General features: G+C 73.6%; 34 protein-coding genes and 2 pseudogenes (1 of these 36 cut by a window edge). 8 read left to right on the top strand and 28 right to left on the bottom strand.

Features of this window, described 5'->3' with window-relative positions; translation table 11 throughout:
* Positions 1-269 precede the first annotated feature (269 nt).
* From ACFV1J_RS17110 to ACFV1J_RS17080, 7 genes are all read right to left on the bottom strand, one after another.
* Entirely contained in the window at positions 270-1,763 is a 1,494-nt protein-coding gene (locus tag ACFV1J_RS17110; RefSeq protein ID WP_385858809.1) for a glutamate synthase subunit beta, read from the bottom strand.
* 546 nt (positions 1,764-2,309) lie between these two features.
* Entirely contained in the window at positions 2,310-3,998 is a 1,689-nt protein-coding gene (locus ACFV1J_RS17105) for a CocE/NonD family hydrolase (protein WP_385858807.1), read from the bottom strand.
* Positions 3,999-4,109: 111 nt separating this feature from the next.
* Positions 4,110-5,207 (bottom strand): hypothetical protein, encoded by a 1,098-nt coding sequence (locus ACFV1J_RS17100; RefSeq protein ID WP_385858805.1) that lies wholly within the window; start codon positions 5,205-5,207, stop codon positions 4,110-4,112.
* A 66-nt stretch (positions 5,208-5,273) separates the two neighbouring features.
* Positions 5,274-6,152: a glutathione S-transferase C-terminal domain-containing protein gene (locus ACFV1J_RS17095; RefSeq protein WP_385858803.1), complete on the bottom strand. Its 879-nt coding sequence runs from the start codon at positions 6,150-6,152 to the stop codon at positions 5,274-5,276.
* Positions 6,153-6,659: 507 nt separating this feature from the next.
* Positions 6,660-8,783, bottom strand: coding sequence for a beta-glucosidase BglX (gene bglX, locus ACFV1J_RS17090; RefSeq protein ID WP_385858815.1), 2,124 nt, complete (start codon positions 8,781-8,783; stop codon positions 6,660-6,662).
* 344 nt (positions 8,784-9,127) lie between these two features.
* Positions 9,128-10,039, bottom strand: coding sequence for a hypothetical protein (locus tag ACFV1J_RS17085; protein ID WP_385858801.1), 912 nt, complete (start codon positions 10,037-10,039; stop codon positions 9,128-9,130).
* A 100-nt stretch (positions 10,040-10,139) separates the two neighbouring features.
* Positions 10,140-10,613: a MarR family transcriptional regulator gene (locus tag ACFV1J_RS17080; RefSeq protein WP_385858799.1), complete on the bottom strand. Its 474-nt coding sequence runs from the start codon at positions 10,611-10,613 to the stop codon at positions 10,140-10,142.
* A 197-nt stretch (positions 10,614-10,810) separates the two neighbouring features.
* On the opposite strand from ACFV1J_RS17080, the gene ACFV1J_RS17075 reads away from it, so the two are divergent.
* Together ACFV1J_RS17075 and ACFV1J_RS17070 are read left to right on the top strand one after the other, a co-directional pair.
* Complete coding sequence (locus tag ACFV1J_RS17075) at positions 10,811-12,916, top strand: serine/threonine-protein kinase (RefSeq protein WP_385858797.1); 2,106 nt, start codon at positions 10,811-10,813, stop codon at positions 12,914-12,916.
* Between the two features lie 269 nt (positions 12,917-13,185).
* Positions 13,186-14,211 carry a type II CAAX prenyl endopeptidase Rce1 family protein gene (locus ACFV1J_RS17070; RefSeq protein ID WP_385858795.1) on the top strand — a complete coding sequence of 342 codons (1,026 nt, stop codon included), beginning with the start codon at positions 13,186-13,188 and terminating at the stop codon, positions 14,209-14,211.
* 110 nt (positions 14,212-14,321) lie between these two features.
* Here ACFV1J_RS17070 and ACFV1J_RS17065 read toward each other — a convergent pair.
* The 8 genes and pseudogenes from ACFV1J_RS17065 to ACFV1J_RS17030 all read right to left on the bottom strand — a co-directional run.
* Positions 14,322-14,837 (bottom strand): annotated as a pseudogene (locus tag ACFV1J_RS17065) (hypothetical protein); the annotation flags it as partial.
* Entirely contained in the window at positions 14,812-15,426 is a 615-nt protein-coding gene (locus ACFV1J_RS17060) for a hypothetical protein (RefSeq protein ID WP_385858793.1), read from the bottom strand. The pseudogene ACFV1J_RS17065 and the gene ACFV1J_RS17060, both read right to left, overlap by 26 nt.
* Before the next feature lie 179 nt (positions 15,427-15,605).
* Positions 15,606-16,409, bottom strand: a complete 804-nt coding sequence (locus tag ACFV1J_RS17055) for a class I SAM-dependent methyltransferase (RefSeq protein ID WP_385858792.1) — start codon at positions 16,407-16,409, stop codon at positions 15,606-15,608.
* Positions 16,406-17,674 (bottom strand): MFS transporter, encoded by a 1,269-nt coding sequence (locus ACFV1J_RS17050; RefSeq protein WP_385858790.1) that lies wholly within the window; start codon positions 17,672-17,674, stop codon positions 16,406-16,408. Before ACFV1J_RS17050 ends, ACFV1J_RS17055 begins: the two co-directional genes overlap by 4 nt.
* A gap of 9 nt (positions 17,675-17,683) precedes the next feature.
* Entirely contained in the window at positions 17,684-22,141 is a 4,458-nt protein-coding gene (locus ACFV1J_RS17045; RefSeq protein WP_385858788.1) for an aminotransferase class I/II-fold pyridoxal phosphate-dependent enzyme, read from the bottom strand.
* A gap of 185 nt (positions 22,142-22,326) precedes the next feature.
* Positions 22,327-22,479 (bottom strand): annotated as a pseudogene (locus ACFV1J_RS17040) (hypothetical protein); the annotation flags it as partial.
* A 51-nt stretch (positions 22,480-22,530) separates the two neighbouring features.
* The gene (locus tag ACFV1J_RS17035) at positions 22,531-24,054 is read right to left on the bottom strand and encodes a long-chain fatty acid--CoA ligase (protein WP_385858786.1); all 1,524 of its coding nucleotides are present in this window, start codon (positions 24,052-24,054) and stop codon (positions 22,531-22,533) included.
* Positions 24,055-24,196: 142 nt separating this feature from the next.
* A complete protein-coding gene (locus ACFV1J_RS17030; protein WP_385858784.1) occupies positions 24,197-25,879 on the bottom strand; it encodes a sulfatase in 1,683 nt (560 codons plus the stop codon).
* 287 nt (positions 25,880-26,166) lie between these two features.
* Between ACFV1J_RS17030 and ACFV1J_RS17025 the strand changes: the two genes are divergently transcribed.
* Positions 26,167-27,246 carry a S1 family peptidase gene (locus ACFV1J_RS17025; protein WP_385858782.1) on the top strand — a complete coding sequence of 360 codons (1,080 nt, stop codon included), beginning with the start codon at positions 26,167-26,169 and terminating at the stop codon, positions 27,244-27,246.
* Positions 27,247-27,379: 133 nt separating this feature from the next.
* Here ACFV1J_RS17025 and ACFV1J_RS17020 read toward each other — a convergent pair whose 3' ends face one another.
* Both ACFV1J_RS17020 and ACFV1J_RS17015 read right to left on the bottom strand, forming a co-directional pair.
* Complete coding sequence (locus tag ACFV1J_RS17020; RefSeq protein WP_385858780.1) at positions 27,380-29,461, bottom strand: catalase; 2,082 nt, start codon at positions 29,459-29,461, stop codon at positions 27,380-27,382.
* Positions 29,461-30,009, bottom strand: a complete 549-nt coding sequence (locus ACFV1J_RS17015; protein WP_385858778.1) for a type 1 glutamine amidotransferase domain-containing protein — start codon at positions 30,007-30,009, stop codon at positions 29,461-29,463. Before ACFV1J_RS17015 ends, ACFV1J_RS17020 begins: the two co-directional genes overlap by 1 nt.
* A gap of 475 nt (positions 30,010-30,484) precedes the next feature.
* Between ACFV1J_RS17015 and ACFV1J_RS17010 the strand changes: the two genes are divergently transcribed.
* Positions 30,485-31,456 carry an SDR family NAD(P)-dependent oxidoreductase gene (locus ACFV1J_RS17010; protein WP_385858776.1) on the top strand — a complete coding sequence of 324 codons (972 nt, stop codon included), beginning with the start codon at positions 30,485-30,487 and terminating at the stop codon, positions 31,454-31,456.
* A 94-nt stretch (positions 31,457-31,550) separates the two neighbouring features.
* Positions 31,551-31,781, top strand: coding sequence for a DUF5133 domain-containing protein (locus tag ACFV1J_RS17005; RefSeq protein ID WP_385858774.1), 231 nt, complete (start codon positions 31,551-31,553; stop codon positions 31,779-31,781).
* A 33-nt stretch (positions 31,782-31,814) separates the two neighbouring features.
* On the opposite strand, the gene ACFV1J_RS17000 is transcribed toward ACFV1J_RS17005, so the two are convergent.
* From ACFV1J_RS17000 to ACFV1J_RS16990, 3 genes are all read right to left on the bottom strand, one after another.
* Complete coding sequence (locus ACFV1J_RS17000) at positions 31,815-32,036, bottom strand: hypothetical protein (RefSeq protein WP_385858772.1); 222 nt, start codon at positions 32,034-32,036, stop codon at positions 31,815-31,817.
* Between the two features lie 72 nt (positions 32,037-32,108).
* Positions 32,109-33,323, bottom strand: coding sequence for an aromatic acid exporter family protein (locus ACFV1J_RS16995; protein WP_385858770.1), 1,215 nt, complete (start codon positions 33,321-33,323; stop codon positions 32,109-32,111).
* A 94-nt stretch (positions 33,324-33,417) separates the two neighbouring features.
* Positions 33,418-34,704 carry an alpha/beta hydrolase gene (locus ACFV1J_RS16990; protein ID WP_385858768.1) on the bottom strand — a complete coding sequence of 429 codons (1,287 nt, stop codon included), beginning with the start codon at positions 34,702-34,704 and terminating at the stop codon, positions 33,418-33,420.
* 132 nt (positions 34,705-34,836) lie between these two features.
* On the opposite strand from ACFV1J_RS16990, the gene ACFV1J_RS16985 reads away from it, so the two are divergent.
* Complete coding sequence (locus ACFV1J_RS16985; RefSeq protein WP_385858766.1) at positions 34,837-35,829, top strand: ArsR/SmtB family transcription factor; 993 nt, start codon at positions 34,837-34,839, stop codon at positions 35,827-35,829.
* Here the strand turns inward: ACFV1J_RS16985 and ACFV1J_RS16980 are convergent.
* From ACFV1J_RS16980 to ACFV1J_RS16970, 3 genes are all read right to left on the bottom strand, one after another.
* Positions 35,826-37,094: an MFS transporter gene (locus tag ACFV1J_RS16980; protein WP_385858813.1), complete on the bottom strand. Its 1,269-nt coding sequence runs from the start codon at positions 37,092-37,094 to the stop codon at positions 35,826-35,828. The two genes, ACFV1J_RS16985 and ACFV1J_RS16980, sit on opposite strands and share 4 nt — an antisense overlap.
* A 399-nt stretch (positions 37,095-37,493) precedes the next feature.
* Positions 37,494-37,892 (bottom strand): hypothetical protein, encoded by a 399-nt coding sequence (locus tag ACFV1J_RS16975; RefSeq protein WP_385858764.1) that lies wholly within the window; start codon positions 37,890-37,892, stop codon positions 37,494-37,496.
* Between the two features lie 11 nt (positions 37,893-37,903).
* Positions 37,904-38,239 (bottom strand): hypothetical protein, encoded by a 336-nt coding sequence (locus tag ACFV1J_RS16970; protein WP_385858762.1) that lies wholly within the window; start codon positions 38,237-38,239, stop codon positions 37,904-37,906.
* 213 nt (positions 38,240-38,452) lie between these two features.
* On the opposite strand from ACFV1J_RS16970, the gene ACFV1J_RS16965 reads away from it, so the two are divergent.
* Together ACFV1J_RS16965 and ACFV1J_RS16960 are read left to right on the top strand one after the other, a co-directional pair.
* Complete coding sequence (locus tag ACFV1J_RS16965; protein ID WP_385858760.1) at positions 38,453-39,499, top strand: glycosyltransferase family 9 protein; 1,047 nt, start codon at positions 38,453-38,455, stop codon at positions 39,497-39,499.
* On the top strand, positions 39,496-40,461 hold the full coding sequence (locus ACFV1J_RS16960; protein WP_385858758.1) for a polysaccharide pyruvyl transferase family protein: 966 nt from the start codon (positions 39,496-39,498) through the stop codon (positions 40,459-40,461). Before ACFV1J_RS16965 ends, ACFV1J_RS16960 begins: the two co-directional genes overlap by 4 nt.
* On the opposite strand, the gene ACFV1J_RS16955 is transcribed toward ACFV1J_RS16960, so the two are convergent.
* The 5 genes from ACFV1J_RS16955 to ACFV1J_RS16935 form a co-directional block, all read right to left on the bottom strand.
* On the bottom strand, positions 40,449-41,390 hold the full coding sequence (locus ACFV1J_RS16955) for a glycosyltransferase family 2 protein (RefSeq protein ID WP_385858757.1): 942 nt from the start codon (positions 41,388-41,390) through the stop codon (positions 40,449-40,451). The two genes, ACFV1J_RS16960 and ACFV1J_RS16955, sit on opposite strands and share 13 nt — an antisense overlap.
* The gene (gene rfaE2, locus ACFV1J_RS16950) at positions 41,387-42,787 is read right to left on the bottom strand and encodes a D-glycero-beta-D-manno-heptose 1-phosphate adenylyltransferase (RefSeq protein WP_385858756.1); all 1,401 of its coding nucleotides are present in this window, start codon (positions 42,785-42,787) and stop codon (positions 41,387-41,389) included. Before rfaE2 ends, ACFV1J_RS16955 begins: the two co-directional genes overlap by 4 nt.
* Positions 42,784-43,416, bottom strand: a complete 633-nt coding sequence (locus ACFV1J_RS16945; RefSeq protein ID WP_385858754.1) for an SIS domain-containing protein — start codon at positions 43,414-43,416, stop codon at positions 42,784-42,786. Before ACFV1J_RS16945 ends, rfaE2 begins: the two co-directional genes overlap by 4 nt.
* Positions 43,417-43,546: 130 nt before the next feature.
* Positions 43,547-44,785: a glycosyltransferase gene (locus ACFV1J_RS16940; RefSeq protein ID WP_385858752.1), complete on the bottom strand. Its 1,239-nt coding sequence runs from the start codon at positions 44,783-44,785 to the stop codon at positions 43,547-43,549.
* Positions 44,782-44,838, bottom strand: the end of a protein-coding gene (locus ACFV1J_RS16935) for a glycosyltransferase (protein WP_385858750.1). 909 nt of this gene lie beyond the right edge of the window; only the last 57 of its 966 coding nucleotides appear in the window; the start codon falls outside the window, past its right edge — the gene reads right to left on this strand; the stop codon is at positions 44,782-44,784. The genes ACFV1J_RS16940 and ACFV1J_RS16935 overlap by 4 nt, the downstream gene beginning before the upstream one ends.

The following is a 44,838-nucleotide window of genomic DNA, read 5'->3' as shown; positions in this document are numbered from 1 at the left end:
GTGTGGACGTAAAGCGAAGCAGTCCACACAACCGGCCCCGGAGGACCGTCACCGCACCCAACAACAACCCAGCCCGCCGCAGGCGCAACGGCGAGCAACCACCACGGCGCCGCAGACAAAAACGTGGGCGGCGCCGCAAAGCGCAACGGCGAGACGCCCCGCGGCGGGACAGACAGGTACGTACGGAGCGCCGCAAAGCGCAACGGCGAGAAACCCCCGCGGCGGGACGGCCAAGTACGTGGGAGGCGCCGCAAAGCGCAGCGTCCCGCTCACGCCCCGAAGGGGCGATCGTGGGCGCCCACCGGTGCCGGCAGCGTCGTGGTACCGGTGAGGTAGCGGTCCGTGGCGGCCGCCGCCGCGCGGCCCTCCGCGATGGCCCAGACCACGAGGGACTGCCCGCGGCCCGCATCGCCGGCGACGAACACCCCGTCGACGGCGTCGGCACCCTCGGCGCTCTCGGCGGCGAAGCCGCCATCGCGGGCGAAGTTGCCGCGGTCGTCGAGCGCGAGCCCGCACTGCGTCCGCAGACCGCTGTCCCGTTCCGGGCCGGAGAAGCCGAGGGCGAGCAGGACCAGTTCCGCCGGCAACACCTTTTCGCTGCCCGGCAGCGGCCGCCGGGCCTGCGGTTCGACCTCGGTCAGGTGCAGCGCGCACACCCGGCCCGCCGGGTCCCCCTCGAAGGCCAGAGTGGCGGAGGAGAACAGCCGCGGATCGGTGCCGGCCCGGCCCCGGGCCTCCTCATGGGCGTGGGAGATCCGGTAGACCTTCGGATACATCGGCCAGGGCTGGGTTTCCGTCCGTTCGCGGCCCGGCTCCGGGTTGATGTCCAACTGCACCACGGACGACGCGCCCTGGCGCAGTGCGGTGCCCAGACAGTCCGAACCGGTGTCCCCGCCGCCGACGACCACCACATGCCGGCCCTCGGCGGTGACCGGCGGTGTCGGGTAGTCGCCCTCCACCACGCGGTTGGCGAAGGTCAGATAGTCCATGGCCTGGTGGATGCCGGTCAACTCCCGTCCGGGCACCGGGAGTTCCCGCCGTTCCCCGGCGCCGACGGCGATGATCAGCGCGTCGTGCCGCCTCCGGAGCTCACGGGCGTCCAGCTCGCCGCCGACCTCGGCTCCGGTGCGGAACTTGGTGCCCTCCGCCTGCATTTGCTCGATCCGGCGGTCGATCTGGTATTTCTCCATCTTGAACGAGGGGATGCCGTAGCGCAGCAGTCCGCCGAGGCGGTCGGCGCGTTCGTAGACGACGACGGTGTGGCCGGTGCGGGTGAGCTGCTGCGCCGCGGCCAGCCCCGCGGGGCCGGAGCCGATGACGGCGACGGTCTTCCCGCTGAGCCGGTGCGGCGGGTGCGGGGGTGCGTAGCCGCGCTCCCAGATCTCGTCGGCGATGGCCTGCTCCACGTTCTTGATCGTCACCGGATCGGCGTTGAGGGCCAGTACGCAGGCGTCCTCGCACGGTGCCGGGCACAGCCGCCCGGTGAACTCGGGGAAGTTGTTCGTGGCGTGCAGCCGCTCGGCGGCGGCCCGCCAGTCGCCGCGTGAGGCGTACGCGTTCCACTCGGGGATCAGGTTTCCCAGCGGGCAGCCGTTGTGGCAGAACGGTATGCCGCAGTCCATGCAGCGCCTCGCCTGCTCGGACACGAGCGGGAGCAGCGCCTGGCCCGCGTAGACCTCGTGCCAGTCGTTCAGCCGCTCCTCGACGGGTCGCGGCGGAACGGGCCGCCGCGGTGTCCGAAGAAATCCGTAAGGGTCGGTCATGCGCCGCCTCCATCGCACTTGCGGCGTTCCGGCCAGCCTACGCCTGCCGTCTGCCGCTTTCATCGGACGGCGGCGGCGGGCTCCGGCGGCGGTACCCCTGGTGCGGTTCGCGGCGTCCGATCCGGGTGGAGCCTTCGTTGCCTTCCCGTAGGGGGTGTCCCCTACGGCTCTCGGCGAGCCGGTGACTGGGGCACGTAAAGTCGCAGGTCAGGGAGTTAGGCGGGGGTCCGCGGGGGCGGCGGGCGGGGCGGTGACTTGTTGAGGAGCAGTTGACGGGAGCGGCTCCCGAGGCATCCGCCGGTTATGTAAGTGCCTGATGCAACTGGTTGCCCGCGGGGCGTGCGGTCACCGGGCGGCAGGCCGAAAGGACCCGGGAGACGGACGGCCGGCCGGCCCGGTGACGGCCCGCAGGCAACCCTTGCACCCTGCAATTCTTGATGCCACACACCACGCGCACCCTGGCCAGGGTTGCCCCCAACGGCCCGCAGTACGCGCCTGCGGGCCGTCGGCTGCCCGTACGGTCGGCCGGTTCCGCGGCGGGTCCGGTCAGCGCAAGGGCAGCGCCAGCTCGGCCGGGTCGGCGGTCGTGGAGCCGAAGGACACCGTGCTGCCCCGTGGCGTACGGCCGCCGTACATCGGGTCCTTGGTGTCCAGGACCAGTGCCAGCCGGTGCCCGGCGGGCAGGTCGTAGGCGGTGGTGAAGAGGGAGACGTCGAGCGGGAAGGCGCGGCCCGGCTTCTTGCCGGACCAGCTCTGCGGGGCGTGCGAGATCAGCTTGCCCACGCCCAGCGCGTTGACGTCGTAGAGATAGCCGAACACCGTGCCCTCCGGCGCGGCGGCGGTGACCTGAGTGTGCACCCGTGCGGCGCCGCGGAGGTGCTGCGCCGCGGCGTACGGCGCCGACTGCCAGACGGCGGCCGAACTGCGGGGCAGCAACGGGACGAGGACGGTCGGGGGCAGCGCGGCGACCTGGTCGAGCGCCCCGGCGAGCAGGGCGACGCCGCCGTCCGCGCCCGAATCCGTGCCGCCGACGACGGACTTCCGCCAGCCGGTTCCGGCCGTCGTTCCGCCGAGCGCGCCGGTCTCCAGCGGGCCCGGACCGTCCAGACGGAGGTGGGCGGTACGGGAACTGATGGCACGCCAGTTCGGGTAGCTCTCGTGGCTGCCGTGGGGCCGGACCTCCAGGTCCACCGACTCCCGCGGACCGCGGCTGCGGCCGGTGCGCATGAGGTGCTGGTCGAGCCAGCGGCGGGCGCTCCGCCAGGTCGGGTTGTCCAGGCCCAGCAGGCTCGTCAGCTCCTGGGTGGCGTGGTCGCCGGGGCGGAGTTCGAGCCGCTTGGGGCCGGTCAGCCGCTGGTAGAAGGCGGTCAGCTGACTGGGGTTGAAGAAGCTGTCGCCCCAGGCGTGGGCGAGGAAGACGGCCGTGCCGTGGGCATTGATGCGGTTCACGTAGGTGGCCGGGGACCTGGCGTCCGCCCATCGGACCACCTTGGGCATGTCCCGGCCGGCGAAGAGGGCGGCCAGCATCCGACCGTACTCGGGGCTGCGGCGGCCGGTGGGCGCCTGGATCGCGGCGAGGAGGGCGGCGGCCTGGAGGTGCCGAGTGCCGCCGCTGTAGAGGGAGTTGGTGAGGTCGCCCCAGCCGCTCATGGCGGCGACCGCCTTGATCCGGGGGTCGAAGGCGGCGCCCATCAGGGTCAGACCGCCGCCCAGGGAGAGTCCCACCATGCCGATGCGCTGCCGGTCGGCCGGGGTGTGGGCGAGGGCCCAGTCGATGACCGACGAGATGTCCGAGGCGTCCTTGGGCCCCGCGACGTCGACCTCACCGCCGGAGCGCCAGAAGCCGCGCACGGTGTAGGTGACAGCGATATAGCCGGCGGCGGCCAGTTGCTTGCCCTGGGCGACGTACTCCAGGTCGTTCTGCCCCCAGCTGGCCGGCTGCACGATGAGCGGGTAGTGGCCCTTCCGGTCGGCGCCGGGGGTGCCGGGGGCGGGGGTGAACACATCGGCCTTGAGGACGGTGCCGTCCTTCATGGGGATGTCGCCCAGCCGGAACGAGGGGTGGGCGAGCTGCGCCGTGGCGGGGGCAGCGGTCCGGTGACTGGGAGCCGGCGCCGCCGACGCGGGACTGGTGGCCAGGCCGCCGCCGAGCCCAAGTGCCGTGATGAGTAAGGCAGTTGTCGCTCTGCGCCGACGGCCGTGGGGCCTGTGGGGGGTACGGCGGGATCGCGCCATCGATGCTCCATCGGAAATCTGACCGCCGTGCCACGGTGACACCCATCCGGTTGCGGTGGACGAGAGCGTATGGGCGCGTGATCAGTTCACGGGAGGCGATGATCAGCCAACTTACCCACTGGTAACCGGGCGGCGGTCGACCGGGGTGAGCGGGGTGCGGATGGTCACCTCCCTGCGGCGAGCACCGGACCAGGGGGCCGGAACCGCCTCGATGTCCCGGGCCAGGCGATAGACGAGCGCTTCGTAATTGACCCGCCAGCCGCGGAAGTGCGGCCAGGCCTCCTCGGGGGTGCGCTCCATCGGATACCCCTGGCCAGCCATCCGCTCGACGCCTCCCAGGAATTCCTCGTAGGTCAGCTGCAACGCATCGTCCGGGTGCGGGTCCGGGTCGTGGGCGATGCGCTCGATGGTGGCGATCTCGCGCAGGCAGATGAAGCCGGCGCGCAGCGCCATCCGGACCTCGGTCTGCGGCTGGGAGGGGTTGAAGGCCAGCCGCAGGGCCGCGGCGTCCATCACGGACAGCAGGGCGATCAGCCAGTTGCGGGTCGCCTTGGGCGAACGGAAGTGGATGAGGATCGGGTAGGTCGTATGGCTCTCGCTCACCCCGGCGCTCCACCGCTCCCAGGTGCGGAACAAATCGGTGAGGTTGTCGAGCAGTTCCACCTGTGCGTAGCGGGCCAGGATCTCGGGGCCCCACGGCGGGCTTCCGGCGCGCGCCTGCAGCAGCGTCACCTCGGTCTCCCGGCTTTGGTAGGCGCCGTAGAGGGCAGGCAGATAGCCCACCTGGAGCCCGATCACGATCGGGCCGGTCACGGCGGCGCAGAAGTCGATGGCGTTCAGCGTCGCGCGGTCGCCGCTGGCGAAACCGAGGGTGAAGAGCGAGGAGCCGGACTCGGTCAGCGCCCCCCTGACGCCCAACTGGCTCACCGCCGCCTCCAGCAGGGCGTACCCGACCAGGAAGCAGCCCAGCCAGGTGATCAGGGTGACGACGATGGCCAGCGGCGCCATCGGGGCGAGCACCCGGTCCTTGGCCTCGGCGCTCGGCAGACGGTCGGCGAGCAGCCGGAACGGCCGGTGGACCAGCCGCTGGACGATCCGGCCGAGGCCGGACGGCGTCGGCCGGGGGATCACCAGGGAATGCAGCACCGAGGAGAACACCCCGAGCACGATGACCGCACCGGCGATCCCCAGCAGTACACGCACCGTCATCCGCTCCTTCCCGGCACCCCGCCGCTTCGACGAAGGAAGCGTACGTGCGGGGCCCGGGTGGCGGCGTCAACCCGTGGGTTGAGTCGGAAGCGAGGCGCAGGTCGCGGGGACGTGCGCCGCCCAGTCCACGATCTGCACCGCCGCCCCGGCGGCCTCCTGCCCCTGGCAGCGCGCGTGGTGCCGGCGGGCGATGCCGTCCAGATCGAGGTGGGGGCCGACGGCGGACAGGGCGGCCAGCCGGCGTGCGTACGCCCACAGCCGCCGGTACCCGGCGATGCGGTGCACCGCCGCGGCGTCCAGATGCCAGCGGTGGACGGTGTCGAGCTGCACCAGCGACACCCACACGTGCACGTCGGCGAGGGTGGGTTCGCCGCCCAGTACGTGGCTCCGGCCGGCCAGTCGCCCCTCCAGCGCGTCCAGCGCCCGGAACAGGGCGTCCAGTGCCTCCTGGTGGCCGGCGTTGCCGATGCCGAGCCGGCCGGCGCGCTGGGCGGGCTCGTGGAGGTCGTGCTCGCAGAGCCGGGCGAGTTCCTCGATGTCGTCGCGGGCGCGCGCCGGGTACAGCTCGGGGCCGTCGCCGCGGAACTGCTCGGCCAGGTCCCGCAGGATGTCCGGCGCGTGCGTGCTGACGATCCGGCCGGTCCAGCCGTCGCTGAGGACCGGCGCGGCCGCCGGGCCGGGGTGCTGGTGCGAACTGGCCTCGTACAGCGGGCGCAGGGCGGCGTATTCGCCCTCCGGACCGTCGGGGACGGCCGGTAGCAGCGTCACCGGGAGGACCTCGCCGAGGCCGAGCAGGCCGTGGGTGACGGCGATTCTCAGGGACTGCGGACAGGACGGCGTCAGATACAGGCGATAGCGGTGCGGTACGGGGTAGTGGCCGCTGCGGGCGTCACCGCCGATCCTGCCGCGGAGGGAGGGGACGACGGTCTGGGACGGGGCGGACATACGACTCCCTGGGATCCGGGTGCTGTGAAGGGGCGCGGAAGGTGCGCGAGACGTACGGCGATGCGACGACAGCAAGGCGAGTACGACGACGGCGATACGACGACCGCGAGACCACGGCACGAACTGCCGCACGTACGACGCGGCCGGGCCGCTGTCCACCGGCTCACCGGACCGCCGGCTGCCGGTCTACCGGCCTACCGGCTTCGACGGAGGGAACTCGCCGCGCTGCAGACGCGCAGCAGATCGATGTGGCGACGCGACGTCAGAACGGGGAGCGGCTGGATCGCGCCGTCCGCGCGAGCGATGCCCAGCCCTGCATTCCCCATGATTCCCACCTGTTCGCCAGGGTTCCCGCCCTTGAGTGTCGAGGCGCGACCAAGCTGCGTCAAGAGGCTGTCCACGGCCGTGGCGGAGCATGCGTCCCGGCAGGAACCACTTGCGAACCGCCGGTGCCTCACGCACCGGCGGTTCACGGTCCCGGTCCCGATTCCGGTCCCGGTCCCGGTTTCACGTCAGGGTGAAGCCCGTCTTCAGGGTGGCCTCCGAGCTGTTGCCCGCGTAGATCTCGAACTCGCCCGGTTCGACGCGGAATTCGCCGCGCGGATCGTTGGTGTGGAAGCCCAGTTCCTGTCGTCCGAGGGTGAAGCGGACCGTCCGCCGCTCCCCCGGCTCCAGATGGATGCGGGAGAAGCCGACCAGCCTGCGGACCGGCTGGACGACGCTGGCGACCTTGTCGCGGAGGTAGAGCTGGACGACCTCGTCGCCGGCGCGGCTGCCGGTGTTCTCGACCCGTACGGCGGCCCGGACCGTCGCGCCGCCGTCGGTGACGCGCCGCGCCGGCAGGACCTCCGCCGACAGCTCCAGGCCGGAGAAGGCGAACGTGGTGTAGCTGAGGCCGTGGCCGAAGGGATAGAGCGGGGTGTGCGGGAGGTCGAGGTACTTCGAGGTGTATTTGTTGTCCGGGTCGAAGGGGCGGCCGGTGTTCTCGTGGGCGTAGTACAGCGGCAGTTGACCGACCGAGCGGGGGAAGGTCACCGGTAGCTTGCCGCCGGGGTTGACCTTGCCGAAGAGGAGGTCGGCGACGGCGTGACCGCCCTCGATGCCGGGGTGCCAGCCCTGGAGGACGGCGTCGGCGCGGTCCGCGACGCCGGTGAGGACGAGCGGACGGCCCGAGAGGACCACGACGACCAGGGGCTTGCCGGTGGCGGCCAGCTTCGCCACGAGCTGCGCCTGGACGCCGGGCAGGGTGATGTCGCTGCGGGCGGCCGCCTCGCCGCTCTGTGCGGCCTTCTCCCCCACCACGGCGACCACGGTGTCGGCGGCCCGGGCCGCGGCGACCGCCTCGTCGAAGGACCCGGTGTCGTCGCCCTCCACCGCGCAGCCGCGGGCGAAGCGCACGGTGGCGGACGGGGCGGCCTGCCGGATGCCGTCCAGGACGGACACCGCGGGGAAGAGGGCGGCGCCGATGCCCGCCCAGGTGCCGTGCAGTTCCTTGGTGTCGTCGCCGAGCGGGCCGATGACGGCGATCGAGCCGGTGCCGGTGGAGAGCGGCAGGGTGTTCTTCTCGTTGCGCAGCAGGACCATGGAGCGGGCGGCCGCGGTCCGGGCCGCCGCCCGGGCCGCGGCGCTCGGTGCGGTGATCTCCGCGGCCTCGTCCACGTAGGGGTGGTCGAAGAGACCGGCGCGGAACTTGACGCGCAGCACCCGGGCGACCGCGTCGTCCAGCCGCGCGCGGCTGATCTTCCCCTCCGCGAGCAGCTTCTTGCCGTTGCGGGCGTACGTCGTGGAGACCATCTCCATGTCGACGCCGGCGCCCAGGGCGAGCCGGGCGGCGTCGGCGCCGTCGGCCGCGATGCCGTGCGCGATGAGTTCCTGGACGCCGGTGTAGTCGCCGACGACGAAGCCGTCGAAGCCGAACTCCTCGTGCAGGATGTCGGTCAGGGTGTGCCGGTTGGCGTGTGCGGGGACGCCGCCCACGGTGTTGAAGGAGGCCATGACGGTGGCGACGCCGGCGTCCACGGCGGCCTGGAAGGGCGGCAGACAGACGTCGCGCAGCCGCCGCTCGGAGAGGTCGGCGGTGTTGTAGTCGCGGCCGCCCTCGGGGAAGCCGTAGCCGACGAAGTGCTTGGCGCAGGCGGCGATCCGGTCCTTGGCGGCGTAGTCCGCGCCCTGGTACCCGCGCACCTTGGCGGCCGTCATCTTCGCCGTCAGGTACGGGTCCTCGCCGCTGCCCTCGGCCACCCGCCCCCAGCGCGGCTCCCGGCTGACGTCCGCCATGGGCGCGAACGTCCAGTGGATGCCCTGCGAGGCGGCCTCGCGGGCGCTGGTCCCGGCGTCGGCGGTGACCACGTCGGGATCGAAGCTGCTGCCCTGGGCGAGGGGTATCGGGAAGGTGGTGAGGTAGCCGTGGATGACGTCCTGGCCGAAGATCAGCGGGATGCCCAGGCGTGACCTCTCCACGGCCGCGCGCTGGAGGTCGTTGCACTTCTTGGCGCCGGTGAGGTTCAGCACCGAGCCCAGCAGCCCCTTCGCGGCGAGTTCGGCGCACTCCTTGTTCTGGCCGTCGCCCGGCCCGGTGTCGGCGTGCCAGGTCAGCTGCTGGAGCTGTCCGAACTTCTCCTCGACGGTCATCTTCGCCAGCAGTGCCCGGACCCGGCGTTCGGTCTGCGGGTCACGGGGCGGGCGCGCCGCGGTACGGGGTGCCGCCGCGGCGGTGGGCACCTGGAGGGGGCTGCCCGCACCCGTCCCCACGAGGACCGCGGCCCCGGCGGATGCCTTGAAGATGTGACGACGGCTGATCGATCCGGAACCGGACACCGCGACTCCTCGCTGCGTGGGCACAGCGCCGACATGCATCGGCGTGGCGACTCAACCCGCTGATGGCGTACGGCAGTTAAGCGACGCCGCGGCACGGGGTCAATGGATTGAACGCAGAACGTGTGCCGTGCACAGCTACTGATTCACGAGATGTACGGTCAGGGGGTGGGCAGCAGGGCGCTCAGCGGCTGGGCGGCGGCCTGTGCCGCCGGCCGGGAGACGTACAGGGCCGTGTGGAAGTGGCCGAGCGCCTCCTTGCCTGACGGATCATCACCGGCCGCGGTCACCGCGGCCACGGCGTACTTCTGCTCGTCGGCGTCGGTGAACCGGCGTTGCGGATAGGTCCGGGTGTCGTCCTTCTCGGTGGTCATACCGAGCCGGGCCAGGCCGTCGGCGATCGGCCGATAGGAGCCGGTACGGAGCACGAAGGCCGCCACCCACGGCAGGTCCCGGCCGCCGTCCCGCGCCGCGTCCGGCGCCAGCAGCGCGCGGAAGGTACGGGCGGACAGGAAGCTCGCGCCGCCGGTCACCGTGATCAGCCGCAGACCGCCAAGGGCCCGGCGCAGCGCCGGACCGGGCTCGGCGGTCTCGAGGTTCTCGGTGAACGCCGCGTCCAGCAGTCCGGCCGCGCGGGCGTACCCGACGGCCGGTGCGGCGATGTCGATGCCGACGACGGGCACCGCGTCGGGGCGGCGGCGCGCGGCGTAGAACTCCCGGTCCCGCTCGATCAGTTCGGCGGTGGTCAGGCCGGCCGCCTCCGCCGAGGTGTAGTGGGCGGTGAGCTCCGCCAGGGTGACGTCGTGGTTGAGCAGGGCGGCGTTGATGCCGTACGAGCAGCAGAGGTCCAGGACGGTCGCGGGCCGCTCGTCGGCGGCGCGGTCCTCCGGTGCGGCGGCGACGGCGGCGCGCAGGAGGCGGCGGAAGACGCCCTGGGCGTGGTGCGGTGTCCGGTAGTCCAGCGCGCCCAGCACACGGAAGTACGAGCGCGGGTCCGGCTGGTCGTAGAGGTCGTCGAAACGGGTCATCCGTGCGGACGGACCGGAGCCGCCGTCGTGGTGGGCAGGGGCCATCGGGACTGTCTCCTCGCGCCGGGAATCAGGGGCGTGCGCGGCGCCGACCGCGCACCACCGTCCTGGGGCGGGCGGTCGGTGCCACCGGAGAGCACAACGATCACGGGAGATCGCCGTTGCCGCCCAGATTGGCGACCATGCGGCGCAGGACGTCGATGGTGGTCACGAAGTCGGCCGTGTCGATGCCCTCATGCGTCCGCCGATGGACCCGCAGATTGCGCTCGTGGGCGCGCAGCCGTCCGGCCTCGCCCGCCTCGGTCAGTGTCATGCCTTCGGCGTCCTCGGTCAGCCACCCCCGGGCGATCAGGTCGTCGTAGACGGCGTCGAAGTCGGTGCCGAGGTCGTCATACGGTCCGAGCCGCTCGGTCAGCGTGGTGCGGGTCCACGTGCCGGGCGCCCCGGCGACGTGGTTGAGGGTCCACCAGTGCGGCTGGGTGAGGTCCTCCACGGCCAGTTCCGCGCGCAGGGCACCGACCACCCGGCGATACGCCTCGCCGGTCCACGCGCCGATGGGCTGGGCGGCCAGTTCCTCCGGTGAATAGCTGGTGAGTGCCGCGGTCCCCTCGTGTTCCATGGTGCCTACGTCCCTTCTCCGGTTCCTGCGTCCCTTCGGTGATCAACAACGCGCCCACGGTAGAACCTCAAGTCAACTTGAGGTCAAGGTCCGCAGGCGGTTTCGGCTTCCTCGACTCCCCTGTTTCGACTTCCTCAACTCCCTTCTACGTGGCAGGGTTTGACCAGTGCTATGGCAGGGGGACCAGGGGGCACGGCATGACCGGTATCGGAATCAGGCCGCTCGGCGACGACCCACGGCGGCTCGGCGACTACCGGCTGCTGGGGCGGCTCGGTGCGGGCGGCATGGGGCGGATCTATCTGGGGCGGTCCACGGCCGACGGATCGCTCGTCGCCGTCAAGACGCTGCTCGCCGAGGGCGCGGTCAGCGACACCGACCGACGGCGGTTCGCCCGCGAGGTCGCGCTGGCCCGGCGGATCGAGAGCCCCTTCACGGCGCGGGTGCTCGATGCCGACCCGGACGCCGAGCTGCCGTGGATGGCGATCGAGTACATACCGGCGCCGTCGCTGTCCGAACTCGTCCGCAGCGCGGGACGGCTGCCCGGTACGGCCGTGCGCTGGATCGCGGCGGGGACCGCACAGGCCCTGGTCACCCTGCACGACGAGGGCATCGTGCACCGGGACGTCAAACCGCAGAACATCCTGCTGCCGCTGTCCGGCCCGCGCCTGATCGACTTCGGCATCTCGCACGCCTACGACCTGACCCGCACCTCGCTGACGCTGGGCACCATCGCCTTCACCTCGCCCGAGCAGGCGCGCGCCGAGCCCTCCACCGCGGCCTCCGATGTCTACTCGCTCGGCGCGACCCTCTTCCATCTCGCCGTCGGCCGCCCGCCGTACCCGGAGACCGGCGACATGATCCGGCTGCTGGCCGTCGTCCAGCGCGGGGATCTCGATCTGACCGGGCTGCCCAAGGAACTGGGTTCGCTGATCCGCCCGTGCCTGGCCATCGACCCGGCCGAGCGGCCCCGCCCCACCGACGTCCTGCAGGAGTTCCAGGAGGGGCTGGAGCGGGTACCGACCTCGCGCCGCGCCGAACGCTGGCTGCCGCCGCGGTGGACCGCGCTGATCCAGGAGTACGAGGCCCAGGGACGCCACCTGCGGGCGGAGGGCGGTGCGGAGGCTCTCACCCTCGACGCGCGTACCCGCGCGGTGCCGCCGCCCGGGCCCACCCGGGTCTACACCGAGCAGCGGGACCGTGAGCGCGCCGCCGAACCGAAGCCGAAGCCCGAGCGGAAACCGAAGCCGAAGGCAGCACAGCAGACGCCGGCGCCGAAGCCGAAGCCCGTACCGCCAAGGCCCGGGCCGACGGCCCGGCCCAGGCCCAAGCCCGGACAGGCGAAGCCCAGGCCCAGGCCCGCACCCGCCTCGACGCCGACACCCAAGCCGACACCGAAGCCGAGGCCGGCGCCGAAGCCGACGCCGAAACCCGCGGCGAAGACCACACCGAAGCCGGCGACCACCTCCGGTGGCAGCTCCTCCGGTGGCAGTTCCTCGTCCGGCGGGTGCGGCTGGCTGGTGCTCGCCCTCATCGCGTTCACGGTGTTCTTCTGGCAGCCGTGGAAGGCCGCCGAGACCTCCGGCTCGTCGTCCGGTTCGTCCAGCAGCGCCTCGGGGAGCTCGTCGAGCGGGTCGTACACCAGCGGCGGGAGCGGGCTCGGCTCCGGGCTGACGAGTGGATCGTCGAGCGGGATGTCGTCCAGTTCCTCGGGGACTTCGGGAAGTTCGTCGGAGAGCTCGTCGAGCGGGTCGTCCGGCGGGACCTCCACCAGCGGCGGCAGCGGCGGCGTGCCCACGCCCGTTGCCTCGACCCGGACGCCCAGCCCGGTCGACCAGGCCTTCGCGGCCGTGCAGGCCGGCGACTGCCTGGACGCGTACCAGAACGGCTACGGGAGTTGGAGCCGTACGATGCCGCAACGGGTCAACTGCGGTGCGGCCAACGCCTATCTGCGGGTGGCGCGCGTCGCCAGCTCCGGGACCTGTCCGTCCGGCGGCGGACGCGGTGGCTGGTGGCACTCCGCCGAGGACTACTCCACCGTGAATCTGTGTGTGGAGCGGCAGTTCCGCAACGGCGAGTGCTTCCTCGCCAAGGCCAACGGCGACCGGCCCGGCGGCGCGAACCTCCTCACCCTGTGGAACTGCAACGCCGACAAGGTGCCGCGGGGCTTCAACTACATCATGCAGATCACGGCCGTCCTGTCGGCCTCGTCGGGCACCAACGCCTGTCCCGTCGATCCCGGTCACTACCGCTACTCCTGGAACGTCTACGACGGCCGGACGATGATCTGCGCCAAGGTCGCCTGACCACCGCCACCCACTCGGTCGCCGCCCCCTCCCGACGGCTCCGGTTCCGACGGCTCCCGCGGACGGCTTACGACTCCCGCGGACGGCTTACGACCGCCGCACCACGGGTGACCGCCGGGGGATGTAGCTCCCGCCCGCCCCGGGTCGTCCCGCAGGAGGGTTTGCCCGGGCGTTCGCGTGGCGCCCGCCCGGCTGCCGCGTTGCCGCCGGCGGCGCGGGCATCCGTACGTCCCGGAGACACCCGCCGGCCGTGAAGGGAGCGCGAGGCGATGGCCAGGGCTGCGGAGACGAAGAGCGACACGAAGGGCAGGGGGAGCCGCGCCGCGGGGGCGCGCCCGGCGGTGTCGGGGTGGGGTGCGTGGGGGCGGGCGCTGCTGGGCGGTGCGGTGATGGCGGTCGCGCTGGGGGTGGGCAATGCGCTGGGTGGGCGGCTGGCCCGGTGGCTCGAACTGGACGGCTGGGCACGGCAGTTGCTGCCCGCCGTGCTGGTGAGCGGGCTGGCCGTGGGCGGCGTACGGGCGTTGCGGTCGGCCGGGCGGCGGGCGGGGAACGGCCGGCTGGGCGCGGGGCCGCCGGCCGCGGCGGTCCGGGCCTTCCTGGGCGGGCTGGCCGTCACGGTGTCATGTGCCGCCCTGGTGCTCGGGGCCGGCACGGCGGCCGGGTGGGTGCGGTGGTCCGGGCTCGACCCGGCGGCCTTCGCGGCGTTCCTGACGGGCAATGCGCTGGTGGCGCTGCTGCTGGAGGCCCTGCCGGAGGAGACGACGCTGCGCGGGCAGGCCTGGGCGGCGTTGCGCGGCCGGTTCGGCGGGGTGCTGTCGGCGCTGGGGACGACGGGGGTGTTCCTGCTGGTGCCGGCGGCGTCCACGGTGGTGCAGGCCGGTACGGCCCGAGCGGTGGGCGGGGACCCGCCGGCGGTGGGCCCGACGCCGGCCGGCCAGGACCCGTGGGCGTATCTGGTGCTGCTCACGGTGTTCGGGATGACGCTGGTGGCCGCCCGGACCGTGCCGGGCCGCGCGCCGCTGTGGGCGGCGATCGGTACCCATCTGGCGTTCCTGAGCGTCAACCGGGTCGTGTTCGAGGGGCGCGAGCGCGCGGCGGGCTGGTCGGCGAGCGTCGCCCCGGCGCATGCCGCGGTGCTGGAGCTGGGCTATCTGGTGCTCACGGCGGCGGTCTTCGTGGGGGCGCGGTGGTGGTCGGGCCGGACCCGGGGGCGGGCCGCGCGGCGTTGGGCGGCCCGGGCCAGTATCCCCACCAGTACGGCGAGGTCGGCCGCGCCCTCGGGGTCGTCGGCGTAACGGGTGGTCTGGAGGGGGCCCACCTCGTCCAGGACGACGCCACCGCGGGCCAGGACGAAGGTGAGGGCGAGCAGGGCGGCCCGGCCGTTGCCGTCGGTGAACGGGTGGTGGAAGGCCACGTCGAGGTAGGTCCGGGCGGCGCGGGCGGGCAGCGGCACGTCCGGCTCGTCGCTGTCGGCCAGACAGCGGGCGAGGTCCGCGCGGGTGTGCGGGGTCAGCGGGTAGCGTTCGCGGCCGTTCTTGGCGTGGGCGTCGCCGGTCCGGAACGGCGCGTCGGGGGTGCCGAGGACCAGGCGCTGCCAGCCGGCCAACAGGCCGAAGGTGAGCGGGGCGTGGCCCGCTGCGTCGGCGCGGGCCAGTGCGTAGGCGGACCGCAGCCGTCCGGCGCGGACCGGGTCCCGGCGGCGGACCGGGCCCTCGCACCAGGCGGTGAAGCCGTCCGTGCCCGGCACGACGGGGCCGGTGGGCTCGTACGCGCCGGTGTGTGCCCAGTCGACCCGCGCCCTGGTCCGGCGCCAGGAGGCCGTCGCGTCGGGGGCCGCGGCCGGCGCTTCGGTGTCGGTGGCCGGCGCCTCGGTGTCGGTGGCCGGCGCCTCGGCGTCAGTGGCGGATGTGCCGGCGGTCATGGGACTCCTCCAGGTGGGCGTGCTCCCGGTGGTCGCGGTAGGGCGGCCGGCCGGTCAGTCCGACGGCCAGGTCCTCGCCGACCGAGTCGATCAGCGTCGGGCCGGGCGTGACCCAGCTGTGGAACCGCCCGCCGATGGCCTCCTGAACCGCCGCTCCGGCCGCCGCCGGGTCCATCCCGGTCGCGGTCAGGAACCACTCCAGCGCCAGCCGGCACTGCCCGTACCAGCCGCTCTCCGCGCCGGTGCGGTCGAGCACGAGGGTCACCAGGCGGACCGCCGCCCGCTCCAGGTGCCAGCTGCGCTCCTCGGGGGTCGCGCTCGGGGGCGGCGCCAACTCCGCGAAGCGGGCGGCGAGTTCCGCCAGCCAGTCCCGCCACTCCAGGAGGGCGGCGACGGCCCGGGCGGCGGTCTCGTCGGGAGTGGTGACCGAGACGGGCCCGCAGCACCAGCTGCCGACCACTCCCCCGGCCTCGCCGACGGTCCAGTTCCAGTGCCGGGCCCACGGCCCGTAGCGCTCCAGGAAGATCCGGTCGATATGGCGCTCGCACCAGCGCTCGCCCTGCCACCACCCGTCCATGCCGGACCGCACCGGCGGTACGTACTCCTTGATCAGGGCGGTGACGGCGGCCTCTTCCGCCGCGTCGAAGGTGAACGGGTGGCGCTGCGGGTCGAGTTCGGCCCAGGTCAGCGGGCGCGGCGGGGAATACGGCTCGGACGGTTCGGCGGACGTGGCGGGCTCCGGGGGCGGGGAGGGCGACAGTTGACCGATTATGCCCGGTCGTCCCGCATGCCCGCCTCCGCATTTCCGTCCGGTGCGACGACGGTGCGGGCGCGGAGCAGCACCATGCCGGTGTCGCCGTAGTCGGGGCGGGTGGGATCGGGGCCCACGTGGGTGAGGGCCAGCTCGTCGGTGTACGGGGCGAACACCTCGCGGATGACGGGGGCGTCGACCGGGCAGCCGGGCCATTCGGGGGCGGTGCCGATGCGGTAGGTCGGCATGTTCTCCATGAAGGAGGCGACGAGGTGGCCGCCCGGGCGGACCGTGGCGATGTACGTGCGGCAGAGCTGCGCGAATTCCTCGAAGTCCTCGGTGATGCTCTCGGCCACGAAGTTCATCGACGCCAGGTCGTAGCGGCCGGCCGGCAGGGTCCGGACGTCGTCGTGCAGGACCCGGACGCGGGCGAGGGCCTCGGTGACGGTCGGGGGCAGCGCGGGGTCCAGCTCGCGGCAGAAGGCGTAGAACGCCTGCCAGCTCTCGTCCGGGCCGTGGCTGAGCTGGCCGGTCAGATAGGCCACGTTGGCCGCGCTCCGCTCGACCGCGTCCACCTGCCGGCTGGCGGCGCCGGCCAGCATCAGCGGGTAGAGGTTGGGGCCCGCGCCGAATTCCAGGGAGCGGGCGATGCTGCCGGGCGCGAACCGGCGGTAGAAGGCGGAATGGTGGCGGATGACGGCCGCGTCGCAGGGGTGGATCTCGCGGTAGTTCTCCGCGAGGTAGTCCAGGACCGGCCAGTGGTCCCAGTCGGCGTCGTCGTTGCGGACGGGGCCCCGCGGGTGCTCGGCGGGCTCGTTCATGTGCCCTCTTTCGCGGTGCGGGGCGCACCGCCCCGGTCCACCGAGCGCACGCCGGGCACATAGAGGAAGACCAAGGTGACGACGGCGCCGAGGACGCCGGCGCCGATCAGGGTCGCCCGGACGCCGGCGGCGGCCGCGACCGGCGCGGCCAGCGCGTAGGACAGCGGCAGCAGGGAGATCGACACGAACCATTCGACGCTGGAGACCCGGCCGAGCAGGGCGCCCGGTACGAGCCGCTGTTTCGCGGTGGCCCAGGCGACCAGGCCGGCGGTCTCGAAGCCGTTGACCGCGGCGCAGGCGACCGCCAGCTGCCAGGAGTGGGTGGCCAGGCCGTACCCGGCGACGGCGAGCGTGGCCAGCGTCCAGGAGACGTACACGAAGGTGATGAACCTGCTCGGCACGCCGGTCTGGCCGACGGCCAGGGCGACCAGCACGGACGCCAGCCCGCCGCAGGTGAGCACCACGCCCAGGTCCGCGGCGGAGCCGTGCAGCCCGTGCTTGACCAGGTAGGGCAGCAGCACCTCGGCCGGGCCGAGGAAGAGCAGGTAGGCGAAGGTGGCGGAGACGAAGGTGGCCCAGAGCCAGCTGTTGGCGCGGACGTAGGCCAGGCCGCTGAGCAGGTCGGCCCAGAGCGATCCGCGGGCGCCGGCCGGCGGCGGCTTGGGGTGGATGCACAGCAGACAGCCGACGGACACGGCGAAGGTGAGCGCGTCGAACGCGAACGCCCCGGCGGTGCCGATGCTTGCGACCAGGACGCCGCCCAGCGCGGTGCCGCCGATCTGCACGGCGGCCGGGCGGACGAACTGGTCGAGGGCGTTGGCCTGGACGAGTTCGGACTTCAGCACGAGGGTCGGCACGACGGCGTCGTACGCCGGGGGGAAGAATCCGGCGGCGCCGCCGTACACCATGACGACCACGATCAGCTGCCACAGTTCCAGGGCGTCGCCGACGGCCAGGGCGGTCAGCGTGAGCAGGCAGAAGAAGCGGACGAGGTCGCTGATCAGCATGGTGCGCCGGCGGTCGAAGCGGTCGCTGACCACACCGCCGAGCAGCACCAGGGCGACCTGGGGAACGGCCCGTGCCACCCCGACCGCGGACATCGCGCCGGGCGACCCGGACAGTGTGTAGACCTGCCAGGCCAGTGCGACGAGCAGCACCCCGTCGCCCACCAACGAGATGCTCATCCCGATCCACAGGACCCGGAAGTCCCGGTGCGCGAGCGGGGTGAGCAGCCGTACCCTGCGGGCCCGGCCCGCATCCTCCATGACGCGCATTCAGGTCCTCTGCCGGAGTTCGAACCGCTCGGCCAGGGCGGAGAGCGTCTCGTTGAGGCGGCCGATGTCGTCGTCGGTGTTCGCGGCGGTGATCTGGATGCGGATGCCCACCCGGTTGCGCGGGACGAGGGGGTACGCCGCCAGCGTCACGTAGATGCCGCGGTCCCACATGAACACGCCGACGTCGCCCAGGTCGGAATCGTGGGCGAGCGGGAGCTCGATGATGGGCAGTCCGCTTTCGTTGGGGGTCTCGATGCCCAGCAGGTAGAGGTGGTCCAGGACGCGGGCGGTCTTGCGGTGCAGGGCGCCGCGGACGTCGTCCCCGCGCCGGTCGTTGACGTCGAGCCCGGCGAGCGCGGTGGCGAGCGACGCCGTGGGGGACGGCCCGGAGTACAGGTACGGCGCGGCGGCGACCTTGAGGTGGTTCTTCAACCAGGTCGGCAGGGCCAGGAACGCCAGCAGCGAGGAGTACGCCTTGGAGAAGCCGCCGACCAGGACGATGCCGTCGTAGGTCTCGCCGAGGTGCCGCACGATGCAGTTGCCACGGCTGCCGTAGGGGGAGGTCTCGTCGGCCCGGTGCTCGCCGATGACGCCGAACCCGTGGGCGTCGTCGATGTAGAGCAGGGCGTCCCGCTGCCGGCAGATGCCGGCGAGGAGCGGCAGGTCGGGCATGTTTCCGGTCATGCTGTCGACGCCGTCCAGGCACACCAGGCGGGAGGCTCCGCGCGGCGCGGCGCGCAGCAGGACCTCCAGTTCGTCCGGCCGGTCGGCGTGGAAGCGCTGCACGGTGGCGCCCTGTCCGCGGGCCACCAGGCATCCGTCGTAGACCGTGCGGTGGGCCCGGGCCTCGACGAAGATGTGTCCCTCGCCGCCGAGTACCGGGATCACGGAGGCGTGGATGAGGGTGATGGTCGGGAGCAGCAGGCTGTCCGGGGCGTGCAGCAGTGCGGTCAGCCGTTCCTCGATGTCGGGGTAGAGCCGGGGGTTGCCGATCAGCCGGGACCAGCTGGGGTGGGTGCCCCAGCGCCGGACCTGCGGTTCGATGGCGGCCATGATCTCGGGGTCGAGGTCGAAGCCCAGGTAGTTGCAGGAGGCGAAGTCGATGAGCCAGTGGTCGCCGCTGCGCACATGCCGGCCGTCCACCTCGTCGATGACCGCGTCGCACATGGGGTTGTTCTGCCGCAGGCGTTCGAGCTCGCCCCACCGTGGATCGCGGCGTGCTCCGCCGGTTGTCCTCAGTGCCTTGTGCACGTGATCCTCCTCCGCCCCGGACCGGCGGGTGCCGGTGCGCTGTGGGATTGAGGGTGCGGTGGTCCGGCGGGATACCGGGCTGGTCGCCGCGCTGCCGGCCAGGGACGGAGTACGGCGCTCGGCCGTGCTCCGCAGCAGCTGTTCCGCCTGGTCCACCGTCATGGGGCGGGCGAACAGATAGCCCTGCCCGAACCGGCACCCCATGGCCAGGAGCCGGTCGCGTTGCACGTCCTCTTCGATGCCTTCGGCGATGACCTGCAGACCGAGGGTGTCGGCGATGCGCACAATACCCTCGACCAGGGCGACTTGCTGGGTGTCGACACCGATGTCGTCGATGAACGACTTGTCCACCTTCAGCAGGTCGATGGGGAATTCCCGGAGGTAGCTGAGCGACGAGAAGCCGGTGCCGAAGTCATCGATCGCCATCCGCACCCCGAGGTCCTTGAGCTCCCGCATCACCGCGCGGATCTGCTCGTCCGAATGCATCAGGACGGTCTCGGTCAGCTCCAGTACGAGGGAGCCGTGGGCGACGCCGGTGGCGCCGAGGGCGGCCCGTACCTCGTCGAGGAATCCGGGGTCGCGGAACTGGCGGGCGGAGACGTTCACATTGATGTGCAGCGGGTCCGCCCGGGGCAGCTGCCGCTGCCAGCGGGCGAGGTTGGCGGTGGCCTGGTGGAGCACCCAGGCGCCGAGCGGCATGATGTGGCCGGTCTCCTCGGCGAGCGCGATGAACTGATGCGGTGTCACCGAGCCGCGCCGGGCGTGCGGCCAGCGGGCCAGCGCCTCGAAGCCGGCGAGCGCGCCGGTCGCGATCTCCACGATGGGCTGGTAGCGGACGTCGAACGCCTCGGCGTCCAGTGCGCCCTCCAACCGGGCCCGGAGTTCGTGCCGTTCGACCATGCCGGTGTGCAGCGCCGCCTGGTAGCGGCGCCACTGCCGTTTGCCGGCCGCCTTCGCCGCGTACAGGGCCAGGTCGGCGTGGCCGAGCAGTTCCTCGGCGTCGGCGCTGTCCTGGGCGGTGGCGATGCCCACGCTGGCGGAGGTGCTGACCATCTGCTCGGAGAGCCGGAAGGGCTGGTTGAGGTTCTGTACGACCTGTTCGCCGAGTGCCTCGGCGTCGGCGGGCTCGCGCACGCCTTCCATGAGCACCCCGAACTCGTCGCCGCCCAGGCGTGCCGCGGTGTCGCTGGCCCGCAGCGTTCCGGTCAGCCGGCGGGCCACCGCGATCAGCAGTTCGTCGCCGATGGAGTGGCCGCTGGTGTCGTTGACGACCTTGAAGTCGTCGAGGTCGATGAAGAGGACGCAGGGGGTGGTGCCGTCGCGGCGGCCGCGGAGCAGGGCGCGCTCGATCCGGTCCAGGAGGAGCAGCCGGTTGGGCAGGCCGGTGAGCGCGTCGTGGAAGGCGCGGTGGGTGAGTTCGCGTTCGAGTTTGCGCTGTTCGGTCACGTCGCGGAGGGTCAGGACCAGGCCGTGGACGGTCTGGTCGTGGCGGAGGTTGCTGCACCGGGCCTCGACGTCGATGCGTGCGCCGCCGCGGTGCAGTACCTGCCAGGCGTCGCGGCTGTCCTGGCAGTCGTCGTCGCGCATCCGGGCCAGGGCGCGCACGGCGCGTTCGCCGTCCTGTTCGGTCATGAGCTCGGCGAGGCGCACCCCGTCGAGCGGAGTGCGGCCGAACATGCCCTCCGCGGAGGGGCTGGCGTAGCGGATGGTGTTGTCGTCGTCGAGGATGAGGATGACGTCCGAGGTGTTGTGGACGAGGGTGCGGAAGTACGCCTCGCTGTTGCGCCGGTTGATCTCCTGGCCGAGTGCGACGCGTTCCATCGCCAGGGCCACCTGCGCGGCGAGGGTCTCGCAGGAGGCCCACCGTTCGGCCAGGCTCTTCTCGGTGCCGGCGACGATCAGGGCGCCGATCAGGGAGTCGCCGGCGGGGCCGTTTCTGACGGCCAGGGGGCACAGCAGTGCGCTCGGCAGGGGGGCGAGTTCCGCGGCGGCCTGCGCGCCGAGGTCGGCGACCGGCACGATCTGGGCCTCGTGGGCGAGAAACCGGGAGCGCCAGGCGTCGGCCGGCTCGTCCTGCCAGTCGATGGTCCAGGCGTGCGGCCGTGCGGCGGTGGGCACGGCGTGCAGCCGGCTCCCGCCGGGGGCGAGGGTCAGCAGGGCGACCTCGTAGCCCTCCTCGGTCCCGAAGAGCGGTCCGGCCGCTCCGCGGATCGAGTGGGCGATCTCCTCGACGCCGGAGGTGGAGACCAGCGCGGCGGCCGTCACCCGCAGGCCGCGTTCCCGGGTCACGGCCATCAGGTGCACCACGACCAGTCCGGACAGCCGGGCGAACACCAGCAGGAAGAGCACGGCCGAGAACACCGCGATCACCGGTACGTCGTGCAGATCGCCGCGGACCGCCTCCTGGATGAGCAGCACGGGGGCGATGAGCGAGGCCAGCGCGAGCACGACGAGCCGCCGGGGGTGGATACCGGCCTGCCGGACGGGGGTGCGCTGGGTCAGTTCCACCATGGACGGGTGCAGTGCGGCCAGTCCCCAGGCGGTGAAGAAGACCACCCAGCCCAGGTCCATCGGCGTGCCGACCTGCCAGACCCCTTGGAGCTGGAGGAGCCCGTACAGGACGTCGGAGAAGAGGATGCCGAAGGTGCCGAGGGTGAGGAACTGGATGGCGCGGGTCCGTACGGAGCCGGGCGTCAGCAGCCGGGCGAGCATCGCGAGCATCAGCACGTCGCCGAGCGGATAGGCGATGGAGATGGTGCGCTGCACCCACGTCATGTCGGGGGCCGTGGTGTACGGGTTGATCAGGTAGTTCCAGGAGAGCAGGGCCAGGCCGGAGGTGAGGATCATCGCGTCCAGCAGGCTCGCCACGTCGCGGCCGGTCCGGCGGTAGCGGATGAAGCCCAGCAGCCCGGCGGCGAACAGGGGGTAGGTCGCCAGGTAGAAGACGTCGGCGAGGGACGGGAACGGGTTCTGCTGGTGCAGGTAGGTGTTGAGCACGTTGTACGTGGTGTCACCGGCGGTGAAGGCCACGTTCGCGGCGGCGAGCAGCAGCCAGGGCCAGGCGTGGGCCGGCCGGTGCATGCGGATGCCGGCGATGACGGCCCAGACGTTGCCGAGGACGATGGCGGCCCAGGTGAAGGTGTGCGCGGCGGGGACCGTCAGGTAGACCACCGTGGGCGGGATCACGAGGATGACGTACGTGGTCATCAGGCGGTGTATGCGGCTCAATGAGAACCGCCTCCTCCCGTGACCGGACGGACGCCAACCGTCCTACAGGGTCAATCCGGACGCTTTTTGATAGTATGTCCGCTTTTCTGTATACGCATGACGACGGGGGTCGTTGGCATATGCCAGTGACATAGACGCAGGCAGTCGAGCGGTTCAGTCGGTGGTCAGGCTCCGGGGCCCTCGAAGAGCCGCCGCGGATCGTCGACGGGCATGGTGGTGATCTGCTCCTCCGTCACCCCGCGGGCCCGGACGTACGGCAGCACGTCCTCGCCGATGTGGAGGTGGTGCCACTCAGTCGGTGTGCTCGTGGACGTACGTGCGTCCCAGTGCCGCGCCGTCGACCGGGCCGAGCGCGGAGTCGACCCGCGTCACCGGTCGCGCAGCTCCTTCTTGAGGATCTTGCCGGTGGGCCCCTTGGGCAGCGCGTCGACGATCCGGACCTCCCGCGGGTATTTGTACGCCGCAAGCTGTTGCCGGCAGTGGTCGGTGAGCTCCCCGGGGGTGGCGTGCGCACCGCGGCGCAGTGCGACGACGGCGACGACCTCCTCGCCGAGCCGGTCGTCGGGGCGGCCGACGACCGCGGCCTCGGCGACGGCCGGGTGGGCGTACAGGACCTCCTCGACCTCGCGCGGGTAGACGTTGTAGCCGCCGCGGATGACCACGTCCTTCTTGCGGTCGACGACGAAGAAGTAGCCCTCGTCGTCCTGGTAGCCGAGGTCCCCGGTGTGCAGCCAGCCGTCGCGCAGCGCCTCGGCGGTCTCCTCGGGGCGCCGGTAGTAGCCCTTCATGACGTTGTGGCCGCGGATCAGGATCTCGCCCACGTGGTCGGGGCCGGGCGGCAGCGCGGCGCCGGTGTCGTCGGCGATCCGCACCTCCACGCCCCAGATCGGCTTGCCGATGGAGAGCACCTTGCGCTGCTCGGGGCTGATGTTGAAGGTGGCGGTGCTGGCCGTCTCGGACAGGCCGTAGCCCTCCAGGACCGCCACGCCGGGGAACTTCTCCTCGAAGGCCCGGATGATCTCGCCCGGTATCGGGGCGCCGCCGGAGGCCCCGACGCGCAGCGCGGTCAGGTCCCGGTCCGCGGTGTCGGCCTGGAGCAGTGCCACGTACATGGTGGGGACGCCGGCGAAGAGCGTGCAGCGGTGCCGTTCGAGCGCGTCGAGGACCGCCCCGGTCTCGAACCGCGGGACCAGCGCGAGCGTTCCGCCGTACCGCACCGCCATGTTCAGCACGCTGGACAGGCCGAAGACATGGAAGAACGGCAGCACCGCGAGGCCGATGTCGTCGGGGCGGCAGCCGAACAGCTCACCGGTGACGGTGCAGTTCATGTAGAGCTGGAAGTGGGTGAGCTCGGCGCCCTTGGGGCGGCCTGTGGTACCGCTGGTGTAGAGCAGGACGGCGGTGTCGTCGGCGCCGGCCGGCTCGATCACGCCGGTGTCGTCGGCGGTGGTGAGCTCGTCGTAGGGCCGGGTGCCGGCGATCCGCCGGGGGCTGCCGGGCCGCGGGACGACGTACGCCGGTACGCCGCCGGCGAGTTCGGCGCCCTTGACCGCCTCGTCGGCGAACTCCTCGTGGGTCAGGAGCAGTCGGGCCCCGGAGTCGGTGAGGTGGTAGGCGATCTCGGGGGCCTTGAGCAGGGGGTTGAGCGGGACCATCACCAGGCCGGCCTTGAGGATGCCGAAGTAGGCGAACAGGAACTCCGGCACGTTGGGCAGGTGGACGGCGACCACGTCACCGCGTGCCAGGCCCCGCGCGCGCAGGGTCGCGGCGATCCGGCCGGAGACCTCGTCGGCCCCGGCGTAGGTGACGGTCAGTGCGCCGAGGTGGCACAGGGGTTTGTCCGGGTGGTTCCGGCGGGACTCACGAAGGATGGTGGCGAGGTTGAAGCTCATCCGGGCTCCTGGCGGGCTGCGGCTCGACTCCACGCGGTGCGGCGGTGCGTGCCGAGCCTAGGCAGCCGCTGAGCAATGCTCAACGGTACGAATCCGGCGTATTCCGTGGCGAGTTGACGATCGCCCGGCACTCGGTCACGGGTCACTTCGCCCGCGTCCGCACGGGGCCGGACCGGGGCCCGTAGGCGGTCAGGAAGCGGTCGCGGAAGGTGTCCATCCGCCAGACCGGGGTCTTGGGTCCCGGCTGGAGACCGGGGTGCCAGCCCCAGTCGGAGATCCGGCGCAGCACGGCGGGGTCATGGGCGACGATCGCCACCGGTACGTCCCGGCCGGCGCGCTGGCCGGTCACGGTGGGGACCGGCTGGTGGTCGCCGAGGAAGACCAGCACGGTGTTCTTCCGGCCGTACTTCTCGACGTACGACAGCAGGCTGTGCAGCGAGTACTGGATGGCCCGGCCGTACTCGGTGCGGACCCGGGTGGTGTCCTGCCAGACGTCCTTGGGGTCCTTGCCGGCCTCCCTGATCGCGCGGTAGACCGAGCCGTCACCGACCCGGCCCCAGCCGAGCATCTTGGGCAGCGGCGCCCAGGGGTTGTGGCTGGAGGTCAGGATGATCTCCGACATCAGCGGCTTGCCGCCCCGCTTCCCGTGCTGCAGCCGCTCGAAGGCGGACAGGCTGTACTGGTCCGGCATGCGCGACCAGCTGAATTTCGGGCCGTGGTAGCCGAGGGTGCGGGAGTCGTAGACGGTGTCCAGGCCGTAGAACCCGGCCTCCGGCCAGGACCGGCTGACGCCGGGCATGATGCCGACCGTCCGCCAGGCGCCGGTCCGCCGGAAGGCGCCGGTCAGACTCAGCCGGTCGCTGGAGGTGACGGTGCGGTAGCGCTGCTGGTTGTTGATCCACAGGCCGGACATGAAGGTGGAGTGCGCCAGCCAGCTGCCGCCGCCCGCCGTCGAGGAGGTGAGCCAGCCGCTCCGGGCGGAGAAGCCGGCCCGCCGCAGCTTCGCGGTCTCCTGCGCCAGCACCTTGTCGACGCCGGGGCCTATCAACGGGTCGGCGATCGCGGTGCGGCCGTAGCTCTCGATGAAGGTGAAGATGACGTCCTTGCCGCGCAGTCCGGTCAGCAGCCGGTCGGACGGCGTGTTCCCGAACGGATCGGTGGCCGCTTCCGCGGCGAAGACCCGCTCGTCCGCCAGGCTCGTCCGCAGCTGCTGGGCACGGTCGTCGAGGTGTTCGGCGGTGGTGCGGGAGGCCAGCGGCGCCCCGGCGAGCTGCAGGCCGAGCGCCGCGCTGACGAGCCAGGCGGTCCCGAGGACGAGGGTGCCGCGGGTCGCCAGGGAGCTGTGCCGGGCCAGGACGTGGCTCAGCCGGAGCACGGCCAGCGCCATGAGCACGGGCAGGGCGAGCGCGATGAGCACGGCCCCGACGACGGCGGCGATCGCACCGGTCCGGCCGGCCGAGTCGGCGAGGAACGACGCGGCGTCGCCGAACAGCCCCCAGTCCAGCACCGGGTCGAACGGCCTGACCAGCACCTGGCGGAAGCCCATGTTGAGGAGGTCCAGCAGGGTCATCAGGCCCAGGCCCGCCCCGGCGAGCACCGCGACGACCCGCCGCGGCCGCGGCGGCAGCAGGAGCAGCAGCGCGGCCCCGGCGATCCCCTCCACCGGTATCCGGGCGAACGCACCCGGCGTCAGGCGGAGCAGGTCGTCCGGCAGGACGAGCGCGCCGAACACGAGCACGGTGGCGAGGACGGAGGTGACGGCCCTCCTGCGGCGCCGGTTCGTCCCGCTGGCCAGGAGCAGACGCAGCTGCGTGATGAGCGGCACCCGAAGGTCCTTCCGTACGAGGCGGACTGATGTGGCGACGGGGCCGGCCGGCAGGGGGCCGGGCCGTCGTTGTCCGTCTGTACGGCCCGACGGCGCGGTCCGTTCATCCGGCCGTACAGGTGAATCCTGCACAAGCGCGGGCGGCCGGGGGTGGTGCACGGGCAGGGAGACGTAGACACCCCGCGCCGCCTCGCCCGGCCTTCGGCCCCGCCCCGTGGCGCCAGTAGCCCTTGAGGCGTGCGCACGGCAAAGACCCGCTGCTGGCCCGCTACCCAGCGAGAGGTTTTGTGTTGAAGCATCCGCGTGTACCCACGCCGCGTTCCGTCCTCGCCGGTGCCGGTGTGGTGACCCTGGCCATCGCCCCGCTGCTCGCCCTGCAGAGCGCCCAGGCCCACACCGCACGGGCCCCCGGCCCCCCGTCGGCCGTCGTCGCCGCCGAGCGGGCCGTCGTGATCAACTCCTCGCTCGGTGCGGCCGGGGCGGGTTCCTATTACGACCCGGACCAGCACAAGCTGGTGGTGAACGTGACGACCGAGGAGGCGGCCGGCAAGGTCCGGGCGGCCGGCGCCGAGGCGAGGATCGTCAAGCACTCCCTGGCGTCGCTGGACGCCGCCCGGGCGACCCTCAAGGAGCACGCCTCGATCCCCGGGACGTCCTGGGCCATGGACCCGAAGCTCAACAAGGTGGTCGTCACCGCCGACCGCACCGTCCGCGGGGAGGACCTGGAACGGCTCACGTCGGTCGCCGGCTCGCTCGGTGACCGCGCGGTCGTCCAGCTGTCGCGGGACACGCTCGAGCCGCTGATCGCCGGCGGGGACGCCCTCTGGAGCAGCGCGGCGCGCTGTTCGCTCGGCTTCAACGTCACCAAGGACGGACAGCCGTACTTCCTGACGGCCGGCCACTGCGCGCGCGCCGTGCCGAGCTGGTCCGCCACCGAGGGCGGCCCCCCGATCGCGGTGTCGGAGTCGGGAAGCTTCCCCGGTGACGACTTCGGGCTCGCGCGGTACACCGCCGCCGAGCCGCACCCGAGCGAGGTGGACCTCTACAGCGGCGGCGCGCAGCACATCGTCAGGGCCGCCGACCCGATCGTGGGCCAGAAGGTGCGGCGCAGCGGCAGCACCACCCACGTGCACGACGGGGAGGTCACCGCGCTCAATGTGACGGCCAACTACCACGAGGGGACGGTCGAGGGGCTGATCCAGACCTCGATCTGTGCGGAGTCCGGTGACAGCGGCGGTCCGCTCTTCGAGGGGGACACCGCGCTCGGGCTGACCTCCGGCGGCCGCGGCGCCTGTGCCTCGGGCGGGGTGAGCATGTACCAGCCGGTGACCGAGGCCCTGGCGAAGACGGGCTCCCAGGTCGGTTGACGCGGTGTCGTCCCGGCGGCCGGGCGGCCGCCGGGACGGGATGCCGGGTCAGATGTCCCGCCGCCGGGTCAGCGGCGTGCCGGCCCAGTGGCGTGCCGGGCCGGCGGCGTGCCCGGGTCGGAGGTGTGCCGGGTCAGATCCTCGCCGGCGGGCGGTGCCGGTGCCGGTGGGCGGCGGTGGCTTCCGCGAAGGCCCGGGCGAAGGCGTCACCGTTCGCGGCGGCGGTCACCACGCCCTGGTCGCTCACCGGTTCCGCACCACCGGAGGCGGTGCGCACCTGGTCGGGCAGCAGCTTCTTCAGCACCTCGATCCCGGAGCCCAGGGCGCCGATGGCCTTGCCGTGCCGGTAGGCGTCGAGCACGAAGCGGCGGGCGGCGCCGTCGGCCGCGGTGTCGCCGGCCCCGAGGCCGCCGTCGGGCAGCACCACGGCGTCGTAGAGCACCGAGGCCACGGTGGGCAGCGCCCGGTCCGCCGAGAGCCCGCCGGAGGCGCCGGAGACCTCCCCGTCCTGGGGTGCCAGGGCCTCCACGAACGCGCCCTCCTCGCCCAACGTCTGCTTCAGGCCGGTGACTTGCTGCGCGTCCACACCGTCCTGGACCAGGACCGCGATCTGCCGGGTGCGCAGCGAGCCGTCACCCTTGAGGTTCTCGAAGCTCAGCGCGGGGGACGGGGTGGGCCGCGGGGTGTCGGTGGCCTCGGGGGTGGGGATGCCGATGCCCTCGGCGACCTTGGCGGCCAGGGTGTGGTCGATGTGCGCCAGCTCGCCGACCGTGCGTTCGCGGACCTGCTTGGCGTTGACCTTGCCGAGTTCAAAGCGGAACGCGTCGATGATGTGCTGCTGTTCCCAGTCGGCCATGCTGTGCCAGAACAGCGCCGCCTGGGTGTAGTGGTCGGTGAAACTCGGGCTCCGCTTGCGGATCTTCTGCCCGTCGACCCGCTCCGTCAGATGCCGGAAGGCGGTTTCGTCGGCGCCGGCCACGACCGGGCAGCCGCCGCCGAGGGAGTTCGGCGAGTAGCTGGTGCCCTGGTGGATCCGGCTCTGGTGGTAGCCGTCGCGCTGGTTGTTGCGGACCGGGGCGAGGGGCCGGTTGACCGGCAGCTGGGGGAAGTTGGGCCCGCCCAGCCGGATCAGCTGGGTGTCGAGGTACGAGAAGTTCCGGGCTTGGAGCAGCGGGTCGTTGGTGAAGTCGATGCCCGGCACGACGTTCGCGGTGTGGAAGGCGACCTGCTCGGTCTCCGCGAAGAAATTGTCGGGGTTGCGGTTGAGCACCATTCGACCGATGGGCCGTACCGGCACCAGCTCTTCGGGAATGATTTTGGTGGCGTCCAGGAGGTCGAAGTCGAAGGAGTGCTCGTCCTCCTCCGGTACGAGCTGGACGCCGAGTTCGTATTCCGGATATTCACCGGCCTCGATCATGTCCCAGAGATCACGGCGATTGTAGTCCGGGTCGCGGCCCATCGTTTCCTGGGCCTCGTCCCACACCAGGGAGTGCACCCCGAGCTTGGGCTTCCAGTGGAATTTCACGAACGTGCCCTTGCCCTGCGCGTTCACGAAGCGGAAGGTGTGCACGCCGAAGCCCTGCATCATCCGGTAACTGCGCGGAATGGCCCGGTCCGACATCAGCCACATCATCATGTGCAGGGTCTCGGGCTGGAGCGAGACGAAATCCCAGAGGGTGTCGTGCGCGGAGGCCCCGGTGGGGATCTCGTTGTGCGGCTCCATTTTCACCGCGTGCACGAAGTCCGGGAATTTGATGCCGTCCTGGATGAAGAAGACCGGCATGTTGTTGCCGACCAGGTCGTAATTGCCTTCCGAGGTGTAGAACTTCGTGGCGAATCCGCGGACGTCCCGTACGGTGTCCGCCGAACCGCGCGGGCCCTGGACCGTGGAGAAGCGCACGAACACCGGGGTCTGCACGCCCGGGTCCTGGAGGAAGGCGGCCCGGGTGAACTCCGCGCAGGACTCGTACGGCTGGAAGTAGCCGTAGGCGCCGGCGCCCCGGGCGTGCACCACGCGCTCCGGGATCCGCTCGTGGTCGAAGCGGGTGAGCTTCTCCCGGAAGTGGAAGTCCTCCATCAGCGTCGGGCCGCGTTCACCGGCCTGGAGCGAATCGTCGGTGTGGTCGACGGTCACGCCCTGGTCGGTGGTCAGCGGACCGGCCGCCGGATCGTCCGCGAAATGCGCGCGGCGCTGCTCCTGTTTGCGGTCCGCCATCAGGCCGCCCTTCCGGCCTGGGCGAATTCGGTGACGAAGGTGGCGCAGAAGGCCTTCAGATCGGCCGGCTTCCGGCTGGTGATCAGCGTGTTGTTGCCCGCCGTGCAGACCTTGACCTGTTCGTCCACCCAGGTGCCGCCGGCATTGCGGATATCGGTCTGCAGACTCGGCCAGGACGTCAGGGTGCGCCCCCGTACCACATCGGCCTCGACCAGCGTCCACGGCGCGTGGCAGATGGCCGCCACCGGCCTGCCCCGGTCGAAGAAGCTCTTCACGAAGGCGACCGCGTTCCTGTCCATCCGCAGCGCATCGGGATTGGCGACGCCACCGGGCAGGACCAGGCCGCCGTATTCCGAGACGTCGACCGCGTCCACCGTCCGGTCCACCGGAAAGGTGTCGGCCTTGTCCAGGTGGTGGTACGCCTGGATCCGGCCGGACTTGGTGGACACCAGATGCGGTACGTCCCCCGAATCAAGAACCGCCTTCCAGGGTTCGGTCAGTTCGACCTGCTCGACACCCTCGGGCGCTACCAGGAATGCAATCTGCATGAGCCGTGGTTCCTTTCTCCTGCGGTGCGTAAGGCCGCTGCCCTGCGTCAGTCGCGCTGGTCGCGGCACAGGCGCGGTGCGGCGGAAGCCGGGGTCGCGCGCCATCACGAATTCCCGGTGCGCCCGGCCGCTCATGCCGGTTCCGCCGCGATTAAGCCGGATGCGTCCCGCGGTAACCGAACGGCTCGCGGCCGCCGCACGGCCGGTCCGCCCGGTCCCTGAGCCGGGTGCCCTGGGTGCGGCCGGTGAAACGGGGTGGCGCGGCTGCCGCGGCCGCCGCCCGGCGCACATGCGCACCGGAACGCCTCCGGGTAGCGTCGGAGGGGCGACGCCGTACGGGCCGCCCGCGATGCGCCGGGTCCCGCCGCGTCCGACGCCACCGGAAGGGCTCTTCGACGCCACCGCACACGGCGCCAGGAGCCCTCGTCATCACGGCCAAAGGGCTCGACGAAAGGGCTCGACGAAAGGGCTCCTCATGCGGGTGTTGCCGGCCGCTCCCTCGATCGAAGGACTCACCGCCGTGGTCACCGGCGGCTCGCGCGGACTGGGTCTGCTCATGGCCCGTCAGCTGCTGCGCCGTGACTGCGATGTCGTGCTGCTGGCGCGGGATCCGGCCGAACTGGACCGGGCGGTCGGCAAACTGGGCCGGCCGGGCGGCGGCGCGGTGCGCGGTGTGGTGTGCGACGTGCGCGACGGCGCCGCGGTGGAGGAACGGTTCGCGGAGATCGTGCGGGACAACGGCCGGCTGGACATCGTCATCGCCAATGCCGGCATCATCCAGGTCGGCCCGGCTGAGGCCCTCGGCGTGGAAGGGTTCCGGGACGCCCTGGACTCCATCTTCCACGGGGCCCTGAACACCGCGTTCGCCGCCCTGCCGCACCTGCGGCACAGTCCGGCGGGCGGCCGGCTGGCGCTCGTCGGGTCGGTCGGCGGCCTGCTGGCGGTGCCGCATCTGCTGCCGTACTCGTGCGCCAAGTCGGCGGTGGCCGCGCTGGCCGAGGGACTGCACGCGGAGGAGGCCGCGTACGGGGTCACCGTGACCGGGGTGCATCCCGGGCTGATGCGGACCGGATCGCATCTGCACGCGCGGTTCGGCGGCGACCGGCGCCGGGAGTACGCCTGGTTCCAGGCGCTGGCCGGTGCGCCCCTGTTGTCGATGAACGCCGAGCGGGCGGCCGAGCGCATCGTCTCCGCGGTCCAGCGTCGGCGGCCCCGGATCGTGCTCACCCCGGCGGCCAAACTGGGCGCGGTGGCGCACGGCGTGGCGCCGGTGCTCACCACCCGGCTGGTGTCGGCGGTGGGCCGGGTGCTGCCCCGCGACGGCGGTCCCGGTACGGCGGAGGGCTACCGGGTCGAGGCGGAGGAGCAGCCGCCCGCCCGCCGGCTGCGCAGGGCACTGGGCGTGCTCAACGAACGGGCGGCCGGCCGTTTCAACCAGCGGGGCTGAGGCGCCGGCGGGTCACGGCGGGTCAGGTGTATTCCGTCGGCGACCGGGCACGAGCAGCGGTGAACCCGGGACGCGGCGACGGAAGGAGACCATCGTGCTGTTGGCCCACCCCGCGGTGATGCAGGGCCTCACCGACGAGTACCGGACGCTGGAACTGCTGCACGCGGACCGCGGCAGCGAGGAGGTGCGGCAGCGGATGGACGACCTCGCGTACACGCTGTGCATCTCCACCGGCACCTGCGACGTGGACGCGGCCCTGATCGCCGCCACCCACCACCTCCCGGGCGCCCGCGTGACCGACGATTCCCTGCTCTCCGGGGCGTGAGCCCGCCGGGCGGGCCTGGCGCCACGGCGACCCCTACGGGTGCGGGTCCTCGTGCCCCCGGCTCTCGTGCGGCCTCAGTTTCTCCATGGCCTGTCGCGCCTTGCGGCGGGCCATTTCGGTGAGCTTCATGGGCCTGCCGCGGCCGGTCACCGGCCGGGTCCCGCCGGGCTCGGGCGGCGGCTTGAGGGGGCCGGCCGCCGGTGGCGGGTTGCTCGGCTTGTCCTGGGGTTCCTCAGGGTTTCCGGCGTGGTCCATCTCGGGCTCCCTCTCCTCCGTTCCCCGAGGCCGTAGGGGGTGAACCGGAGCAGGCCGCGCCCCTCTCCTACTTCACCGCGAAGGGCCCTCGTCCGCGACTCGGGGCAGCGGGCCGAGGACGCCGGTGAGGTACGAGAACTCCTGCACGAGGCGGGTCGCCTCGATGACGAGCACGCCGTAGGGGCGGGTCGGGTCGGCCAGCGGCAGTCCGTCCCGCGCGGCCTGCTCGGCGAGTGCTTCGCGGCACTGATGGGCCCGCTCCACCGCGGCGTCGAGTTCCCGGGCCCGGGCGGCCACCAGGTCCTCGTCGAGCCGGCTCAGGAGCTGGGTGAGCGTGGAGAGGGCGGCCAGGAACTCCGCGTAGGCGCGCAGGAAGTCGCGGTAGCGGTAGCGGTCCTCGGCGCCCCGCCACCGGTCCAGGCTGCGCGCGAGCGAGGCGACGTGGTGCAGCGCGCGCTCCAGCGCCGCCAGCACCGACCGGTGGCCCTCGAAGCCGGTCCGGCCGCGGTGCCGGCCCAGGAGCCGGCGCGGGTTGTAGTAGAGGCTCTCGCGGGCGGTGCGCAGCCCGGCCCTGGCCTGGTCGATCAGCTCTTCGGTCTGTTCCGCCCGGATGCGCCACCGCTGGGTGGTCTCCTCGTCCAGCTCGCCCCGCCGCAGGACCGGGTGCATGTCGGCGAAGAGGTCGTCGAGCGTACGGGCCAGGGCGCGCAGCGCGTATGCGGCGCTTCGGTAGCGCATCGGCGGGACGAGCGTGACGTTCACCCCGAGGCCCACGGCGCAGCCGATCAGGACGAGCAGGACGATCTGTCCGAGCTGGGCGGCCCGGTCGAGGTCCGTGGTGGCGGAGGTGTAGGTCGCGAACGCGAAGAAGGCGGCGGTGGCGACCTGGTTGCCCTGGCTACCGAGGGCCGGCCACCGGCCGACGCTGAGGGCGATCAGCGCGACCAGGGCGAACGTGGCGAGCTGGGGCCCGCCGGTGAACACCAGCGCCGCCTGCACCGCCACTCCGCTGACCACCGCGCCGACGTAGCGCAGCGACTGCCGCAGGGACTGATACACCGTCACCTGCATGATCAGCACCGCGGAGAACGGGGCGAAGGCCGGTGACCGGGCGTGCAGGAGCTGGTAGGAGATCAGCCAGCCGACGGTGGCGGCCACGGTGCTCTTCAGGATGAGGAGCACCGTGTGCCGCTCGTGGCCGTCGTAGGCCCGGGCCCGCTGCCACCACATCGCCGTACGGGCCAGCCGGCCGTGTCCCGTCGTCCGCTCCCCCGGGCCACCGGCCATACCCGAAGCTCCTCTCCGCCGTCCGTCCCGTACACGGGCCTCTCCCGGAAGCGGGTACCCGGCACGCTCCGTGGCACCCGTCCGGCCGCCCCGGTCAGCGCGGTGGCAGGTGCCGGGCGAAGAACGTGCGGACCAGGTCGCGCACGGCGGGCACCGAACGCGCCGGATCGAGCGCGCCGACCAGCGCGTTCCGGTCCCGGGCGGTCATCAGGCCGGCGGTCTGCAGCTGCGGGGCGAAGGCGGCGAGGTCGGTGAACACGGCGTGCGCGGTGTGCCGGATCTGCCGCCGGCGGGTGCGGCCGTGCGGGTGCGCGAGCAGCGCGGACCAGGACCGGGCCAGCTCCTTCCGGCCGGGGAACCCGTCGGTGCCCACGAGGAGCAGCGGCCGGTCCACGCCGTCACGGGCCACCGGGAAGAGCGGTCCGGGCCGTCCGGGCCGACGGGAGGGGTGGTCCAGATGGCCCTCCAGGTTGACCGCGGCGCGCAGGCAGCGGTCGTCGTGGAGGGCCTGGGCGGCGGTGGTGCCGCCGGCCGAGTGGCCGTAGATCCCCACCCGCCGGAGGTCCAGCGCGCGGCCGAGGCCGTCGGGCAGCGGGTGGCCGGCGGCATCGGGGTTCCGGCCGGCGGCCAGCTCGGCCAGCTGCGTGCGGACGAACCGGGTGTCGGCCAGCCTGGTGTCGATCAGGGTGCGGAAGAGGTCCGGGTCCGTGCGGGGATCGCCCCGCAGGACGGTGGTACGGACCGGGGCCGGGCGCTGGGGCGTGGTGACCGGGAACTCGACCTCACTGGCGTCTCCGGGGTGGTCGATGCTCACCACCACCCAGCCGTGGCTCGCCAGTTCTTCGGCGAGCCCGGTGCCCAGCGTGCGGGGATCGCCGCCACCGGGGGTGTGGAGCAGCACCGGGCGGCGTACGGGCTGCGCGGGCGCGCCGGTGTGCGCATGGGTCCGGGTGGCCGCCCAGTCGACGCCGGAGCCGGGCAGACCGGGGTGGAGGCGCGGGTCGAGGCCGGCGAAGACCTGCGCGGCGCCCGGGGTCATCTGCGGGGCGACGGGGTGGCCGTGCACGGTCCGGGCCGGATAGCGGACGGTGATCATGAGTTCCCTGCGGGTGAGACGGCGGTCCCACGGGTCGTGCCGGGAGGGATCGACCAGGTACAGGGTGGTGACCCCGAGCGGGTGCGGGCCGGTCGGCGCCGGCAGCCGCGGTACGACGGCCGGCCCGTGCTCCGGGCGCCGGCTCCCGGAGCGGGCCCGGCCGGTGTTGCCGCAGCCGCCGGTGAACAGCAGGGCGGCGCCCAGCGCGGCCGATGCGGCGACCGTCCGGCGGCCCGGACCGGTCGGCCGGCCGTCCCCGCCGCCTGCCCCGTTGCGTACGCTCACGATGAACTCCCCTTGTCGGGCGCTTCCGCCGCGGCCGTGTGCCGTGGCGTGCCGTCGCATGCTGGCGTCCGGCCGGGAGTGCCGGCCAGGGTTGCGGGCCTGGCCGAAAGGATGGCGTCACCAGGGGGAATTGTGATCCGGATGCACTTCACGGCCGCCGATGTCGCCCGGGTCCGCTTCGCCTCCCGGGCGGCGCCGCTGCAGGAGCTGAACGCGGCGCTGATGATGATGTGCCGCCGCGACGACGGGGTGCTGTTCGGCCGGTGGCGGCACCGGGTCCTGCGGTCGCTGCCGGCCGCGGTGGAGCCCCTGGCGGACGTGGTCCCGGCGGGCCGGGCGCCGGTGTTCCTCGACGTCTTCGCCGACTCCCTCCAGGAAGGCCTGGCGACCGTCCGGTCGGCCCGTCCCGAGCTGGTCCGCACCGAGATGGAGCGGGTGTACGCCACGGTGCCCGGGCCGCCCCCGCCATGGGTCCGCGGGCTGCACCAGGGGGACGCGGAGGCATGGCGGGTGCTCGGCCGGGCCCAGCACGCGGCCTTCGAGACACTGCTGCGTCCCGTCTGGTCCCTGGTACAGGACCTGCACCGGGCGGAGTTCACCCGGCATGCGCTGACCGTGGCCGAGCAGGGGGTGGGTGCGGCGCTCGACGGGCTCGTTCCGGGGTCGCGGCTGTCGGGGAACGTCTGGGAGTGCCCGGCGCCCTTCGCACGGGACGTCGTCCTGGACGGGCGCGGGGTGGTGCTGCAGCCCACCTTCCACTGGACCGGCCCGCCGCTGCTGGCCGATCTGCCCGGGCGCCCGCTGTACGTGACCTATCCGGCGGGCCCGGGGGTGCCGCTGGTGCCGCCGGGGGCGGACGACGGGGCGGAGGCGCTGGCCGGGGTGCTGGGCCGGACCCGGGCCGCGATCCTGCGGGTCCTCGCCCGCGAGCACACCACCGGTGACCTCGCCCGGCGGCTGGACATCAGCAACGCCACCGCCTCGGCCCACACCGCCGCGCTGCGCGGGGCCGGGCTGATCACCACGGTGCGGGCGGGGCGGGCGGTGCTGCACCGGCGCACCGCGCTGGGCGGTCTGCTGGTGCACCGGCAGGAGCCGCCGCACCGCGGGGGTGGCTCCGGCTAGGCGGCCGAGGGGCAGGGGGCCGGGACGGGCCCGGTCGCGGCGCGCCTGCGGGACTTCAGCAGGGCGCCGGCGGCGACCGCGCCGGCGATGATCAGGCCGCCGGCCACCAGGGCGCCGCGGGCGCCGGCCAGCTCCATGAGGAAGCCGAGCAGCGGCGGGCCGACCAGGCCCCAGCCCGTGCTGGCGCTGCGCCAGACGCCCAGCACCCGGCCGCGCAGAGCGGCCGGCGGGTCGGTCTGCAGGACCGTGGTACCGGCGGTGTCGGAGATCGACTCGACCACGGACATCGGCAGGACCAGGACGAGCAGCACGATCAGGGACGGGGAGAGGCCCGCGACGATCTGCAGCAGCGCACCGGCCGCGGCCAGCCCGCCGACCAGGGCGACGGTGGGCCTGCGGAGGCGGGCGGCGAGGACCGCGCCGAGGATGCCGCCGGCCGCGAGGACGGTGGAGACCGTGCCGAAGGCGCTCGCGCCGGCGCCGAGCGGTCCGGTGACCAGCACGGCCAGGGTCAGCTGGTAGTTGCGGCCGAAGATCGCGCTCAGGCCGGTGACGGCGGCCAGCGCCACCAACCGCGGCCTGCGGAGGAAGAAGGCCAGCCCGTCGCGGGCACCGGTGCCGACTTCGGGTTCCGGCGCGGCGGCCGCAGTGGGGGCGGCGGGCGCAGTGGGGGCGGCGGGCGCACCCGCCGGCTCTCCGGAGGGCCGGCGCAGTGCCGCGCTCACCGGGCGCAGGAAGGGGATGACCGCGGCGACGAAGAGGAACGACAGGCCGTTGGCGGCGTAGGCCGCTCCGGTGCCGAGGACACCGACGGAGAGTCCCGCAAGGGCGGTGCCGCCCAGCCGTCCGACGCTGTGCACCAGCGAGCCGACGGCGATGGCGGACGGTACGTCCTCGGTGGGAACCAGGTCGTTGCCCAGCAGGGCACAGGCCGGGCCGTCGATGGTGGCGATCAGGCCGGTGACGCCGGCCAGGGCCAGCAGGATGCCGTAGTTGAGCTGGTCGAAGGCGATCAGGGCGGCCGTGGTGAAGGCGATCGCACCGAGGACGGCCTGGCTGACCGCGGCGGTGACCTTCCGGGGCCAGCGGTCGACGGCTGCGCCGCCGATCAGGCCCATCAGCAGCCCGGGCCCGGCCTGGACGGAGAGCGAGAGTCCGGTGGCCGCCGCCGAGCCGGTCAGTTGCAGGACCAGGAGGTTCTGCACGGTGAGCTGCATCCAGGTGCCGGCGTTGGACACCAGGTTGGCGAACGACCACCAGCGCATGCTGCGGTAGCGCAGCGAGCGCCACGGTGCGTGGTCGCCCTTGCGGCCCCCTTCCGGGCCCTTGGCTGCGGCCAGGGCACGGCGGGGCGCGGGGAAGCGCACGCTGCGGGACGCCCGGCCGTACGGCCGGGCGCTGGTGGATTCGGTGGCGGACTCGGGCGGGGGCGCCTGCGCCGGGATGCGGGCAGGGGCGAGGGCAGGAGAAGGCACAGCGGCAGAGACTTTGTGAAGAGCCCGTCAGGCTCGGGAAGCGGGTCGGCGGGCGCGGGGCACCACTGCGTGCGCGGCGTCCGTACCGAGGTCTGTCGGTGCTGGGCTCAGGCCGGGCCGTCCGTGACGAAGCCGTACGGGCTCAGCGATGTCACATCTTCACAGATCGGTCGGTGCCTCCGGAAACGGTCACCGGGCCCGCGGCGGCGCGTACGGCCGGTGGGCCGCTTCAGGGGGTGTCATCTCCCTTGCGCGGAATGGGAGATGAGGGCCGGAAGGGGCACAAGTGTGGTTGCTCACAGGGCGGTTCGCGGCCGGTGGCCGGTCTGTGGGCCAGGTCTCATTCCTCGTCCATGACAGGTACTGGCGGCGCCCCGCAGCGTCCGTGCCCACCGCCTTCAGGTGGCCGTTGGGCCAGGGGCAGATCCCTACCGCCCGCCAGGCCGGCGGGACGGCCAGGGCGGTGCGGCGCCTGCGTTCGGCGGCATCGGTCAGGGGCGCGCCGTGGGTGTCGAGGTGGCGGAACCCCCGGCCCTGGCGGACGCTCCGATATCCCGGAGGGTCCGGGTGGCTCGTGCGCAGGCGCATGCCATCACGGCTCAGGCACCGTCCGTGCGGTCGTCCTCGCGGACCCGCACGGCCTCCTCCTCGGCGGGGCCCGGCGCCGCCCGGTCGCCCGCACCGGTGCCGGTGACCCGGGTCTCGGGCTCTTCCTCGGCCAGTCGCTCGTCGAGGGTCTCGCGCTCGCGCTGTTCGGCGGCGGTGACCCGCTCGTCCACGGCGGAGGGCCGGTCGGGCGGTGAGTAGCTCGCGTCCAGCAGGTCGTCCGGATCGGGTGCGTCCAGTTCGTTCTCCGGGTCGGGCCCGCCGCGGGCGTCCTGCTCGTCCTGTGTGCCGGGCTGGTAGACCTCGTCACCCATGGCTTCATCGGACATTCCGCGCACCCTTCGCCGTCACCGGTTCTGCTGCTTGCCCTACGGATGCCCGTCACCAGGGGTGCAAAACCGGCATACCGGGCGCAGTGCCGTGGGAGGTGCGCGGGGGCGACCCGGCGGACCTCCGCGGGTGACGGACGACGAGTCGCGGGGACGCGTCTTCACCCCCACATTGAAGGGAAGCCCGTCCGGCATCCGCGAAGGAGGCGTCCCATGCCGTCGGTCCGTCCGCGCTCCTGCCCGCCGCCCGACGGTCACGACCCCGGCCCGCGGATCCTGGTGCTCCGGGCGCTCGGACTGGGAGACCTGCTGACCGCGGTCCCCGCCCTCCGGGCGCTGCGCACGTCCCGGCCGGACCACACCCTCGTACTGGCGGCGCCCGGGCGGCTCGCGGCGGCGGCCGCGGCGACCGGGGTGGTCGACCGGCTGCTGCCCACGGTGGCGCCGGGCCGGGAGGTCCCACGGAGCCTCGACTGGCCCGGCCCGCCCCCGGACCTCGCGGTGGACCTGCACGGCAACGGCCCGGCCAGCCACGGACTCCTGCAGGCGCTGCGGCCCGCCCGGCTCTTCGCCTACGCCCATCCGGCCACCCCGGAGATCGCCGGCCCGGCCTGGCGGGAGGACGAGCACGAGCGGGAGCGCTGGTGCCGGCTGCTCAGCTGGTACGGGCTGCCGGCCGACCCGGCCGACCTGGGCATCGCCGCCCCGGCGCTCGCCTCGCCGGCCCCCGGTGCGGTCGTGGTGCATCCCGGCGCGGACGCGGCGGCCCGGTGCTGGCCGGCGGAACGGTTCGCGGCGGTGGCCACGGCCCTGCACCGCGCCGGGCACCGGGTCGTGGTCACCGCGGGGGCCGGCGAGGGGTCGCTCGCCCGGCGGGTCGCCGAGCAGGCCGGGCTGCCGGGGGCGGCGGTGCTGGGCGGGGCCGCCGACCTGCCGTTCGCCGAACTGGCGGCGCTGGTCGCCCAGGCCCGTGCGGTGATCGTCGGCGACACCGGGCTGGCGCATCTGGCGAGCGCCCTCGGTACCCCGTCGGTGGTGCTGTTCGGTCCGGTCGCCCCCCGGCTGTGGGGCCCGCCGGAGACGGACCGGCACCGTGTGCTGTGGCATCCGGACCCCGACGACCGGCCGCGCCCGGGCGATGCGCACGGCGACCGGCCGGACGACCGGCTGCTGCGGATCACGGTCGAGGAGGTGCTCGCCGCGGTCGCCGGGCTGCCGCTGGCCGGCCCGCCGCCGTCCGTCATGGCCCCGGCCCGATGACCGGTCCGCCGCGCGCCCTGGTCACCGGGTGGTTCAGCTTTCTGCACGGCGAGGTGACGGCCGGCGACGCGCTCGCCGCCGAGGCCGTGCAGCACGCGCTGGCCGGGGCGGGCGTCCCGCACGACACCGCGTGGTCCCCGGCGTTCCGGCCGGACGCGCTCCACCTGGCGGACGCCGACCCGGCGCGCTACACCCATCTGCTGTTCGTCTGCGGGCCGGTGCACTCCCGGCGGCCCCCGGACGGCGCCGAGAGCCCGCTCATGGCGCTGCACGACCGGTTCGCCCGGTGCCGCCGGATCGCGGTCGGGGTGTCGGTGCCGGACCCGGCCGATCCGACGGTGCGGCGGTTCGACGAGGTGCTCCCCCGCGACGCCCCCGGGCGGCCCGCCGCCGCGGCGGACCTCAGCCTGTCCGTACCGGCGCCGGGCGGCCTCCCGCTGGTCGGGGTGGTGCTCACCGGCGGCCAGCACGAATACGGCGACCGCCGGCGGCATCCCGAGGTGTCCGACGCCCTCACCGCGTGGCTGGGCACCGCCCGGGTGGCCCGGCTCCCGATGGACACCCGGCTGGACACCCGGGACTGGCGACTGCCGGCCACCCCGCAGGAGGTGCATACGGTGTTCGCCCGGCTGGACGCGGTGGTGACCACCCGGCCGCACGGGCTGGCGCTGGCGCTGCGGGCCGGCACGCCGGTGCTGGCCGTGGACCCGGTCGAGGGCGGCGCGAAGGTCGGCGCCCAGGCGGCGGCGCTCGGCTGGCCGGCGGTGCTGCGGCCGAAGGACGTCCGCCCGGCGGAGCTGGACCGGCTGCTCGCCTGGTGCCTGTCCCCCGCCGGCCGGGCCCGGGCCGCCACGTACCCGGACTACCTGCCGGACGGGGAGCTGCTGGGCACGCTGGTCGACCGGCTGCGCGGGGCCGCCGGGGTGGGCGCGGAGCGGCCCGGCCCGGGTCAGCCGCGGTAGGACCGGGCCGTGGAGGCCCGCTGCGGCGCCTGAAGCAGCCGCATCCGCCGCTCGATCTCCGGGGGCAGCCGCCGCCGTTCGCGCACCACCCAGGGCAGCCCGGCGGCGGCCTCGGCGAAGGCGGCCAGCGACACGGCGTCCCGCGGGACGGTCGCGGCCAGCCCGGCCGTGCGGCGCAGTGCGCCGGGCAGCGGGCGGCGCAGCCAGGTGAACCAGAGGGTGTTGCGGATGCCCTGCCGGCGGCGGAAGGCGGGGTCCCGGTGCGGCGAGGCCCGGTGATGGACCGTCAGATGGTCGGCGTAGGTCAGCCACCAGCCGGCCACCGCGAGGTCGGCGGCCAGCAGTTCCTCCTCGCCGCCGAGCACCAGCCGCGGCGAGAAGCCGCCGGCGGCGCGGAAGGCGTCGGTGCGCAGCACGGTCGCGGCGGCGAGGAACGAGCCCAGCGCCGGGCCGGGCAGCCACTTCGGGCCGGGCAGCGGCGAGTGCCGGAGCTCCTGGACGATGGGGTCCTCGTGGGGCTCGTGGGCAGCTTCCTCGGGGGCCGGCCCGTCGGGGTGCGGATGGGCCAGGATGCGGGCGGTCACGGCGCCCAGGCTCCGGTGGGCGTCCAGCAGGTCGGCGGCACCGGCCAGCGAACCGGGCTGCCACCAGGAGTCGTCGTCGCAGAACGCCAGGTAGGGCGTGGTGGCCGTACGGGCCGCGAGGTTGCGGCCGACCGCGCCGAGGTTGTGGTCGAGGGCGATCAGCCGGGCCGGGAGGGGGTGGCGGCGCACGGCGGCGGCGGTGCCGTCCGTCGAGTGGTTGTCGACGATGACGACCGGTGGCCGCTCGGGGAGTTCGGCCAGCCGGTCGAGGGTGCGTGCCTGGCTGTGCCACCGGTTGCGGGTGATGACCACGACGCCCACCCGGGGTGCCGGCCGCGGCGTCATGAGCGGGCCTTGGGCCGGTCGTCGGCGGAGCGGGCGGCGCGCCGCGCCAGCGCGGTGGTGGAGCGGCCGTCGAGGTACGGCAGGACCAGCGCCTGGCCGCCCCATTCCCGCACGGTGGCGGCCTCGGGCAGGGTGTCGACGGTGTAGTCGCCGCCCTTGACCCAGACGTCCGGGCGCAGCCGGCGCAGCAGGTTCACCGGCGCGTCCTCGTCGAAGACCGCGACCGCGTCGACGCAGCCCAGGCCGGCCAGTACCCGCATCCGGTCGTCGAGGCGGGTGAGCGGGCGACCGGATCCCTTGAGCCGGGCGACCGACGCGTCGGAGTTCAGGCAGACGATGAGGCAGTCGCCGATCCGCCGGGCGCTCTCCAGCAGCCCGACGTGCCCGGCGTGCAGCAGGTCGAAGCAGCCGCCGGTGGCGACGACGGTGCCGCCGCGGGCCCGTACGGAGCGGGCCAGTGCGAACGGGTCGGCGTCCGGCGGCGGGGTGGGGTCCGCGGGCGGCGGGCCGTCCCACAGCGTGGGGCCGCCGGCGCCACCGGCGGCGACGAAGGAGGTGGCTTCGGTGACGGCGAGCTGTACGGCCTCCTCGGGCAGCGCACCGTCGGCCAGTGCGGTGGCCGCGGTCGCGGCGAAGCAGTCGCCGGCCCCGCAGGGGTCGCCGGCCGCCCGGTACGGGGCGGGCACCAGCATCGGGGAGTCGCCGCCGGCCCTGGCCAGCAGGGCGCCGCGGGCGCCGAGCGTCACCGCGACCGCGGCCGCGCCCCAGTGGGCGGCCAGCCGGCTGCCGCGGGCCGCGTCGGCCTGCAGGGACCGGGCGTCGTCACCGGTCAGCGCCCGGGCCTCGGCCGCGTTGGGGGTCACCAGGCGCGCGCCGGGGACCGGCCGGCCGCCCCTGGGGTGCGGGTCCCACACCAGCGGCCCGCGGCGCGCGGCGTCGGCCAGCCGCCCGGCGACCGCCTGGGCGGTGCCGCGGCCGTAGTCGGCGACCAGGACGGCCCGCGCCGCGTCGAGGGCGGCGGCCACGTCGGGGCCGGGCCCGCCCGGGGTGCCGCCCCCGCGGTCGAAGCGCACCAGGGGCCGGCCGCCGGCCAGCACCCGGGTCTTCTCGGGCAGGGTGCCGGTCAGCGGAAGCTCCACCAGCCGCACTACCGGGCGGAGTTGGCGGCGGACCTCCTCGCTCGCCGGGTCGTCGCCCAGGGCCGTCACCAGGGTCACCTCGCGGCCGGCCCGGGCGCCGAGCGCGGCGGCCAGCCCGGCCCCGCCCGGCCGGCTGCGGTCGTCGGCCACGTCCACGACGGGTGCCGGCGCGTCCGGTGCCAGCCGGGTGGCGTCGCCGGCCAGGTCCCGGTCCAGCAGGACGTCCCCGACGACGAGCAGGGGCTGGCGGGAGGTCATACGGCACCTTCCGGGCTGATGCCGGTCTCCTCCGCGGGGAGGGCGGCCGCGGCCTCGGGGCCGACCGCGTCGAAGTTCTCGCAGAGGATGTGCAGCGCGATCAGATGCGCCTCCTGGACGGTGGCCGGGCTGGACGATTCGATGCACAGCGCTTCGTCGGCCGCGGCGGCCAGCGGGTTGGGCCGCGGGCCGGTCAGCGCCCAGACCCGCAGGCCGGCCTTGCGGGCGGTGTCGGCGGCGGCGAGCAGATTGCCGCTGCGGCCCGAGGTGGACAGCAGGACCAGGATGTCGCCGGGCCGGCCGTGGGCCGCGACCTGCCGGGCGAAGACCTGGTCGAAGCCGTAGTCGTTGCCGATCGCGGTGACGCTGGAGGTCTCCGCGTGCAGGGCGACGGCGGAGTAGGCGGGACGTTCGTGCTGGTAGCGGCCGACCAGTTCGGCCGTCAGGTGCTGGGCCTGGGCCGCGCTGCCGCCGTTGCCCGCCGCGAGCAGCCGGCCGCCCAGCGGCAGTACGGCGCTGAGGTGGGAGGCCCACTGGGCGAGCTGGTGCAGACTGTGCCGGCGCAGATGGCCCAGCGCCTCCTGGAGGGACTGGCAGTGCTGGTGTGCGCTCTCAAGGGGATGGCTCATGTCGATCGGGCCGCTCCGTGCGTGAACCGGCGGCGGTCGGGCCCGCACCTCCTTCAAAAGTCTGCGGTCGGGGGTCGGCCGGGTCGGCCGGGGCCGGAAAAAGCGTCGTCCCGGAACGGTTGACGGCTCGTCAGACGGCCTCCGTCACGATGGGCCGGTGCGCGAGCAGCCCGCGGTAGACGGTCTCGGTGGCCGCCGCGACGGTGTCCCAGCCGTAGCGGGCGAGGACCCGGCGGCGGCCCGCGGCGCCGCAGGCGGCCCGGTGTTCGGGGTCGGCGAGGAGTTCGCCGGCGGCCCGGGCCAGGGCGCCCGGGTCGCCGGGCGGGATCAGCCGCCCCGAGACGGTGTCGACGACGGTGTCCAGCTGGCCGCCGACCGCGGTGGCGACCACCGGGGTGCCGCAGGCCATGGCCTCCAACGGCACGATCCCGAAGGGTTCGTAGTCCGCCGGGCAGAGCACCACGTCGGCGGCGCGCAGCAGCGGTGGAACGTCCTCGCACGGCACCCCGCCGGTGAAGCGGACCCGGTCGGCCACCCCGGCCGCCCGGGCGAGCGCGCGCAGCCGCCGGACCTCGGGGTCCCGGTCGAGTTCCGCGGCGGGCGGCCCGCCGGCGATGACGAGGTGGGCGTCGGGCAGCCGGGGCAACGCGGAGACGGACAGCGCGGCTCCCTTGCGGGGCACGAGTCTGCCGAGTTGCAGCAGCAGATGGCGTACCGGGCCGCGGTCGGCGACCGGTCCGTGCGGGCTGAACGCGAGGGCGTCCACACCGCACGGCACCACACTGACCTTGCGGGACGGGATGCCCATCCGGGTCAGTTCGGTGACCTCGTCGCGGCAGGTGGCGATCACCTGGTCGCAGCCTTCGCCGACCTCGATCTCGGAGGTGACGCGGCTGGCCGGGCTGGTGTCGCTGTCCTTCCGGTGGCGCCGCTTGACGGTGCCGAGCGCGTGGTAGGTGTGGGCCAGCGGCAGGTCCAGCTTCCGGGTGGCCTGCAGGGCGGCGAGCCCGGACATCCAGAAGTGCGAGTGCACGACGTCCGGCGGCCGCAGGGCCCAGTCCTCGGTCAGCAGCCGGCCGAACTCCGGGATGTACGGCAGCAGTTCGTCCTTGGGGACGTGACACGGCGGGCCGGCGACGAGGTGCCGGACGGTCACTCCCGGTCGTAGCACGACGTGATCGGGTGGGTCGGGGGCGTCCCTGCGGGTGTAGACGGTGACCCGGTGGCCGCGGTCGGCGAGCGCACCGGCGAGCCGTGCCACATGGACGTTCTGGCCGCCGGCGTCCACGCCGCCGAGGACCGCCAGCGGGCTGGCGTGCTCGGAGACCAGCGCGAGGGACAGGCGGGGGGCGGAGCCGCGGGCGGTCATGCGAGTACCTCCGTGATCAGGCTTTCCCAGTCGTGGAGAAAGCGCTTGAGCCC

Origin of the sequence: Streptomyces sp. NPDC059649 (assembly GCF_042734445.1) — a bacterium.
In the GTDB taxonomy this organism is placed as follows: domain Bacteria; phylum Actinomycetota; class Actinomycetes; order Streptomycetales; family Streptomycetaceae; genus Streptomyces.
The sequence above is the reverse complement of the archived record's forward strand: the minus strand, read 5'-3'. Positions and strand labels throughout refer to the sequence as shown.

Excerpts from the sequence above, each read along its gene's own strand:
- ACFV1J_RS17110 (WP_385858809.1), bottom strand. The coding sequence starts at position 1,763 with ATGACCGACCCTTACGGATTTCTTCGGACACCGCGGCGGCCCGTTCCG.
- ACFV1J_RS17105 (WP_385858807.1), bottom strand. The coding sequence starts at position 3,998 with ATGGCGCGATCCCGCCGTACCCCCCACAGGCCCCACGGCCGTCGGCGC.
- ACFV1J_RS17100 (WP_385858805.1), bottom strand. The coding sequence starts at position 5,207 with ATGACGGTGCGTGTACTGCTGGGGATCGCCGGTGCGGTCATCGTGCTC.
- ACFV1J_RS17095 (WP_385858803.1), bottom strand. The coding sequence starts at position 6,152 with ATGTCCGCCCCGTCCCAGACCGTCGTCCCCTCCCTCCGCGGCAGGATC.
- bglX (WP_385858815.1), bottom strand. The coding sequence starts at position 8,783 with ATGACCGTCGAGGAGAAGTTCGGACAGCTCCAGCAGCTGACCTGGCAC.
- ACFV1J_RS17085 (WP_385858801.1), bottom strand. The coding sequence starts at position 10,039 with ATGGCCCCTGCCCACCACGACGGCGGCTCCGGTCCGTCCGCACGGATG.
- ACFV1J_RS17080 (WP_385858799.1), bottom strand. The coding sequence starts at position 10,613 with ATGGAACACGAGGGGACCGCGGCACTCACCAGCTATTCACCGGAGGAA.
- ACFV1J_RS17075 (WP_385858797.1), top strand. The coding sequence starts at position 10,811 with ATGACCGGTATCGGAATCAGGCCGCTCGGCGACGACCCACGGCGGCTC.
- ACFV1J_RS17070 (WP_385858795.1), top strand. The coding sequence starts at position 13,186 with ATGGCCAGGGCTGCGGAGACGAAGAGCGACACGAAGGGCAGGGGGAGC.
- ACFV1J_RS17055 (WP_385858792.1), bottom strand. The coding sequence starts at position 16,409 with ATGAACGAGCCCGCCGAGCACCCGCGGGGCCCCGTCCGCAACGACGAC.
- ACFV1J_RS17050 (WP_385858790.1), bottom strand. The coding sequence starts at position 17,674 with ATGGAGGATGCGGGCCGGGCCCGCAGGGTACGGCTGCTCACCCCGCTC.
- ACFV1J_RS17045 (WP_385858788.1), bottom strand. The coding sequence starts at position 22,141 with ATGACCACGTACGTCATCCTCGTGATCCCGCCCACGGTGGTCTACCTG.
- ACFV1J_RS17035 (WP_385858786.1), bottom strand. The coding sequence starts at position 24,054 with ATGAGCTTCAACCTCGCCACCATCCTTCGTGAGTCCCGCCGGAACCAC.
- ACFV1J_RS17020 (WP_385858780.1), bottom strand. The coding sequence starts at position 29,461 with ATGGCGGACCGCAAACAGGAGCAGCGCCGCGCGCATTTCGCGGACGAT.
- ACFV1J_RS17015 (WP_385858778.1), bottom strand. The coding sequence starts at position 30,009 with ATGCAGATTGCATTCCTGGTAGCGCCCGAGGGTGTCGAGCAGGTCGAA.
- ACFV1J_RS17010 (WP_385858776.1), top strand. The coding sequence starts at position 30,485 with ATGCGGGTGTTGCCGGCCGCTCCCTCGATCGAAGGACTCACCGCCGTG.
- ACFV1J_RS17000 (WP_385858772.1), bottom strand. The coding sequence starts at position 32,036 with ATGGACCACGCCGGAAACCCTGAGGAACCCCAGGACAAGCCGAGCAAC.
- ACFV1J_RS16995 (WP_385858770.1), bottom strand. The coding sequence starts at position 33,323 with ATGGCCGGTGGCCCGGGGGAGCGGACGACGGGACACGGCCGGCTGGCC.
- ACFV1J_RS16980 (WP_385858813.1), bottom strand. The coding sequence starts at position 37,094 with ATGCGCTGGTGGTCGTTCGCCAACCTGGTGTCCAACGCCGGCACCTGG.
- ACFV1J_RS16975 (WP_385858764.1), bottom strand. The coding sequence starts at position 37,892 with ATGCGCCTGCGCACGAGCCACCCGGACCCTCCGGGATATCGGAGCGTC.
- ACFV1J_RS16970 (WP_385858762.1), bottom strand. The coding sequence starts at position 38,239 with ATGTCCGATGAAGCCATGGGTGACGAGGTCTACCAGCCCGGCACACAG.
- ACFV1J_RS16965 (WP_385858760.1), top strand. The coding sequence starts at position 38,453 with ATGCCGTCGGTCCGTCCGCGCTCCTGCCCGCCGCCCGACGGTCACGAC.
- ACFV1J_RS16960 (WP_385858758.1), top strand. The coding sequence starts at position 39,496 with ATGACCGGTCCGCCGCGCGCCCTGGTCACCGGGTGGTTCAGCTTTCTG.
- ACFV1J_RS16955 (WP_385858757.1), bottom strand. The coding sequence starts at position 41,390 with ATGACGCCGCGGCCGGCACCCCGGGTGGGCGTCGTGGTCATCACCCGC.
- rfaE2 (WP_385858756.1), bottom strand. The coding sequence starts at position 42,787 with ATGACCTCCCGCCAGCCCCTGCTCGTCGTCGGGGACGTCCTGCTGGAC.
- ACFV1J_RS16945 (WP_385858754.1), bottom strand. The coding sequence starts at position 43,416 with ATGAGCCATCCCCTTGAGAGCGCACACCAGCACTGCCAGTCCCTCCAG.
- ACFV1J_RS16940 (WP_385858752.1), bottom strand. The coding sequence starts at position 44,785 with ATGACCGCCCGCGGCTCCGCCCCCCGCCTGTCCCTCGCGCTGGTCTCC.